This window comes from Sphingobacterium sp. (assembly GCF_032065005.1).
In the GTDB taxonomy this organism is placed as follows: Bacteria; Bacteroidota; Bacteroidia; order Sphingobacteriales; family Sphingobacteriaceae; genus Sphingobacterium.
Window position 1 is genome coordinate 1 of record NZ_DAMBMM010000004.1, and the last position, 57,671, is coordinate 57,671.

The window sequence follows — 57,671 nt, forward strand, 5'->3', positions numbered from 1 at the left end:
AAAGTATTTTTACCGCGCACACCTAACTCGCTGTAGCATTGCCAGATAATTTTTCCAAGGGACGGGAAAATACCGCCAAAAGTGGGCAACAGGGAGGGTTCCCGGACCGGAAGGGCGGCATGTCGGCGGATGGCGACATGGTCTGAACCAGGATGGAGGGGATGGGAGGATGGACCAAGATCATGAAATGAACCAGGATGGTGAAGATGGGAGGATAGACCAAGAACATGGAAAGAACCAGGATGGAAAGGATGAGAGGATGGACCAAGATCATGAAAAGGAACCAGGATGGTGAGGATGAGAGGATGGGCCAGGACCGGAAGGGACGGACCTGATGCGCCGTGATCCTGAAATATCCTCCAATCCGTTCCATCCTGGTTCAAAACCCAGATCTTGGCCCATCCTCCAATCCCTTTAATCCTGGTTCAAAAATCCTCCCTTTCCGCTTAACCTCATTCGACCCACATTCCGAAAATTCGCAACGCAAGCGACCAAACCCCCTATGCGTCCTCGGGTACGCTCCGGCCCGTTTCCCTCCTTTTTCCGGACCATTCCCGAACATGCCCCGAACGAGTCCCGAAGGAGAGCCACAAAAAAACACCTCAAAATCAATCCAAAAAAAAATGGGTGGACCGAAGTCCACCCACACCATCTATTTTACTTTACCCATTTATTGCCATCCACCACCTAAGGCTTTATAGAGAACGACCTGATTCAGCATCTTCTCTTTGTTGATTTCCACATCGGCAACTTGTGCTTCGATCAAGCCTTTTTGTGCAGTGATGATATCCAGGTAGGTAACCCGGCCTGCTATAAACAGTTCTTCCGCAGCTCCGATGGACGATTCCAACGCAGCTACCTGGTCCTTCACATGCGTCGCACGAGTAACAATGGCATCTTGAGTATTCAAGGCCAGGGATACTTCATTGACTGCATTCAGGACGGTTTTTTCATATTCCAAAAAGCTGATCCCATAGGAAGCCTTCATTTTTTCATATTCTGACCTCAATTCGCGCTGTCTGAAGATCGGCATGGTAATTCCACCAAAAAGACCGTAGGTTACAGATTTGTCCAAACTGAAAAGCTTGTCAAAGCTGAAAGACTGCAATCCCAAATACGGAGAGATCGCCACGGTGGGCAAGAATGCCAAACGGGTAGATTCCATTTCATGGAATCCTGCCTGAAGATCCATGCCCGCTTTGCGGATATCGAGACGATTGTTCAATAGCTCGTCCAGATTACCCACGGTCAGGTCTTGGAACAGGAGATTGCTGCCAATTCCATTGCTATTCCTAGCGATAGGCTGGTAGACCCTTCCCAAAAGGGAATTGATCTGATGTTCATAGGCAAGGATTTCCTGGGCTGCATGCGCACGATTAGCTTTAGATTGAGATAAGAGTGATTTGAACTGCTGCACGGCCAACTCATCGGCACGGCCTGCCTCCTTCTGTGCCTCGATAATCTCCAGCGCACGTTCATGGAGCTTAATGTTCTCTTCATAGACCTGAATCTTTTCGTCCAAGCTCATCAATTCATAATATGCAGAGGCGATGGACGAAATCAATTCCGTTTCGATCAGGCGTTTCAATTCACTTTCGGACATGAGGTTCAAGAAAGCGGCCTCTCTCCTATTTCTCAGTTTCCCCCATAGATCCAATTCCCAAGAAGAACGGACACCCACAAAATAATCAGGGATGAAAGGTTCCGGGATTTTCTCATCATCGTTGAGGTTATCCGAAAAATTGGAATCATAGTTTCCGATTCCCGATTCCGTATAATGGCCATACTTTCTCAAGCCCCCCTCCACCGCAGCATCCAAACTAGGATACAGCGCAGATTTGCGGAACTTGAAATTAGCTTGTGCCATTTCGATCCTGTGGATAGCCTGACGGACATCCAGGTTATTTATCAATGCCGAATCAATCAAGGAGATCAATTGGGCATCGGTAAATACATCGCGCCAAGCTAAGCTCCCTACAGAACTGGAATCTTTCATGACCTGATCGGCCTGTCCGGTCAAGGTCGGAGAAATATCTTTCTGTACAGTTGCTTTGGGTACCGAACAAGAGGTAATGAACAACAGTACCGCTACAGTAACCGCAGCTTGCTTGAGTTTCTTTTTCTTTTCACGTTTTGAGAAAAGAACGACCAAACCAGGAATAACGATTACCCCGATAATGGTACCGATAACCATACCTCCTACTGCAGCAGAACCAATGGTTCTGTTACCGATTGCACCGGCCCCATTGGCCAGCATCAACGGGATCAAACCTGCAGCAAATGCAAAGGATGTCATTAAGATTGGGCGTAAACGCGCAACCGCACCTTCAATGGAAGCCGTCAGTACATCCATACCTTGCTTCCGTTTCAGGTTGGCATATTCCACGATCAGGATCGCATTCTTACCCAATAGACCGATCAACATGACCAGTGACACCTGTGCATAGATATTGTTTTCCAGACCAAAAACCTTAAGGAACAGGAAGGCTCCGAACAATCCGGCAGGAAGACATAACAATACAGGCATAGGCAACAAGAAGCTTTCATATTGAGCCGCCAACAATAGGTACACAAACACCAAACATAATAAGAAGATGTAAGCCGCTTGGTTACCTGAAATTTTCTGCTCACGCGTCATCCCTGACCATTCGATGGCATAACCCTGCGGAAGTTCTGCAGAAATGCGTTCTACGGCTTCGATAGCTTGACCGGAACTGAAGCCCGGTGCTGCCTGACCGGTGATCATGGCTGAGGTAAACATATTATAACGTGTAATCTGCTCCGGACCATAAACCCTTTCCATTGTCATAAAGGATGAGTAAGGAACCATTTCACCTTCTTCGGTCTTTACATATAGGTTCAATACATCCTCTGGACGTTGTCTAGCAAAGGCATCGGATTGTACCATTACCTTATACATCTGTCCATAGCGGATAAAGTTGGTCGCATATAAACTACCTAACAATGTTTGCAAGGTGTTCATTGAATTTTCTACCGATATTCCCTTTTTGGCAGCCTGATCATAATCAATCTTCAGCATATATTGTGGGAAGTTCACATCAAAGGTCGTTGAAGCACTTTCGATCACCTCATCTTGCTCCAATTTACTGATGAACTCATTTACGACTTCGTTGGTCTGATTCAGGTCTTCATTACCGGACCTATCCAATAACCTCAGTTCGAAACCCGAGGAGTTACCGAAACCTGGAACGGTTGGTGGCGGGAAGAATTCGATTTCTGCATCGGCGATATGGGCAGTTTTCTCACGAAGGATCTTCATTACATCATCTACCGATTCATTTCTTTCATCCCAGGCCTTCAGGTTGATCATACCCATACCATAGGAAGCACCGGAAACTTCAGTAACGATACTATATCCAGCGAGGATGGAAACCGTTTCCACCATTTCCAATTCTCTAGAGATCTTATCGACTTCATTGAGTACCGCTTCGGTACGGTCAACCGTTGCTCCTGGTGGCGTAGTTACTGCCACATAGATCATACCTTGATCTTCGGTAGGAATAAATCCGGAAGGGAGGATTGCTGCGGAACCCCAAGTTGCGATGAACATAATAACTAACCCTAATAAAGTGATTATGCGACGACCTGCAATCTTGGAAAGCAACCCTTTGTACCCTCCGGAAATTCTGTTATATACATTATTGAATCCTTTAAAGAAACGATCCAACCAGTTATTGCTTGGTTTTTTATCATGCGGGGAACGCAGGATAATGGCACAGAGTGCCGGAGTAAGTGTCAAAGCATTGATACCTGAGATGACAATCGCTGCTGCCAAGGTCAGGGAGAACTGCCTATAGAAGATCCCGACAGGACCGGACAGGAAGGCGACGGGAACGAATACCGCTGACATTACCAAAGTAATAGCGATAACCGCTGAACCCACTTCGTCCATTGCCGCCAATGTTGCTTCCATTGGAGAAAGGTGTTCCTCCTCCATCTTGGCATAGACGGCCTCGACGACGACAATACCGTTGTCGACGACAATACCAATGGCGAGCACGAGTGCGAACAAGGTCAATAGGTTGATGGAGAATCCCATCATCTGCATAAAGAACAAGGACCCGATCAAACATACAGGAACGGCCAAGATTGGGATAATGGTAGCCCGGAAATCTTGAAGGAAAATAAACACCACCAAGAAAACGAGTATAAAGGCCTCCACTAAGGTGATCAATACACTGGAAATCGAGGCATTCAAGAAACGAGATACATCATAGCCCATGGTATAGGTCATTCCCGGCGGGAAAGTGGCATCTTTTAATTCCGCCATACGATCCTTTACCCGTTGGATAACCTCTTGAGCATTCGAACCTGGCAACTGCTTGATCATAATGGATGCAGAAGGCCTACCATCTGTTTTGGATACCATTTCATAATCCAGGGAACCAAATTCCACATCGGCGATATCCTTGATACGGATAATCGAACCATCTACGTTGGCACGGATCGGGATATTTTCATATTCGCTGATTTCGGTGAACTTACCGGGATAGCGCAATACGTATTGCTGCATATTGACGGTTTTATCCGAACTGATACCGGTCTGACCCGGAGCAGCTTCAATATTCTGCCTGCGTAATGCCGCAACTAATTCTTCTGTTGAAATGGAATATGCGGAAAGACGATCGGGTTTTACCCAAATACGCATGGCGTAATCCTTCATACCCATGATCTGGGCGAAGCCCACACCTTCGATACGTTTCAATTCCTTCAGGATATTGATATCCGTAAAGTTATAGATAAAACGTTCGTCAGCAGTCTCATCATCAGTATACAGGTTCAGGTACATCAGCATACTGTTCACTTCCTTTTCGGTGGTCACCCCGGCCTTGATTACCTCCTCAGGTAATTCATCGAGCACGGTGGTCACCCTGTTCTGGACGTTTACGGCAGCGATATCTGGGTCAGTACCTACTTCAAAGAAGACTTGGATCAAGGTATTACCATTGTTTGTGGATACCGAAGACATATAGGTCATCCCTGCCACCCCATTGATTGCCTTTTCCAGCGGAATGGCTACCGCATTGGTACTTACTTCGGCATTTGCACCGGTATAGTTAGCCGTTACAACTACTGATGGCGGAACGATATCAGGGAATTGGGTAATGGGCAAGGTAAACAATGCCAATAGACCCAAAAGGGTAATAAAGATCGAGATGACCAGCGATAGCACTGGCCTCTTAATAAATTTTTCAAACATTAAATCTCGCTCCCTTCTTAGTTTTTAACCATTTTTGGTTGAATTACCATTCCATCACGTAGCGATTGTACGCCTTCATACACTACTTTAGCATCAGCTGGCAAACCATTTTCTACGACATAGTAATGTCCAACACGACGTCCGTTTTGGAAAGGGGTCATCTTAACGGTATCCCCTTTTAGGGTATATACATATGCTTTGTCCTGGATTTCGAAAACAGATTTCTGATGCACCAAAAGTAGGTCACCAGTCTGTACGGGTACACCTATCCTACCGGTAGCACCATGTTTCAATAGTCCATCTGGATTTTTGAATTTCGCACGCAGGGAAATAGATCCAGTACTGGCCTCGAATTCACTTTCTACGATTTCAGCAGTTCCTGTATTCGGATAGGTAGCACCATTGGCCAAGATCAACTGAACTTCTTTCTTGAAATTATTTCTATTAAAGGTAGAGTCAGATGCGATCCCTAGGTATTCCTGTTCAGAGATATCAAAGTACACGTTCATATTAGCCATATCAGAGATAGTGGTCAATAGTGATCCTTCTTCCAACAAAGAACCCTCTTTCAATTGGATCCTATCGATACGGCCATCAAAAGGTGCACGGATCTGCGTATTGGACAATTTCGTCCTTGCTTGGTTCAAAACGGCTTCTGCTTCCCCAACTTTAGCATTGGCAGCACGTAATTGAACTTTCAATAGATCATATTCGGTTGAGCTGACGATGTTTTTCTGAACCAGTTTCTGGGTCCTTTCCATTTCCAGCTCTACTTTTTTCACTTCAGCTTCCGCACTGCTGACTGCTGCCTGAGCTTGTGCCAAGTCAGCTTTGTATTCATCCGCTACCAAAGAGAACAGGACCTGTCCTTTTTTCACGAATGCTCCCTCATCAACAAAGATCCTATCAAGGAATCCTACCAAACGGGAGCGTAATTCCACATTACGTTGGGATTGGATGTCTGCGATGTACTCTTTGTACACAACAGTATCCAGTTGAACTAAATTAGATACGGGAACGACTTTAGGTGCATTAGCAGTTGTCTTTTCGTTACTGTTAGCAGTACAAGATGCAACTAATAATGCGCAACCTACTACGGATAGTAGCATGCGTTGTTTTTTCATAGCAATAATAAAATATGGGTATTAAAATAAAATAGAATACAATAGATGTTGGTTGCTATGCAGATGGCATAACAATCCCTATACTTTCAAAATGGAAAGCATATAAAAAATGGAAATTAGAAAGGACGGTATCTATACAAGAACTGGTAATAGCCAGGGAGGCATAGTGTCTTGGACAGATAGAACGGATGTTTTAAGGTTGATTTGACCCTGTAAAGTCTGGAAATTAACCAGTTAAAGATGAATACGAGAGGAATTAATCCTAGGAACAGGGAAAGAATACGGTAATCATCGAAGATGATTTCAGGAAGGGCCTCGGAATTCACAGGATGTGTCAGGTTGAGCACCTCTTCCAATACGACTTCAACTAAGGTTTCGTTGGCTACCACATTGGTGGAACCAAAAAGGTCGATAGACTTTACCTCCAAGCATAGAACATTGAGGTAACCGAATAGCGCCAAGAAATGCAATAGTCGAAACATACGCCACAAAGATAAGCAAGGCGTTAAGCAAAAAGGTATTAGTAATGTAAAAAAACTGTGATTTTATTTTTTTGGAGCAGCTTTTTCCGGTTCTGTTTCCGGGTTGTTGGGTTCATCGTCAAACAAGATTCTTACGGATGGAGTATAAGTATCCTCATGCTGTCCGTTTTTGCTGGCCCAAAAGAAAGCTCCCAAAAAGAACAGTGCAATCAATACACTACAACCGATTAAGAAAAATATGATGTTCATAGTACAAAGTTAAATTAATTTTCTGCGTTTTGCATATCCCCTAGTCATCAAACTGGTGAATGAAATAATAGTAACGGTACTGATAGGCATTAAGATCGCAGCGAATAAGGGCGACATGGTTCCCTGAACGGCAAAACTAATACCGATTACATTATATAATAAGGAAATGATAAATGACATCTTGATGACCTTGACGGCGTCTTTACTGAAATCAAAGAATTTCGGCAGTTTATGGAATGCCTCACCATCCAAGATGGCATCGCAGCCTGGCGAGAAATTATTGATATCGTCCGAAACGGCAATACCCAGGTCCGCTTTCCTCAATGCTCCGGCATCATTCAATCCATCGCCCAACATGCAGACTTTTTTCCCTTGCTGTTGCCATTCGGAAATTTTTTCCAATTTGGCGGCCGGAGTTTGGTTGAAGAGAAGTTTAGCATTGGAAGGAAATATCATGCGCAATGCGTCAGCCCTACGTTCGTTGTCACCAGAAATTAAATGCAGGTCATAATGCTCCGCCTTTAATTCATTGATGACTTCGGACAGTCCATTACGCCAAGATTGCTCTAGGGTGAAATACCCTTTCAGGGTATCATTGATCTTGACATAGACAACCGACCCTTCTAAATCGACTTTGGCGGTATTCACATAACTGGCACTACCGATCTGTATACTGTAATCTTGATATTTTCCTGATTGCCCTCTTCCGACTACCTCTTCGTACTCTTCTATATTCAACATCTGAACATCGCCCAACCATTTGATAATCTCTCTACTTAATGGATGGTTAGAATTACGACATAGGGAAGCCAAGAGATTGCGTTCCATTGGATTCAGGGTTCCTTCGAAATACATGCTGGATGCAGTAGGCGAAGAAATGGTTCCAGTTTTATCAAACACGACGGTCTCAATTGCTGCCATCTGTTCAATGGCGGCCGTATTCTTGATGTACAATTTGTTTTTATCAAAGATGCTCAATGCAGCTGAAAGCGTAAATGGCGAGCTTAAGGCCAATGCACAAGGACAGGCGATGATCAGAACGGCCGTAAAAGCACCCCAAGCTTTATCTGCATTTCCACCAACAATCCAAAACACACAGGCTGCAATGGCAATCGTGAGAAGTCCAATGGTGAAATATTTACTGATAAAACCTACAAAGGTTTCAAATTTCTTCTCATACTGTTTTAAGCTATCATTGTTCCAAAGTTTGGTCAAATAACTTTGGGACACCGCTTTGACCACTTCCAATTCGATAGCCTCTCCCATTTGTCTACCTCCAGCATAAACCACTTCTCCCAATACCTTTTCAACAGGTTTACTCTCCCCTGTCACGAAGCTGAAGTCCACGGATGCATTGCCGTTCAGCAAAATGGCATCAGCAGGAATGATTTCATTATTGCGGACCAAGATCCTGTCGCCAACTTGCAGGTCAGCGATCTGCGTAGGTTTTGCGGTTTCTTCATCCAATACGGTTACCGCAACAGGAAAGTATGAACGGTAATCGCGTTCAAAGGAAATATGGTAATAGGTTCTCTGTTGTACATATTTTCCGATCAGGATAAAGAATACCAAACTGCACAAGGTATCCATAAATCCAGGACCTGTCTGGGAAATGATCTCAAAAGCCGAACGGAAGAAGAGCACAAAGATCCCGAGCGCCAGTGGCACATCAAGGTTCAGGCGTTTTTGCTTGAGGCTCAACCAAGCTGATTTGAAATAATCGGAGGCACTATATAATAGGACTGGAAGACCGAATGCCAAGTTCATGTAGTTGAAGAAATTGGAATACTGTCTTTCAAACTCGCCCATACCGAAGTATTCCGGAAAGGAGATCATCATGGAGTTACCGAAACAGAAACCTGCCACGGTAATCTTCGCAATAAGTCCACTTTGGTTTATTTTCTTTCCTTCTTTCACGACATCCTGCAGGGTGATCTTTGGGTCGTATCCGATCTTGTGCAATAGATCGACCAGTTCACGCAAGGAAATCTCGTCCTTTTTGAAGGTGATGCTAGCTTGTTTTTTCATGAAGTCCACCTGAGAGGTCTTCACGCCTGGATTCAATTTATATAGATGTTCAAGCAGCCAGATACAGGAGCTACAATGGATAGCAGGCACATAAAACGTAATGATGGCCTGTTCATTATCCTGATAGTCTACCAGTTTGGCAATGATATTGGGTTCATCCAGATAGGAAAGGTCCTCCTTCTGTGCTTTTTGGGATTTCCCTGGATGGGTATTGTACTTATAATAGGAAGCCATGTTGTTATCATTCAAGATCTGATAAACAGTTTGGCAGCCTAGGCAACAAAAGCGATGGTCTTCTAGTATATAGGCAGAATCCTCCACCGGATCACCACAGTGATAGCAAATTGTATTTAATTGCAGTTCCCCTTTTGTTGACATAATATAAATATAAGGTTAAATAGCTTGACTGAATAAATTGTCTCTTTCTTTTGTCTTTTGCAGGCGTTCATCAAATGCCATGCAGACATTGCGGAGGAATGATTTCCCTAGTTCACTGATCTGAACGGTATCCTGATCCACACTCACCAATTCATCAGCGATCAAAGGTTGCAGGCGTTCGATGATTTTTTCATTTAGGGCAAAACCTTCTTTAAGATGAACTTTCCCACGGCACATCATATCCAGGATATATTCTCTGATGATCAGATCTTCATCATTTAGGATATGTCCTTTCACGACCGGCAAAGTGCCTTCGCCTATGAGTTTATGGTATTCCTCAACGGTTTTGACATTTTGGGCGAATGCTGTCCAGGCATCACTGATGGAGGAAACACCTAAACCGATCAACAATGGCGTATAGCGATCTGCATATCCCATGAAGTTACGGTGCAGGGTTCCATCTAGGGAAGCGATATAAAGGGCGTCATCCGTTTTGGCGAAGTGGTCCATACCAACATCTTTATAACCACTTTCCTGGATCATCTGTTTTCCCAGTTTATATAGATTCAATTTTTCTTCTCCCACGGGAAGGTCATGCTCAGTAAATCGGCGTTGGCCAGGTTTGATCCAAGGCACATGGGCATAGCTATAGAAGGAAATCCGGTCAGGATTTAGTTTCATGGAATGTTCGATGGTCATGCGCACGGATTCTGCAGTCTGTAAAGGCAAGCCATAAATCAAATCAAAGTTGATGGATTCGTAACCAAGACCTCTAGCATCTTTCATGACACGGTCTACATCTTCAACCGTTTGATGTCTATTGATAATAAATTGGACTTTTTCATCGAAATCTTGGATTCCCAAGCTCAATCTCTTAAATCCCAAATCGAAAAGGGTCTTTAAGTGATCGTATGTAGTATTTGCAGGATGTGCCTCGAATGAGAAAGAGGCATCTTGCGTTTTTTCGTTCCCTTCCAAGAGACCTGCGATCAAGCGGTGCAGGTTTTCAGCTGTAAAGAAGGTCGGAGTTCCTCCACCTAGGTGAATTTCTGCGATCTTAAGGCTATCTTCCTTCAAGATATCTTTGTACATCTGCCATTCTTTGAGAAGGGAGGTAATATAAGGATCTTCGACTTGGTGGTTTTTGGTAATACGGGTATTACAACCACAGTAGGTACAAAGGCTTTCGCAGAATGGCAGGTGCACATAAATGCTGATTCCCTGATCTTTGGACTTGTTAAAGTTCAAAGCCACTCTTTGGCGCCAATCGGCTTCATTAAAACGTTCGTTTTCCCAGAAAGGTACTGTTGGATAACTGGTATAGCGAGGTGCCGCTACGTTATATTTGTTGATCAGTTTGTTTAGAATCTCCGTTTCCATATCGTCTATATTTAACCTTTTTATTGCATTCCATTCTACATTGACAAGCCTCTCCCGTACAACCTCCTACCATCCATTGGGTAAGGTTCATGATGGTCTGCTTGGCAATTCCTTCAAGGGAGTTATCGAATGGAACGTTTGCAACGTGTATTTTCAATTCTCCGGCATAATCTAGGTCAATATGGTCAGTGGATCTTGAACGGGTGATAATATTTCTAATACCAATTTTATAGAGTTCAAATAACATTACTCTATCCAACACATCACGATCGGAGATGATGACAGCCTCTTTGCCTATGGCATAGTGCATGGTACTAAAATTCAACTCGTTTGATATCAAAGTCAAATCATGTACCTTACCATTTGCCTTGGCGAGGTGCTCCTTCTCAGGTCCCAAAATGTTATATGCAATCACTCTCATCCCTTAAGTAAAGTAGTTATTGTTCCAAAATTAGCGTTTAGGCCCGCAGAAACGAATGCACTGCATCATGACAGAAAGTGATATAAATCATGTTTGCACAGGAATTCACCAGAAGGATTTCGGCATAACGAAGGGATATGAACTGGGAATTTTGACTTCTAATTTCAAAATATGGATGTAAAACGGAGTCAAATCAAGGAATATTTACATAAAAAAAGCGGCCTGAAAGTAATTTCAGGCCGCTATATTAGATATATTTTCTATTAATCTTTTTTCTTGTTGTTTTTGACATCAGAAGCAAGAGAAGAGTCATCGTCCTTTTCATTCTTTGCAGAAGAAACTACGATATCTTTCTTTTCATCATCATAATCTACCAAGATAGTCTCACCGGTTTTAAGTTCACCTTTCAGGATCTCTTCGGCGATTGGATCTTCCAGATACTTTTGGATTGCGCGCTTCAATGGTCTAGCGCCAAAGTTGCTGTCATATCCTTTTTCAGCAATGTAGTTTTTGGCAGCTTCAGTCAAGTTAATTTTATGACCTAAACCTTCGATACGAGCAAATAGAGATCTCAGTTCAATATCAATGATTTTGAAGATATGGTCTTTTGTCAATGAATTAAACACGATCACATCATCGATACGGTTCAAGAACTCAGGTGCGAATGCACGTTTTAATGCAGTTTCGATTACCCCTCTTGAATGCGAGTCCGCTTGATTTTCTTTGGCAGCTGTAGTAAATCCTACCCCTTGACCAAACTCTTTCAATTGACGTGCACCGATGTTTGAAGTCATAATGATGATGGTATTTCTAAAGTCTACCTTACGACCAAGGCTATCTGTCAACTGACCCTCATCCAATACCTGTAACAACAAGTTGAATACATCAGGGTGAGCTTTTTCAATCTCATCCAATAACACAACAGCATATGGCTTACGGCGAACCTTCTCTGTCAACTGACCACCTTCTTCATAACCTACGTATCCCGGAGGCGCTCCGACTAAGCGAGACACGGCGAATTTCTCCATGTACTCACTCATATCGATCTGGATCAAAGCATCTTCAGAATCAAACATGAATCGAGCTAACTCTTTTGCCAATTCAGTTTTACCAACACCTGTAGGACCTAAGAAGATAAAGGAACCGATAGGTTTCTTAGGATCTTTCAATCCTGCACGAGTACGTTGGATGGCTTTCACCAATTTCTGTACGGCATCGTCTTGACCAATGATCCTACCTTTCATGGATTCACCCATGTTCAATAGTTTTTGGCTATCCGATTGGCTAACACGTTGCACTGGGATACCAGTCATCATCGACACCACTTCAGCTACATTATCTTCCGTAACTGTATAGCGTTTTGTTTTGGTTTCTGCTTCCCAAGCTGCTTTTTCTTTCTCTAATTCTTCGATCAATTTCTTTTCAGTATCACGAAGTTTGGCTGCTTCTTCATATTTCTGACTGCGGACAACCTTGTTTTTCTCCACTTTAACTTCCTCGATTTTCTCTTCGATATCGATGATGGATTGAGGAACATGGATATTGTTCAAGTGAACGCGTGATCCCGACTCGTCTAAAGCATCAATAGCTTTATCTGGCAAGAATCTATCCGTGATATATCTTGTGGTCAAGGACACACAGGCGTCAATAGCTTCAGGAGTATAAGTAACATTGTGGTGTTCCTCATATTTATCTTTGATACGGTTCAAGATTTCGATCGTATCGTCGATAGAAGTAGGTTCAACGGTCACTTTTTGGAAACGACGGTCCAAAGCTCCATCTTTCTCAATATACTGGCGGTATTCATCCAGTGTAGTAGCACCGATACATTGGATCTCTCCACGTGCCAAGGCAGGTTTGAACATATTTGAGGCGTCCAAAGAACCAGAAGCACCACCTGCACCAACAATGGTATGGATCTCGTCGATAAACAAGATTACATCAGGCGATTTTTCCAACTCATTCATGACCGCTTTCATACGTTCTTCAAACTGACCTCTGTATTTGGTACCTGCTACTAGCGATGCTAAGTCTAAGGTCACTACACGTTTGTTGAAGAGTACTCTAGATACTTTCCTTTGGATGATACGCAGTGCTAGGCCTTCAGCGATAGCTGATTTACCGACACCAGGTTCACCGATCAGGATAGGGTTGTTTTTCTTTCTACGGGAAAGAATCTGCGAAACCCTTTCAATTTCTTTCTCACGGCCTACGATAGGATCCAATTTACCTTCTTCTGCGGCTTTCGTCAGGTCGCGTCCGAAGTTGTCTAGAACAGGGGTTTTAGACTTGATATCAGATACTTTTTTAGGTGAAGAGAACTGTGAATCTTCATCAGCGTATTCTTCGTCGCCTCCAGGAGGCGTACTGGAAGCTTCATCAGTGATGCCGGTGGCATTCTGTTCGACTTCGGTTTTGAATACGTTATATGAAACATTGAATTGCTGTAAGATCTGTGATGCGATGTTTTCTTCATCACGTAATATAGCTAACAGGAGATGTTCAGTCCCGATGATATCACTCTTAAAAATTTTAGCTTCCAAATAAGTAATCTTCAAGACCTTTTCGGCTTGTTTAGTTAGCGGCATATTACTAATTGGAGAGCGTGAAACGGAAGAACCTTTCACAGCATCCTCCACTGATTGGCGGACTGCGCCCATGTCAACTCCGATATTCTTCAATATCTTAATTGCCACTCCATCGCCCTCACGTATTAATCCTAGCAATAGATGTTCGGTACCGATATAATCGTGACGTAAGCGAAGAGCCTCCTCACGACTATATGATATAACATCTTTAACTCGGGGTGAAAATTTTGCTTCCATTAAATTCCTTTCTCAATTAAATTCGGGTGATCAACAGTATAAATGTACTAAAAATACAAATCACACCCATTTGTTATAAATATTTTTTATCAACAATTGCGCCACCAAGCGAAAACTATCAATTTGTCAGTAATTACATTATCTTTGTGTAAAAACATAAAAGAAAATTTCAAAGCACCTATGTCTGACGAAAAAATTATCTTCTCAATGGCTGGGGTAAACAAAATTTATCCCCCATCCAAACAAGTACTTAAGAACATTTACCTTTCTTTCTTCTATGGAGCGAAAATCGGTGTAATTGGTTTAAATGGTTCCGGTAAATCTTCCTTATTGAAGATCATTGCGGGACTGGACAAATCCTACCAAGGTGAGGTGGTATTCTCACCAGGTTATTCTGTGGGTTATTTGGCTCAGGAGCCTGAATTGGACCCTACAAAGACCGTTAAAGAGATTGTAGAAGAAGGAGTTGCCGAGACTGCTTCGATCTTAAAAGAATACGAGGAAATCAATGAGAAATTCGGTCTTCCGGAAGTTTATGAGAATCCTGATGAGATGGATAAACTTTTGGCTAGACAAGGTGAGTTACAAGATATTATAGACGCCACAAATGCATGGGAATTGGACAGCAAATTGGAGCGCGCCATGGATGCCTTGCGTTGTCCAGAGCCTGACGCTTTAATTGCCAATTTGTCAGGAGGAGAGCGAAGAAGGGTGGCCATGTGCAGACTATTATTACAAGAACCTGACGTTTTATTATTAGATGAGCCAACCAACCACTTGGATGCTGAGTCCATCGATTGGTTGGAGCAACACTTGCAACAATATAAAGGCACGGTTATCGCCGTAACGCACGACCGTTATTTCTTGGATAACGTAGCGGGTTGGATCTTGGAACTTGACCGCGGGGAAGGTATTCCATGGAAAGGAAACTATTCTTCTTGGTTGGATCAAAAGGCTAAACGTTTAGCCCAAGAGGAGAAAACCGAAAGCAAGCGTCAGAAAACATTAGAGCGTGAGTTGGAATGGGTAAGAATGGCTCCGAAAGCGAGACATGCGAAATCAAAGGCCCGTTTGCATAATTATGAGAAATTAGCGTCTGAGGAAACGAAAGAACGAGAAGAAAAACTAGAGCTATTCATTCCACCAGGACCTCGTTTGGGTAATGTGGTCATTGAAGCCGACAAGATTAGCAAGTCTTACGGGGATAGGATTTTATTCGAAGACTTAAGCTTTTCATTACCTCCGGCAGGGATCGTGGGTATCATTGGCCCAAACGGTGCGGGTAAGACTACTTTATTCCGTTTGATCACTGGTCAAGAACAACCTGATACCGGTACATTTAAGGTCGGTGAAACCGTTTCGTTGGGATATGTTGACCAGATGCACGATGACCTAGACCCTAATAAAACCGTGTGGGAAAATATCACCGGTGGAAATGAAAACATTATGTTGGGTAACAAGTCGATGAACTCTAGGGCTTATGTATCCAAATTCAATTTCAACGGTGCTGACCAGCAGAAGAAAGTTGGTGTTTTATCAGGTGGGGAGCGAAATCGAGTACATTTAGCCATTACCTTGAAAAAAGGTTCTAACGTATTGTTACTGGATGAGCCTACTAACGATATCGACGTAAATACCTTACGTGCATTGGAAGAAGGTCTTGAGAACTTTGGAGGATGTGCCGTAATTATCTCGCACGACCGTTGGTTCCTGAACAGGATCTGTACCCATATCTTAGCATTTGAAGGAGATTCGCAGGTTTATTTCTTTGAAGGTAACTATACAGAATACGAGGAGAACCGTAAGAAACGTTTAGGCGATATTGGTCCGAAACGAATCAAATACAAAAAATTAGTAAAATAAAAACGTGTTGGAATCAGCTAGGCTATTAGAGGCGATCATCGAAAATGCCATTGATGGCATCATTACGATCGATAATCACGGAATTGTAGAGAGCATCAACCCTGCGGCCCTGGAGCTGTTTGGGTATAGAGCTGAGGAGGTCGTGGGCAGAAATATTTCGGTATTGATGCCTGAACCTGACCGTTCTAACCATGACCGTTACATTGCCAATTATGAAGAAACTGGCAAAAAACGAATTATCGGAATTGGGCGCGAAGTAAGAGGTCTGAAAAAAGATGGTTCCACCTTCCCTTTTCGCCTAGCTGTCAGCGAAGTGTTCTATAAAGACCGTAAAATTTTTACGGGCTTTATCCACGATCTGACCAAGGAGAAACAGGCTCAAAATGAGTTGAAGAAACATACCCAAGAGCTGGAGCTAAAAGTGAGGGAAAGGACAAAGGACCTGATCAAACTGGTTTCAGAGCTTGAAAGAGCAAAAGCTGATGTCAGTGTCTCTTTGGAAAAGGAAAAGGAATTGAGTCAGTTGAAATCCAGGTTTGTCTCCATGGCTTCGCATGAATTCAGGACTCCCCTGAGTTCTGTCCAACTTTCAGCATCGCTGATCGATCGCTATGTAGAGAAGCAGGAATATGGCCCAATTGAGAAGCATACAAACCGAATCAAAGGTTCTGTTCAGCTATTGAACACGATATTAAATGACTTCCTGAACCTTGAAAAACTAGAGGCAGGAGTTGTCATCGTAAATAAATCGCATACCAACATTGTACACCTCGGTGAGGAGATTGCCGAGGAGATGCAGTTGATCTGTAAGAAAAACCAACATATTTTATATCAGCATACCGGTGAGGAATCTGACTTTGTCATTGACCCCAATCTTTTGAAGAACAGTATCATCAACTTGGTTTCAAATGCCATTAAATATTCAGGTGAAGACACTTTTATTGAGTTCAACACCCAGATTGGCAGAAACCAGCTTTTGGTCACGGTGAAAGATAATGGGATCGGTATTCCGCTGGAAGAACAAAAGAGTCTATTTGAACCTTTCTTCCGTGCCAATAACACGGGCAGCATTCCAGGAACTGGATTGGGTTTGAATATTGTGAAACGATATGTTGAATTGATGGGAGGACGTTTGGAATATTGGTCGGAAGTAAATCAAGGAGCAATTTTTAAGATGTTTTTTATCCAAGAATAATGGAAAAGAGGAAAATATTAATAATAGAAGACAATAGTGACATTCGCGAAAGCACAGCGGAAATATTGGAATTAACCGGAGAGTATTCCGTATTGGTAGCTGAAGAAGGTAAAACTGGAGTAGATATGGCCATTAAACATAAGCCAGATCTCATTCTTTGTGATATCATGATGCCTGAACTGGATGGATATGGGGTTTTGTATATGTTGAGCAAACATGAAAACACACAACAGATCCCATTTATTTTCCTTACTGCCAAAACTGAAAAAGCAGACTTGCGCAAAGCCATGGAAATGGGGGCAGATGATTATCTGACCAAGCCTTTTGATGATATGGAATTGCTCAATGCTATTGAAAGTCGTTTCAAAAAAAGGGCACAATTGCAATCTAAGGCTGCTCCAAATATGGATAGCTTGAGGCTTGACGAACAGGAACAGGCTTATCTATTGCAAGATCTTGCTGACCATGGAAGGATCAAGAATATCAAAAAGAAACAAACCATTTACGAAGCTGGTGATACACCAGTTTATGTATATTATATTAAAAAGGGGAAAGTCCGCAGCTTCTTAAACTATAAGGACGGCAGGGAACTCTCCACCAACATCTACGTAGAAAATCAATTCTTCGGCTTAGAATCTGTACTATTGAACGATAAGTATGGTGATAATTCAGCGACGTTGGAAGACGCGGAAATTGCCTTGATCCATAAGGATAATTTCTTTGAGCTCTTGTACAAAAAGCCAGGAATTGCCTCCAAGCTGATCAAGGTCCTATCGCAGAACATTCGTGAAAAAGAAGAACAGATGTTGGGTTTTGCCTACGATTCTGTTCGAAAGCGCGTGGCCAATGCTTTGGTGAATGTTGCAGAGAAATCAGACAATGAATCGGATGAAGTCACCATCAAGATTTCCAGGGATGATCTTGCTGCTTTAGCTGGTACAGCAAATGAGACCATCAGTAGGATGCTGGCTGATTTTAAGGACGAAAAGTTATTGACTAAGGAAGGGAATGCCATCAAAATATTTTCGGTTAACCGACTGAAAAACATCAAACAATAAGGGTTTTCATTTTTCTTAATTGAAAAAATTCAAAAAGTGGTCATGTTTTTGCTTCATTCTTTAAACTTTCTTACGATTTATCTGTCTGAATAAGAAAGAAGAATGAAATTATTTACAAAATAACTTTTACCACTCATGAAAAAACTTTTATTAGCATTAGCAATTGGTACAGCTTCTTTAGTAAGCTTTAGCTCTTGTACAAAGGAATATGTGACAAATTATTTACCAGGAGTAAGTTATTATCACCCATTGGCACCAGGAGACTGGAATAGGGTTTCAACTGGTGTTTTTGAAGCTGTTATTTCAGTACCAGATCTTGATGATGTTTATTATGAAGATGGACACGTTAGTGTAGCCATTCAGTTTGAAGACCAAACTGGAACATTCCACAACATCCCTTCAGAAAAATTATTTGGCTTTGGTTATAATGCCTCTTATTCTGTAGGAAAGGTTTATATAACCGCAGAAAATTTGTCAGGTAATACTCCTCCAAAGGCGATGCGCGTTAAGATTGTATTGACTGATGCAGACGTTGGTAACTAAGATATAGAAAAGGGGCATGATAAATCATGCCCCTTTTTCCTTATTTCAACATTTCTTTGGCATGTTGTATTGCCGTATCTTCCGGATTGGCACCGCTCAACATTTGTGCAATCTCCAAGACCCTCTCCTCCTCATTCATCAACACAATATTTGATTTCGTTTTATTGCCTTTATCCTCTTTATATACTTTAAAGTGGCTATTCCCTTGTGAAGCTATTTGCGGTAAGTGAGTAATACTGATGACCTGCATGTTCTCGGCTAGCTCTTCCATCAATTCCCCTACCCTGAGTGCTACTTCTCCAGATATACCTGTATCGATTTCATCAAAGATGATGGTTGGCAGAGCTGAAGTCTTTGCTACCAAGGATTTAATGGCCAGCATCACTCTAGAAAGTTCACCGCCTGAGGCTACCTTGTGTATAGGTTGCAATGCTTGCCCTTTGTTGGCCGAGAAAAGAAAGGATACTTCATCTTGACCAGTTGATTTAAAATCCGATAATTTATTGAGTTCAACATTCAATTGGGCATGTGGCATCCCAATTCTAGATAACACCTCTTGAACTTCCTTCTCAACAATTTTAGTTGCCTTATTCCTGTTATTTGTCAACTGATCGGCTAACTTGGAGATTTCCTGATGCAACTTTTCAATTTTTAGCTTTAGGACCTCAATTTGCTCACCCTGTGAATCAGTTGCCTGAAGTTTGTTTTCGAGGTCCTGCTTTAGCTCCAGAAGCTCCTTTACAGTAGCAACGCGATGTTTCTTCTGCAGGTCATACAAAACAGACAGTCTTTCATTCACGATGCTCAAGCGTTCCTCGTCCATACTGATGCCCTCTGCAACCTGCTCCACTTCAGCACTCAAATCTTTTAGTTCGATCAAACTGCTTTGCAGGCGATCAACAAGTGATTCTGAGGAAGGTAGATAGCGAGCTCCATTCTGTAAAGAGCTCAAAGCTTGCTTAAGGCTGTCCAAAACATTGATTTCACCATCTTGGAGTTCTGAACTTGCCGCATGGAAATGACGTTTTATTTCTTCGGCGTTTTCCAATTGGGACTGTTCGGCTTCCAACCCTTCCTGTTCTTGGTCTTGAAGATTGGCTTGCTCCAATTCGTTGAAAACAAATTGCTGGTAATCCGATTCCGACTGGGCCTTTGCCAAATCTTCTTCTAATTGCTTGAGTTCAGCGACGGTACGTTTATATTCTTGGTATCTCTTTTTATAGTCAGCGAGAACAGATTGGTTTTGTGCTACGGTATCCAAGACCAGTAACTGGAAGGATTCCGTATTAATCTGCAACGTAGCATGTTGGGAATGGATATCGATCAACTTTTCCCCTAATACCTTAAGTGTTTGCAAGGTTACTGGCGTATCATTGACAAATGCCCTTGATTTGCCGTCGGCATGAAGCTCCCTACGGATCAGACTGGTATCTTCATAATCCAGGTCTAAAGAATTGAAAAGATCTTGAAGATTGTAGTCTTTGATATAGAAGTGACCTTCGATGATACATTTTCTTGATTCATCAAAGAAATGTTTACTCTCAGCCCTATTGCCCAAGATTAAACCTAGAGCTCCCATAATAATGGACTTACCAGCTCCGGTTTCCCCTGTTATGATATTGAGTTTGTCGTCGAAATTAATGTCCAATGCATCTATCAATGCATAGTTTTTTATCTGTAGTTTGCTTAACATTCGCTCCTTTGTGCTTTAGCAACATGTTGAGATTGTCAATTTGATCCCTAACATGCTGTTCCTCATCAAATATAAATAATTCTCATCCCAAGCTAAAATTAAGGCTTTAATATTCTGAAATCTCTAAAAAACTGATATGTTTGTATTTCATGCCTGATTTTAGCAAACAGTTAAGTAAGTACATCCCATCTACCGCAGCTCCTATCATCTCTGAATGGATCAATGATACTGCCTGTAGGTTTAAGGTGACTCGTTCCAGAGCATCCAAACTGGGAGACTACCGCTCGCCTTTCAAAAACGAACCGCATCAGATCACCATCAATCACGATCTGAATCCCTATTCTTTTTTGATTACGACTGTCCATGAGTTTGCTCACCTCAAAACTTGGCAACAGCATAAGAACAAGGTAAAGCCGCACGGCGCTGAATGGAAAAACAACTTCAAGAGTTTAATGGATGCATTCATTAAGCTGAACCTATTTCCAGAAGACATACATTTGGCTTTGATCAAATACATGAACAATCCTGCAGCTTCCAGTTGTACGGACCTAACCCTATATAAGGTCTTGAAATCCTACGATAAATCAGAAATGGAGACCGTCACGATAGATACCATTGAATTCAACAGTTATTTCAGCATCAAAAACGGTAGGGTTTTCCAGAAACTGGAGAGATTGCGGAAAAGATATAAGTGTTTGGAAGTAAAAACACAACGGATTTATCTATTTCACCCAATTGCTGAGGTAAAACCGGTGGAAATGGAATCAAATCCTTAAATTGCGATAACCAAATAATCTAAAATTGATAATCAACAATCATGATGAACAACAAACTATTTATTAGTGCAGCCTTATTACTCGGACTTGCATCTTGTAAATCGGGGAGCGACAGTTCTTCCTATGACAAAAACAGTTTAGACTCGACAGCTATTGCAGCTATCACCGAAGACAGCTACAAAGCTTATGTTGCTAAACTATCTTCGGATGAATTCATGGGTCGTCTGCCTTTTAGCAAGGGCGATACCATCACTGTAAATTACATTCAAGAACAATATAAAGCCCTTGGCCTAGAACCTGGAAACGGCGACTCTTTTTTCCAAGAGGTGCCGATGGTGGAAATCAGTTCTAAACCTGTTAATCCAACCCTTACCTTTAAAGGTAAAAACGGCGATCTTAAAGCTCAGTACCTAGATGACTATGTAATCGGTACTCCCCAAATGGCTGAAACAATCGATGTAGAAAACACCGAGCTGGTATTTGCTGGATTTGGGATCGTGGCTCCAGAATATAAATGGAATGACTATGAAGGTCTTGACGTAAAAGGCAAAACAGTTGTGGTGATGGTCTCTGACCCAGGTCGCTATGACAAAACATTATTCAAAGCTGATACCATGACCTATTACGGTCGTTGGATCTACAAATTCGAGGAAGCATCTCGTCAAGGTGCGGCTGGTATCTTGTTAGTTCATGAAACTGAAGCTGCGAGTTATGGCTGGAATGTGGTAAGAAGTGGTTGGACAGGACCTAGATTATCATTGGTTCCTGAAAACAAAGGTGCCAACTTAAGCAAATTCCAAGGTTGGGTAAGCAATGAAACTGCAAAGAAACTATTCCAATTAGGTGGATTGAGTCCAGACCTGATGGAGCAAGCTAAAAAACCAGGATTTAAGGCCGTTCCATTGAATGTGACGACCAATGTTAAATTGGCAAATAGCTTCAGGGAGTCTAAATCAAACAATGTTTTAGGTATGATCAAAGGTTCTAAAAGGCCTGATGAAACCATTATCTATACTGCTCACTGGGATCACCTAGGAATTGGTGAAGCTAGCAATGGCGACTCTATTTTCAACGGAGCAATGGACAATGCAACAGGTGTTGCTGCCTTATTTGAATTGGCAAAAGCTTTTAAAGCGGCAAAAGTTCAACCTGAGCGTTCAGTGGTGTTCTTAGCGGTTACTGCAGAGGAACAAGGTTTATTAGGTTCTCAATATTATGCTGAAAACCCTGTATTCCCATTGAACAAAACGGTTGCCAATATAAATATGGACTCCTTCAATCCTGTAGGTGCCATGAACGGTTTCCGTGTAACTGGAACAGGACAGACGGAATTGGAAGACTATGCCATTCTACCGGCAGCTAAATTTAACCGTAAGATGGTACCAGAAGGAAGTGCTACAGGTGGTGGATTCTACCGTTCTGACCATTTCAACTTTGTAAAAGTAGGTGTACCAGGTCTATATATGGGCAGTGGTGGAGATTACTTAGAATCCGACACAACCGTTATCAAGAATCGTCAGAAGGCATTAGCAGGACGTTATCATGCCGTAACGGATGAATTAGATGACAACTGGAACTTCGATGGAATCATCGCCGACATCCAGTTATTCTTTGATATTGGCTACACTTTAAGTATGGATACAATTTTCCCTAACTTTAAAGCAAAATCAGAGTTTAAAGAAATAGGCGACAAACGCCTTTCAAAATAGTATATTTGTGAATATTATATAATTGAAACTATGCTTACAGGAATGAAACATCTACACTCAACCCTAGCTATTGTATTGTTAATAGCGTTGGTCATTGCAATCATCATTACATTGGTAAACTACTCTGGAAACAAGCCTTACAACCGTAAGATCGCTTTAATCGGATTAATCAGTGGACACCTTCAATTGGTAATCGGATTGGTATTATACTTTACATCCCCACTGGGATTAAGCAGCTTTTCAGGAGAAAACATGAAAAATAGCGGAGCTAGATTGTACTTCTTGGAACATCCAATTATGATGATCTTAGGCCTTGTATTGATTACAATGGGGTACTCAAAAGCTAAGAAATTAGCAGATCAAAAAGCCGCTAACAAAACAGTGCTTATTTACTATATCTTAGGATTGGTATTGATCCTTTCAAGAATCCCTTGGTCTACTTGGTCGATTTTTAACTAGAATTTTTTAAGTATTAAGTATTTAGTATTTAGTATTTAGTATTTAGTATTTAGACACTAAAAGAATTTATAAAGGGGCAATGAAAATTGCCCCTTTAACTTTTCCTACTGATACCCATAGGTCTAAATACTAAATACTTACTACTAAATACTACAAAAAGAGAGGGCTAAACATCTGTTTAGCCCTCTCTTTTTGTATTGTATATCTTGCAATTACTTTTTGCTGAATCCTAAGATTGCAAAAACAACTTTGAATGCTAAGAAAGAAGCAACGAGAAGTGCAATGTTAGCAATCCAAGAGAATACAGATCCTAATTGATCTAATGCAGGGATTACATCCGGTACAAAACGAATAAACACGCCTACTAAGCCGATAACGATGGCAATAGTTAATGATACATAATATTCGGTACGGTTTGCATTATTGTCCGTATGTTTTGCTGGTCTTTCTACAGTTGTATTTTCCATAATTGATAATCTCCTATTAAAGCTGCACAAATGTACAAAAGTCTGTGTGCAAATAAAATAATAATTACAATAAATTAACGCGATAAGGCTTGTTCCAGATCAGCGATCAGGTCTTCAGCATCTTCCACCCCTACCGAAAGGCGCAAAAGATTATCGACTACACCTACTTTTTCTCTAGTTTCTTTAGGGATCGAGCCATGGGTCATGGTTGCAGGATGGTTGATCAATGATTCCACACCACCTAATGATTCAGCTAAAGTGAATACCTTGAATCCAGAAGCTACGCGGAATGTTTCCGCCAAATCAGCTCCTTTGATTACGATAGATACCATTCCACCGAAATCCTTCATTTGTTTCTTGGCAACATCATGTCCAGGATGATCTTCAAATCCTGGCCAATAGATTTTTTCTACCTTAGGATGGTTCTTTAGATATTCAGCTACCTTTCTTCCATTCTCACAATGAGCCTTCATACGAAGGTGCAAAGTTTTGATACCACGAAGCACTAAGAATGCATCCTGTGGTCCTGGAGTACTTCCGCAAGCATTATAGAAAAACCATAATTTCTTGTACAACTCTTCATCATTCATCACTAAAGCTCCCATGACCACATCAGAGTGACCACCTAGATATTTAGTTACTGAGTGCATCACGATGTCAGCACCAAGGTCCAATGGGTTTTGAAGATAAGGAGAGGCAAATGTATTGTCGACCGCGTAAAGGACTTTCTTTGCTTTTGCGATCTTTCCTATAGCTTCGATGTCTGCTAATTTCAAGGTTGGGTTGGTTGGAGTTTCTACCCAGATCAATTTTGTCTTGTCTGAAATAGCATCTTCCACCGCTTTTACATCCGAAGTATTGACAAACTTAAATGTGATTCCAAGGGGCTCATAGACCTTTGTGAAAATACGGTAAGATCCACCATATAGGTCATCACCAGTTACCACCTCATCTCCAGGTTGCAATAAGCGCAATACACAATCTGTTGCGGCCATTCCTGAAGAGAATGCTAAACCAAACTTCCCATTTTCCAACGCTGCAATACAATCTTCGAGTGCCTTACGGGTAGGATTGGTCCCACGTGAGTATTCATAACCTTTATGATCACCCGGTGCTTTCTGTTGGTAAGTTGAGGTTTGGTATATCGGCGTCATCACAGCGCCAGTTGTAGGATCTGCCTCCTGTCCGGCATGAATAGCCTTGGTTGCAAATTTGTAATTCATATTATTTTGTATTAGTCGGTCTAAGTTATTAAAAATCTAATGGAGAAGGGTATTTAAACTCGTAATTCAACAAATTGATGATCTTATCTGAATTCACCAGTTTCTGATAACTATTTATGGGTTCAAAAGATCTAGGATAACTGAACATATATTTCTGGGCGCTCTTCAGGATCACCTCCTTTTTCGAGGGATGCTCCGGAGCCACCAGATTATAATAACCGGTTGGCAGATTGATATCGAGACTCTGCTCGATGATCCCAACAACATCATCCAAATGGATAAAATTTGAAGGTTGATCCCCAATATGCACCACCTTATCCTGAAAGTATTTAGCGAGTATTCTTTCTTTCCCAAATAGGCCTCCTAGCCTAAAAGTAGATGAATAAGGGAGGCTCATCATTTTCTTTTCGGCCATGCGAAGCTTTGGGGACATCAATTCTTCTTCCACAAAACTTTCATCAAAGTTGCCATCCTGATCAGGATAAACACCAACTGAACTCAAAAAGATATGCTTTTTGTAATTTAAGGAGCATAGCACATTGAAAACATGCGAAAAGCGATGTTCTATTTCTGCTTCCGTACTTTTCTGTGTGGCTGGAATCGAATTGACAATCGCATCAAAACTGACATCAACTGGAAGATCCAGGTTGAGATCCCTGTTAAAGTCATGGATAAACGCAAAAATACCATCGCCTTGCAAGCGATGGTATTTTTCCTCTGTACGGGTCGTTACCCACAGATTCCAACCTTTCTTTTTGAGCTGACGAGCAAGTTCTTCACCTACCCATCCACAACCCAATATCAAAAGGTTCTTCATTTCATTATATTAATATGCTTTCGCAAATAAAACTCGTTGTTTAGAAGGTTTTCCTGTAAAGATACAAACGCCTTCCTCTTCTTTAGAATCCAAAGGAATACAACGGATAGTTGCTTTGGTCTCTTCCTTCACACGTTTTTCGGTCTCTACCGTTCCATCCCAGTGCGCAGAAATAAATCCACCTTTTTCTTCCAATACTTGTTTGAATTCCTCATAAGAATTTACCTCGGTGATATGTTCATCACGGAAGGTCAATGCCTTATTATAGATATTATCCTGGATTTCTCCCAACAAGGCAGCTATGCGGTCCGGCAAACCAGCTTGCTGAACAGTTTCTTTCGTTTGAGTATCACGGCGAGCAAGCTCCACAGTACCATTCTGCATATCACGAGAACCTAGAGCTACGCGCAAAGGCACGCCTTTCAATTCCCATTCAGCAAATTTGAATCCTGGTCTTTGTGTATCGCGATCATCATATTTCACACGGATATCCAATTGCTTCAAAGCGGCACTCAATTGATCCACATAGGCATCAAGGTTTGCTTTTTCTTCATCTGTCTTATAGATAGGAACGATGACCACCTGAGTAGGCGCCAATTTCGGAGGCAATACCAACCCTTGATCATCAGAATGCGCCATAATCAAAGCACCCATCAAACGAGTGGAAACTCCCCAGGATGTAGCCCAAACATAATCCAATTTACCTTCTTTAGAAGTAAACTTCACATCAAAAGCTTTTGCAAAGTTTTGACCCAAGAAGTGCGATGTCCCTGCTTGCAAAGCTTTACCATCCTGCATCAAGGCTTCGATACATAACGTATCGATCGCTCCTGCAAAACGCTCGTTTTCAGTTTTTCTTCCACGAACCACGGGAACTGCTAAAGTTCCTTCTGCAAATTCAGCATAAACTTCCAACATTTGCTCTGCCTCAGCAATGGCTTCTTCACTGGTCGCATGTGCAGTATGGCCTTCTTGCCATAGGAATTCTGCTGTACGAAGGAATAAACGCGTACGCATTTCCCAACGAACAACGTTTGCCCACTGATTTACCAAGATTGGAAGGTCACGATATGACTCAATCCATCCGCGGTAAGTATTCCAGATAATGGTTTCTGATGTTGGACGAACGATCAATTCCTCTTCCAGTTTAGCATCTTCATCTACGATAATGTTGCCATTACCATCATTCTTCAACCTATAGTGAGTAACAACTGCACATTCAGTGGCAAAGCCTTCAACATGGGATGCTTCCTTAGAAAAGAAAGATTTGGGGATAAATAAGGGGAAATAGGCATTGGAGTGGCCTGTTTCTTTAAATCTTTTGTCAAGAACGGCTTGCATTCTCTCCCAGATTGCATACCCGTATGGTTTGATCACCATACAACCTCTTACTGCAGAGTATTCTGCTAGATCGGCTTTTATTACCAGATCGTTGTACCATTGCGAATAATCTTCGCTACGGCTTGTTATCCCTTTACTCATTCGAAAATTTAAATAGTATTTTAACCTAAAAACATGGGTTTGCGTGTACTTTAACACATAAATAACCAAAGCAAAAAAATAATTTGTAATTTTGATTGGTAGATTAAACCCTGACGATAAAATCGGGTCTAAGATAATAATTAATGACTGTAATATCGAATTTTAACTGTTTTAGAATCATGAAAAACAACAAGATATTTTTGGGAGGGTTAGCCTTAGCTTTCGCAGCTCTGATTAGCTCCTGTTCGACAACAAGCCGGACAGTATACCGTGACGATGTCTATAATAACAGGGACAATGGTACGGTTTATCAAAGCCCAGATTACTACTATACTGATGGCACGGACGAAGAATCCATTGCTCAATCAGACTATTATGCAGATGAATATTCCGATGAGGATTACGTAGAAGGCGGTGTTGAGGATTTAGAATATGCAAACCGCATCAACCGATTCTATTACAATTCTCCAGGAATGATGTATTACGACCCTTGGTTTGATCCATGGTATGGCTATTCTGGTTTCGGCCTTGGCTGGAACTCTGGATTCGGCTGGTCCTTAGGCTTTGGCTGGGGATCTCCATATCTTGGCATGGGCTGGGGCTGGGGAAGTCCTTACTACGGCTACGGATGGGGAAGACCTTATTATGGCTACGGATGGGGTAACTATTGGGGCCCTAACTCCTACTATAATTACTGGGGACACCCTTACTACGGTGGTGGTTACTACGGAAATGCATACTATGGTGGTAACTACTACGGAAACAGACGTGTAGCATCTGGTAGAAGTTATTCAAATGGTTATGCCCCTCGATCAAACAGTGGCCGCGTAACTAGAGATGCAAGCGGAAGATTTGTGAATAGCAGATCAGGTGTATCTTCAGGACGCAGTGGCACAAGATCAAGCGGTACTGTAGGTAGAACTCCTTCTTCTAGATCAGGGTCTAGCAGATCAGAAGGTACAATCAATAGAACTCCTTCTTCTAGGTCAGGTTCTAGCAGATCCCAAGGTACGATCAATAGAACTCCATCTTCAAGATCAGGTTCTAGCAGATCACAAGGTACGATCAATAGAACTCCATCTTCAAGATCAGGTTCTAGTAGATCTCAAGGTACTATCAACAGAACACCTTCTAGATCATCAGCTCCAAGCACCAGATCATCAACTCCTCGTTCAAGCGGAAGCTTTGACCGTGGTAGCTCAGGTAGCTCTGGCGGATTCAGCAGAGGAAGCTCTGGTGGTAGCAGCAGAAGCTCTGGTGGCGGCGGTGGCTCTTCTTCTTCAGGAAGAAGCGGAAGCAGACGCTAATTACTACAGATATATGGTATAGCCAATATAAATTTATATTGGCTATACTTTTTTTCGGATACATGTTTTTAAAATAACCTCTATCATTTCTAAGGCCGCCGTTCCTGAGTGACCTAAGAAAAAACAAAAGATCAAAATTAAACAATGAAAAAAATCTTACTCTCCCTTACCTGTCTTGCCCTCGCATACAATTATTCAAACTTACAAGCCCAATCATTAGTAGACAATTCCTTGTTGATCTCTAGAGATATGACAAATGGAACTGCTCGTTTTAAGGCTATGGGAGGGGTTAATACGGCCTTAGGTGGCGATATCAGTTCTATATCTGGAAACCCTGCCGGTCTTGGTTTCTTTGGACAGTCCGATGTCTCCCTTTCTGTAAACTATTTGAACAACAACAATAAATCAAATTTTTTCGGCCAATCTACAACTCAAGGTCAAGGTAAGTTCGGATTGGAAAACTTAGGAATTGTCATCCACTACCCTACACATAATGATCCTGATTATGGCTGGCAAAATTTTAATGTCGGTCTAAGCATAGACAAACAGAATAATTTCACCGATCACCTGAAGTATGCAGGGACTAACAACCAAAACTCTTTGGTTCATTCCTATACGGATATTATGGAGGAGGATGATGTATTCGCAAAGGATTTCTGGAATTCATACCTGGTGGAACAAGGCCCTGGAGCTAATGGCAGATACTTCCCTACCGTTTTGGAAGCTGACCCTAAAAACCAACAGATGGATTTAGTGACAACAGGATATAAATATAATACCAATGTTTCCTTCGGTGCCAACTATGGCAATAAATTATATATCGGCGCAAGGTTCGGATTCATATCCTATAAATATGATTCTAAAGCTACTTTGTTAGAAAAAGGATGGACCAAGACTGCTGCAGAGATCAAGGCTGATAATCCGGATACAGATTTTGCGAACCCGAATGATCCTGCCAACAAATATACCGACATCAGCTATGACCTAACGGACTTCAATGACCTAACCTTAAAAGGTTCGGGCGTTAATTTCGGATTAGGGGCCATTTTCAAACCTACTTGGGATTGGAATATCGGTATCAACATTTCCACTCCTACCTGGACGGAAATCCAAGAAGATAGCAATATTGAAACTATAGTGGATTATTATAAGGACGAAAACACAACTACTTCCTTGCACCCTGGCTACGGATCCAAGAACTATGGTCAATCCTATGATTATGCCGTCGTTTCTCCTTGGAAGACTGCAGTTGGTCTTACCAAGTTCTTTGGAAGGGGTTTGCTTTCGGCCGAAGTCGAATACCTAAACTATTCCTCCATTAAATACCGCGAAATTGTAACCGACCCTGACTACACATTTGAAAGTGAAGTAAACAACAATATCAATGACACCTTCAAAGGGACCTTCAATTTCAAGGTAGGTGGTGAAATCTTGATCACAGATCAATTTGCTGCGCGTGCTGGATTCAACCTGATTGGTTCCCCTTACAAAGGTGACACCCAAAGCGACTACATTGCAAGCTTAGGTTTAGGTTATGTCCTTACCAAATCCTTATATGTGGATTTAGCAGCAATGCAATACAAGCAATTCAACTACAACCACAGCCCTTATACATTCTCCTCTTGGAACAGTCCAATTCCAACAGCAGAAGTGAAAAATACACGAACAAACGTAGTCCTGACTTTAGGCGCTAAGTTTTAAAAAATCAAAGCCCGGAATTAAATTCCGGGCTTTGATTTTTTAAAGTATTTAGTAGAAAGTATTTAGTAGTTAGATCAAGTCCGACAGCTCAACTGAATCCCTCAATGAACCTAATATCTCATATCTCACTTCTCAAATCTCACTTCTCCTTTACGCTTTACGCTCTGACAACTTCCTTACAAAGAGGTTATAGTTCTCATGTTTTTCAACATAGATCTCTTCTCCAACATCGATAAAGCTATCTAAGGAAACCGCATCGTACCATACATTGTCAATTTCAATTTTGCCGCTAGGGCGAAGGACCGTTTTGGTCACACCTACCTTATTGATGAGGTTAGGCTTAGCAACCGAAGAGGTATACCCTTCTTCTGCTTTTTGCTCATCCTGCAAAACCAGACGTTTGAAGGTTGGAGACTGCAATACATTCTTGCCAAAAAGAACCATCAAAACAATGGTCAAAATCATGGCTCCTATTACTATTATAAAGGAATTCATCAATAATCCAGGTTGGGTAAGTTTAAAATCAAAATAATCATTAGCTACCATTGAGAAAGCCAATCCACATAAAACTAATATAATTCCCGCAATACCAGCGACCCCAAAGCCTGGAATTACAAATATTTCAAGCACGAGGAGTATGACACCTAGGACAAAGATGGCTATCTCCCAGTTATCTGCCAAGCCCTGAAGGTACAACGGAGCAAAGAACAAAGCACCGCAGATCAAGGCTACCACTAAGGCAAATCCAATTCCTGGAGCCTGTAGCTCGAAATAGATCCCTCCAATAATTCCCATGATCAGCAAACCACTAACTAAAGGATTGATCAATAGGGCGATCAAAGAGTCGACCCAAGTAAGCTTATGTTCAGTGACCTCTGGCTTCTCAATATTGAGATCCGAAAAGATATCCACCTGACTTTTCACTTCTTTCTTGGCCAGCCCAATCTTGACAGCTTCAGAGGCTGTCAGGGTCAATAATGTACCATCTTCTTTAAGTTCAGGGACCGAAATAGCCGGATCCACAAAAGCCTCGGCGACTTTCGGATCCCTTCCTTTGGCTTCAGCAGTTGCCCGCATCAAACCACGCATATAGGATTGGTATTTTTCAGGAAGGACTTCGCCCTGTTGATTCACCACCGATGCCGCGCCCAGGCTTGCACCCGAGTGCATATAAATATAATCCGCTGCTAATGAGATCAATGCTCCAGCAGAAGCAGCATTATTATTAACATATACAATAGTTTTGAACTGATTTTCGTTTAATAGGCTAGAACGAATAGAATCGGCAAAATTTAAAGCACCACCAAACGTATTAAGATCGATCAATAAATACGCTGATTTGTTCAATTTGGCTTGCTTTATCGCATTTTTCATGGTACGCCATGCATTGGGTCCAATATCTTCCTTGATTGGCACAGAATAAACCGTCTGTGCATTAGATTGAAAGAAACTCACAAAGCAAATGACGAGAATACCTAAAATGTATTTTGTAAATTTGTTCATAATAGTGTTTTTTACCGAATTTGCTTGTCATCGGATGACTAAATATACGATAAATAAAATTTTCGAGAAAGCATTCCCTACGAATATCTGGAAAATAGAGATTGACTCCGTTAAGCCCTATGTAGCTATAGAAACCAGGGACGTGGAGACTACTCTGGCTTCTTTCTTTGTGTTCGATTTCGAAGGAAATTGCCTCATGTCACCCTGCCAAGCAGATGGAAAGGAATGGACACTGGATTCCATCCAAAATGGCTATTTGATCCTCAAGCGAATCGGTGAACAGACACCGGTGCAAGAAGGCATACAGATCATTCAGATCCACAACAATGAAATTATCTTCAGCAGCTATGAATTTGTCTTACTCGATGTTTTCAAAGATTACATCCATGCCCGACACCGTAGCATCTCCTCTGGAGAAAGCATTGCCATCAATATCAAAAATGGAGAATACAGCTCCGCAAACGACATTCAGTTTGATATGGCATGCAACAAAGTACAGTACCCAGTCACCTATCAACAGACCCCACGATTTCTAAAAAATGAGCATAACATCGGTCCCCTTTGGTTGAGCAAGTGTGGACACCATTTCCTTTGGTGTTACCATAAGCAGAAAAACGACCATTTCGACCTTTGTTTGGCGACAAGTAATTTAAACCAGATACTAGATCAACAAGTCATACTTCATGACATGGAGAAAATGATTCCCCAACCCTATTTCCAATTAGGAAGTCAAGTCTTCTTTATGTCCTTTAACAAGAGAGAAATTGTTTCATATTTAGTATAATTGCATTCAATGATGAAAGAACGATTATTCAAAAAGTCTTACAAAAAGACTATTATTATATTTTCTGCTGCTTTTTTATTCGCTGGAATCTCTCTGGCACAGGCCCAATCCAGCAGTCCAAGTCAAAAGAAAACAGTAGTAAACGGAAAAACTTTTATAGAACATAGTGTCACTGCAAAGGATACCTATTATCAACTGAGCAGGATTTACGGCATTCCCGTGAAGGATATCATGAATGCCAACAATAAAAAGAATTTACGCGTGGGTGATGCCGTTTACATTCCTTTTAAGGAGGAAGAAAAAAAACAGGACAATAAACCGGCGATTGTTCAGAACGAACCTATCAATAGGGATTCAAAACCTTTGGGAGATCCCAATGGAGAAACCATTCAAGCTAAGATCTTAACCGAATACAAGGTTGGCTCCAATGAAACCCTATATTCAATCGCCAAGCGTTTTTCAACCACAGTAGATAATATTAAAAAGCTGAATAGCCTAGATTCGGACACCGTCCGCGAAGGTCAAACCTTAAAGATTCCAGATGGCAATGTGGTCGTAATCCAGAAAGAAACCGCACCTGCAGCCATCAACCTCCCTATCCCTGAAAACATTTCCAAGGAAGAGATCGAATTCGAAACCAATCGCTACGGAATCCGCGAGAAAAAAGAAAAAGGTATAGGCATCTGGATGGAAAACCTGGAGTCCGGTGGCCGCAGTAACCTGGCTTTGCACCGTACAGCTCCAGTAGGTACAATTCTAAAAATTACAAACCCATTGACAAAAAGTGTTACCTTTGCGAAAGTTGTAGGAAAATTCTCCGATACTGCAGAAAGCAGAGATGCTATTGTTATTCTTTCCAAATCCGCAGCATCTTATATTGGAGCACTTGATAAACGATTCCTTATTGAAATTGCCTACGGCGCACCAGTAAATTAGTGCAAGTTAAAAAATGGACAAACCCTATGTAATTGGAATCGCTGGAAGCAGCGGTTCAGGAAAAACTTTCTTTTTAAAAAGCTTTTTAAATCATTTTTCTCAAGAAGAAGTCACCTTGATCTCTCAAGATGATTACTATATCCCTGCCAATACCAAAACAAAAGAAGAAAATAGGCTCTATAATTTTGACTTGCCGACTTCTATCAACCGCGAGTCTTTCTACCAGCACATCAAGGAACTCTTTGAAGGAAATACGGTATTCCAAAAAGAATACACCTTCAACAATCCTGATCTAGAACCCAAAATGTTGGAAATCAAACCTGCCCCTATCCTGGTTGTTGAAGGCCTATTTATTTTCCATTATGAGGAAATTAATGAACTTCTGGACTATAGGATTTTTTTGGATGCCGATGAACCTATTGCATTAGAAAGACGATTGAGACGTGACCTTGTAGAACGTGGCTACGACCATGACGATGTTATGTATAAATGGATCAACCATGTGGTCCCTTCATACAACCAATATCTTCTCCCTCACCGTGAAGAATGTGACCTCATTATCCATAACAATGTGGATGACCCACTTGTCATTCAAACCTTCACCAACGATATTGCAATCGAACTCAGAAAAAGAATAGGATAATTATTTTTAATTAATCTAAATTAGCTATCTTTGCATCATGTACGAGACCATGATCAAGTTGCATATTTTAGAAAACAACCCTTTTGAAGACCAGAAGGGTCATTCTCCTTTTAACTCCAATGGAGAACAGGTTTTTAAAAAATGTTGTAAGAAATATAAAAAGGGCAAAAGATGCAAAAAATGCCCAGGTAGATCTGAATAAAAAAAAGCTATTCTTCCTCCCTATTCTTCCACATAGTCAAGATCTTTATCAAAGCTCTCCTTTAAGCGCGTAAGGGCAAAAATAGCGATCAATGACAGCAAGACGATCATGATCATGGCCGCAGCGATAATACCCACCCAATTTACCAATACCCCATACATTAATGTCGAAGGAATCAATGCTCCTCGCACAAAGTTAGGCGCTGTAGTGGTAACCGTCGAACGTATATTGGTTCCAAATTGCTCGGCAGCAATAGTGATAAAGGTTGCCCAATAGCCCACACCCAGCCCCATCAAGAATGCCAACCACATAAACTCCTGTTCTGAAATCCCTTGCCGGGTCAAGTAGATACAAGAAAATAAGAGGATCAAGATTTGATAGATAAAAACCACCTTACGCCTTGATTTAAAGATCTGGGCTAACCAGCCTGCAAGAAAATCACCTAAAGAAATCCCCAGATAAGTAAACATGACTCCTTTGCCCGCACTCAAAGTCGTCTGCGCATTCAAGGCCTGCCCAATTTCAGGTGCCTGTGTGACCAAGACTCCTACGACAAACCAAATCGGCAATCCGATGCACAAACAGTACAGGTACCTTCTAAATCGATCTCCATTGTTAAACAGCATCGATATCTTGCCCTTCTGTACCGACTTATTCTCCAAGGAGGAAAACATGCCCGATTCCAACACCCCGACGCGCATAAATAACAAGAGGATCCCCATGCCGCCACCAACAAAATATGCTGTCCTCCAACTGAACCATTCGGATATAAAGTAGGCTAAAATTGCCCCTAAAACCCCTACTCCAGCCACGATCATGGTACCATAGCCGCGTTTCTTTCGGTGCATGCTTTCAGAAACCAAGGTGATTCCGGCTCCTAATTCACCCGCTAATCCGATACCCGCAACAAACCTGATAATCCCATAGGTCGTGACATCATGGACAAAACCGTTGGCAATATTGGCAATCGAATATAACAGGATGGAACCGAACAAGACTTTCAGCCTTCCATATTTATCACCCAAAACGCCCCATATCACACCGCCGATCAGTAAACCTCCCATCTGCATATTGAGAACAAATTCACCCTTGCTGCGCATCTGCTCTGCTGGCACCCCTATATCACTGAAAGACTGTATACGCACGATAGAGAAAATGATGAGGTCGTAGATATCAACAAAGTAGCCCAATGCGGCCACAAAAATCAATATCCATACGTTCTTGTTAGGTTTTTGAGGGTCCATAATCCAGGAATATTTATTGAATATAAGGCAGACTTTCTTTTATTACAATAGAACGATGTTTTTTGTTAGAAATTAACTGTATTTTTATCGCCATGAAAGTATCTCCAAATACTTTAAAGTGGGGACTTAGATTGTACCCACCTTTCTTTTTCCAACGCATCTGGGTGCGCAGGATACTGGACAATTTCTTAGGGGCAGATGTCAAGATCAACAGAAGCATTCTCAACATCAATTCCAATAGAACCATATTTGGAGGGACTATCTTTTCCGCTATCGATCCTTTCTACCCGATCCTTTTGGACCAATACTTCAAACATCAGGGAATAATGCGTACCGTGGCTTGGTTAAAAACAGCCCATATCGACTATATCAAGCCCGGAAGGTTTGACTTGGAGGTAAGCATCCGCCTCAATCAGCAAATCTTGGATGAAACCCTGCAAACCATAAAAAAGGAAGGAAAGGTGGTCAGAACCTTTCAGACCCAAGTCTTTGACAAACACGGAACCTTATGTGCTGTCGCCCATAATGAAATCTATATCCGTGATCTGGACTTTAATTTCGAATCTTTAAATCCTGCTCCTACTCAAATTGAGAAATCGAGTATCGAACTATAATTTAATTAATCATGAAAAAATTAATCTTATTAAGTGCAGCATTTTCCATTGCTTTTGCCTCTTGTCAAAACAAACAGGTTGAAAACAAAGACCAAAAACTTTCTGAACAGGCAATTGCTATCCATGATGAAATCATGCCTCAAATATCACAGTTTGATAAAACGACGATTAAGATCGACTCTATCATCAGCAACCTGGAAACGATCAAGGCAACCAAGGCCGACTTGGATACCGCAAAAACTCGTGTTGACCTGACAAACCTGAAAGATAGCATCGAGGATGCTACAGACCATATGATGACCTGGATGAAGGACTATGATGCAACGAACGAAGATGAAGCCTATCAACAAAAAGAGGTTGACAAAATCAGCGCAATGAAAAATCAATTCGATCGCGTTTCAGAACAAATCAAAACTTCATTAGCAGCATTCAATTAATAAAAACAAAATGAAAAAGTACTTAGGCGGAGCGTTTGCCGCATGTATGGCCAGTATTGTATTATTCTCCTGTGGACCCACGGAAAGAAAACTGCCTATCTATGGTGAACGTAGTCCAGTTGAAAAAGAAGTCGATGGCAAAAAGGTCGTTGACACCATTTATCATACCATCCCTAATTTCTCTTTCCTAAACCAGGATAGCACAAACTTGACCCAAGATTTTTTCAAGGACAAGATCTATGTGGCCAATTTCTTCTTTACCCACTGTCCAAGTATTTGCCCTACCATGCAGCGAAATTTGCTGAAGGCATACGAAAAATACAAAGGCAATGACAAGATCGCTTTCCTTTCCCACAGCATCGACTTCAAATATGACCAACCATCTGTTCTGAAGGATTATGCTACCAAATTGGGAGTCGATAATGATCAATGGCAATTTGTGACCGGAAGCAAAGCCGATATTTACGGCATATCCGAAAAATACATGGTCTTCACCAAAGAAGACCCTAATGCTCCAGGAGGCTATGACCATCAAGGTTACCTCGTGATCATTGATCCTGAGAAAAGAATCCGTGGCGCTTATGATGGCACCAACGATGAGCAAGTAAAACAACTTTTGGAAGATCTTGATGTCATATTAGCAGAATACAAATAATGATAACTCGATACTTCATAGGTTCTATTGCACTCGTTTCCATGCTTTATTTTCTGTTTTCCTGCAATACAGATCTAAGTGTGGAAACGATGCAATATGCTACCAACGGACAGAAAATTTATGTCAAGCATTGCCAAAATTGCCATGGCGCCAATGGAGAAGGACTGGGCAAACTATACCCTCCCCTTACCGACGCCCAATTCCTGAACGAGAACAGAAGCAAATTGGCCTGCATCGTCAAAAACGGGATGTCCGGCGAAATAAAAGTCAACAATACCCTATACAATCAACAGATGCCAGGAGTACCCGAACTCTCCGCAGTTGATATCGCCTATGTCCTTACCTATGTCACCACCTATTTCGGTGATAGCAAAACACATTTCAAAAAAGAAGAAATCGAAGAGTTTTTGCGTAATTGTAAATAGGAGAAATAAGACAATAGACATAAGACACTAGACCTTTCTGAAGGAAAAGCATATACGTCATTAAATTATAAAAACAAGCTAGTTGTTAGAATTCGCCATTACTGTTGGGGGGACATTGCAGCGCCATATTGTAAAGATGATCTTGGTCTATCCTCTCATCCTCGTTGGGTGAGCGGCATCTCGACTTCGCTCGATAACCGGCGAACCCCATCCTGGTTCAAAACCAACCCTACTTCCTCATCCTCACCACTTTACACAAATCCTTATAAAAAGAAAAAGGTTTTCAAACGGGGAGAATGAAAACCTTTAATAACCAATTATAAACCTAAATTATGATACTACAAAGGTAAGTGTAAAAAATACACACGTCAAGAGGAAATTGAATATTTAACAATTTCTTAACATTGCCCCCAATTTAATCTTATTTATAACGAATACGTGACACAATTGCCTCGAAAAAAAGCCTACATTTGCAACCGAATGAACATTCAATTGACAGAAAAGAAAGAGCAGATCTTCTTTAGCACACTAAAACTAATTAATACTCATGGGTTTCACGGATCTCCAATGAGCAAGATTGCTAAAGATGCTGACGTAGCAGTAGGCTCGATCTATCATTATTTCCCTTCCAAAGAGGATTTAATCTTAGAATTATACTGGTATTGTAAAGAAAAATTGAACAATCAGGTTTTTTCAGTGGTAGACCCTACCTTGGCGTACGAAAAAAAATTCAAGCAAATCTGGAGAAACCTCGTGTTGTACTATCTGGACAACCTAGACCATTTCGGGTTTTTGGAACAATTCTATGGATCCCCTTTCTATGAAGGTATCCGTAAAAACATCTTCCAACAAAAGTCCGAAAGAAACGTTTTGCTTCATTTTTTAGATGAAGGGGTACGCTTAAAACATTTGAAAGATTTAAATGTTCGACTATTAATATCTGCCTACTTAGGCGTAGCTATCTCCCTGGTTAGGGGCAGCTTATACGAAAAAACAAAACCTACTGATCAAGAAATTGAAACCATGGTAGACATCATTTGGAACGGGGTTAAAAAATAATATATATGAATTTTAGAATTAAGGACTTATTAGTTTATCTTTCCTTCACTGCGATCTCTGTAGGATCAGTATTTGCCCAAACGACAAATAACCTGAACAGTAATGCCACCTTGGACGAATTGATCCAATATGCATTGGAAAACAAAATCGAAATCAGACAAGCACAGATCGACCAGGAAATCGGCGAACGCGAAATCGCTTCAGCCCTTTCGGGTTGGTTCCCGCAAATCAATGCCAACGGTAGCCTGACCCACTTTACCCAATTGCCAACCGCCAATATCAACGGCCAGAACATTGCAATGGGACAGAGCAATACCTCCGCATTAACCTTTCAAGCTGATCAAGCAATCATTAACCCAGGCTTGTTCCAAGCTTCAAAGGCTGCTAAATTCATCAGACAACAAAACGACCTTAGCGTTGAAGACACTAAAATCAATACCGTTGTCGATGTCAGCAAAGCCTATTACGATATCTTAACAAGCGAAGAACAGATCAACATCATCCAGGAAAACATCGCTCGCCTGAACCGCCAATACACGGAGGCCAATGCACGTTATGAAACTGGATTGGTAGATAAAACAGACTATAAAAGAGCACAGATTTCTTTGAACAACGCTAAAGCTGAATTAAAATCTGCATTGGAGTTTAGAAAATATAAATATGATTATCTAAAGACCTTGTTGGGCATGAACCCTACAAACGGTTTGACGCTCTCTTTCGAGAACCAAAACATGGAATCCAATGTTCTAATGGATACCACAGATGTCCTGAACTATAACAACCGCGTTGAATTGAGACAATTGCAGACCATGAAGGATATCCAAAAACTGAACACACAGTATCAAAAATGGCAATTCCTTCCTAAGTTAGGAGCTTTTGCAAACTATGGCCTTAACTATAGGAACAATTCATTCGCAGACCTGTATGGCGACAACTTTCCACAGTCCAGCTTTGGCCTGAGCCTATCCTTCCCTATTTTCCAGGGAGGAAAACGCGTCCAAGAAATCCGAAAATCAGAGTTGTTGGAATCAAGAATTGATATGGACATTGAAAACCTGGAAAACCAGATCGGTGCTCAATATTCCGCTGCCATGGCTAACTACCGTGCCAATATCAATGAATGGAGAAATGCAAAAGAAAACGTAGAGCTTTCAGAAGAAGTATACGCTACGATCAAATTACAATATGATGCAGGAGTAAAGACCTATCTAGAGCTAATGACTGCGGAAACAGACTTGAAAACAAGCCAATTGAACTACTTGAACTCACTGTATGCCGTACTGTCAAGCAAGCTAGATATTCAAAAAGCATTGGGAACAATCAATTTTGCTAATTAATACAACAACATCCACAATACAATTCACATAAGAAACTACGAAAACATGAATACAACTCGTTTATTTTCAACAATACTTTTAGGCTCTGGACTGTTCTTTACAGCTTGTGGCAACAAAGAGGGATCAAAACAACAAGGTCCTGGACAGATGCAAGCGCAGGCCATGCCTGTTACCATGGCTGTTGTACAACATGAAATCGTTTCAGGACAGCATAGCTATCCAGCGAACGTTGTTCCATTACAAGAAACTGAAATTAGAGCAGAAGTCTCTGGCTATATCACCAATATCAGCGTTGCTGATGGTGCCCATGTCAGCAAAGGACAGAAACTATATGATATCGACCGCGTTCGTTATGCAGCGGCAGTCGACCAAGCTAAAGCAAATCTGGAAATCGCTAGAGCCAACCTTGCTCGCGTGGAAAAAGACTTGCAACGCTATCAGACCCTAGCAGATAAAGATGCGATCGCTAAACAAACATTGGACTATGCTTTCACTGATGTCAATAATCAAAAAGCACAGGTTCAAGCTGCCGAAGCTGCTTTAACTACTGCAAGAGTTAACTTACAACGTTCTAGCATCGTCGCACCTTTCTCGGGAACCATTGGTATCTCTCAAGTGCGTAATGGTGCTTTAGTATCAGCCGGAACAACCTTATTGAACACCATCAGTTCCACAAACCCAATTGCTGTAGAATTCCAGATCAATGAAAAAGAAATCATGGAATTCAGCAACCTTCAATCAGGAAAATCAAGTACTCAGATCAACTTGACATTGCCAGATGCAAGTACTTATGGTTCTCATGGTAGAATCTCAACAATCGACCGTGCAGTGGATCCTCAAACAGGTACATTAAAGGTTAGAGCAACATTCGACAATCCCAACAATACCTTACGTGCAGGTATGAACTTGAACTTGAATGTGGTAAGTACTTCAAAAGAAGAAGCTGTGGTAATTCCTTACCGTGCCATCTTTGAGCAATTAGGTTCATTCTCTGTTTATACGGTAACCGACAGTAGTACTGTGGACTTGAAACAAGTAACCTTAGGACAAAAATTAGGCGACCGCGTAGTGATTACAAAAGGTATCAACCCTGGAGAGAAAATCGTCGTTGATGGGGTAACCTCATTGAAACCAGGTGCAAAGGTTGTGGACAAAGCCACCATGGCTCCGCAACAACCTCAAGCTCAACCGAAAAAATAAGTGCTGTTCCACAAAATATAATTAACGAATGATCTCAGAAGTATTTATAAAAAGGCCGGTAACGGCGATGGTGGTATCCATTTTGATTTCGATCATTGGGGTTATCGCGATCACAACCTTACCTATCAGTCAATATCCCAATATTGCTCCCCCTACTGTATCGGTTTCAGCAACCTATACAGGTGCGGATGCGCAAACAGTAGAAAAAACAGTAACAACTCCTATCGAGAGTCAGATCAACGGTACGCCCGGAATGATCTATATGAGTTCCAACTCAACCTCCGATGGTGGTTCACGTATCACGGTAACCTTTGAAGTAGGTACCGATATCGATATCGCAACCCTGGACGTACAGAACCGTGTGAGTATCGCAGAACCCGTATTGCCAGAGGCTGTACGCCGTTTAGGGGTGACCACGCGTAAGGTTAATACCGATATCTTGATGATGGTTTCCTTGGTATCCCCAGATGGTAGCCGCGATATCAACTTCCTATCCAACTACATCAACCTGTACCTGAAAGACGCCTTATTGCGTGTCCCTGGTGTGGGTGATGTGCAAGCATTCGGTCAACCGTTCGCCATGCGTGTATGGTTAGATGCCAATAAACTTGCCAACATCGGGATGTCTCCAGCAGATGTCAATACAGCTATCCAAGAACAGAACTCCCGTATGCCGGGTGGTTCGGTAGGTGCCCGTCCTCAGGAAAACATGCAGGTATTTGAATACCCAATCGTAATGGACTCCGATTTGGAGGAAGTGGACCAATTTGAAAACATCGTAGTAAAAACAAATGCCGATGGTTCCATCGTGCTTTTGAAAGATATAGCCAGAGTAGAACTTGGACAATTTAACTACGGTATTACCAACAAGGTAAATGGAAATACAGCATCGGGTATGATGATTTCCCAAACTCCAGGTGGTAATGCGGTGGAAACTGCCGATGGTATCTATAAAACCCTGGAGGAATTGAAGAAATCATTCCCTGCAGGTGTAGATTATGTTGTAGGTTATGAAACTGTATCGGTGGTAAACGCTTCCATCAGTTCCGTAATCCATACCCTAATCGAAGCCATGATCTTGGTAACCTTAGTGGTTTTCTTCTTCCTACAAAGTTGGAGAGCAACCTTGATCCCTTTATTGGCGATTCCAGTATCCATTGTGGGTACATTTATCTTCTTTACCTTATTTGGCTTCTCGATCAACAACTTAACGATGTTGGCATTCGTACTCGCCATCGGTATCGTAGTGGATGATGCCATCGTTGTGGTGGAAGCCGTCCAACATTATATCGACCATTATAAGATGGATGCGAAAGAAGCGACCATGCGTGCCATGAAGGATATTACAGCGCCGGTTATTGCCATTGCCCTGATCTTGGCAGCGGTGTTCGTTCCGGTAGGGTTTATCCCAGGGATGGTCGGTAAACTGTACCAACAGTTTGCGATTACCATTGCTGTATCCGTAATGCTTTCGGCATTTATCGCACTTTCCCTGACGCCTGCCTTATGTTCGATCATGTTGAAACCTTCGGCAACAACAAAGGACTCCAAGGGTCTGAACAAATTCTTCTATAAATTCAACGTTTGGTTCGACAAGGTAACCTACCGTTATTCCAAAGGAGTGAAAAAAGCGATTAAATCGGCTCCACTGGTATTGATTATCCTGGTCTGTATCTTCGTTGGAACTGGATGGATGTTTACCGCTAAGAAAGCCGGATTTATCCCTAATGAGGATGGTGGTATCTTCTTTATGGGGGTCAGCTTACCAGAAGGTGCATCCAGTGCACGTACCGAAGAAGTCTTGACGGAATTGACGAACGATCTTCGCAAGGAATTCCCGGAAATCAATTATGTGACTTCCATCAACGGTATGAACTTATTGAACCGTTCTGCAAAGCCAAACGGTGCATCCCTTTTCGTATCATTAAAACCATGGGATGAAAGACAGAAAACCGTATCTGATATCACTGGTGCCATCATGGGTAAATACCGTGGCTATTCGAAGGCTACTGTAATTGCTGCGACTCCGCCGCCAATCCCAGGTTTGGGTACTGCGGGTGGTTTCACCATGGAGATCCAGGATAGACAGACCGTTGATATCAAAGATTTCGAAGCAATGGTAGGCCGATTCTTGGCCGCTGCAAACCAACGCCCTGAAATTGGAATGGCCTATACCCTTTTCAACAGTAATTCACCGAACTACAAATTACAGGTAGACCGTGAAATGGCTAAACGTATGGGTGTACCCGTTTCTAATATCTACAGCACCATATCCTCTTACCTAGGTAGTAGCTATGTGAATGACTTCACCAAATACGGCCGTAACTTCCGTGTAGTAACACAGGCAGATACCAGCTACCGTATGCATATCGAAGACATCAATAAATTATATGTGAAAAACGTTCAGGGTCAACCAGTGCCTATCTCAAACTTAGTGCGATATGAACTGACAACAAACCCTTCGATCGTCAACCACTTTAACATTTTCCGTTCGATCCAGATTTCTGGAGAGGCCGGTCCAGGTTACTCATCCGGTGATGCCATCCGCGCATTGGAGGAAGTAGCTGCTCAGACCCTTTCCGATGGATATTCGTATGAATTCTCGGGACTATCCCTGCAAGAGAAACAGTCGGGTAGCAAAACCATTCAGATCTTTGCGCTCTGTATCTTGTTCGTGTTCTTGTTATTGGCTTCATTATACGAGAGTTGGTCCGTACCATTCTCCATCCTGTTATCTGTACCATTAGGTATTTTCGGAGCAATCTTGGCATTGACCCTATTACCTAACTTGGACAATAACATCTATGCACAGATTGGTTTGGTTACCATTATCGGTTTGGCGGCCAAGAACGCGATCTTGATCGTGGAATTTGCCAAAGAACGTGTGGATATCGGAATGAACCTGGTTGAAGCAACGTTAGACGCTGTCAAACTTCGTCTCCGTCCGATCATCATGACCTCATTGGCATTTATCTTAGGTATTATCCCATTGATGTTGTCCACAGGTGCAGGTGCTGTATCAAGACAAACTATCGGTTGGACCGTATTCGGAGGTATGACCGCAGCGACTTTTCTTGCCATCTTTATCGTACCGGTGCTTTTCGTAGTGATTACACGAATGGCCTATGGTAAAAAGAAATTAGCAGAATTGGAAGCTAGTTTCGATGAGGAGAAAAAGAAAAGCTTAAGTGCGCACTAATTTAGTTTAACTCCATATTTTTAAAAGGCTCGTTCAGCAATGAACGAGCCTTTTTTGTTTGATATCTTCCCGAAACTTTAAATCAGAAGGCATCCGTCAAATAGGGCAACCAAACATGGATGACGGAAAGAAAATTGAAAAAATTAAGGAAGTTTTTGGCAAGAAGCTTCGGGATTTGTTTTGCTCTCATTCGAGGCATATTCGGAATTTTCAATATATGTCTCGAATAAGGTCCGGTTGAAGTCCAAAAGATCTTGAAAATTTTTAATTTTTGATTTCAACAAAAATGGAATCGGAAAATTCATTGTGAAGTGCGATGCATTAAATCTATACAATTTTCAAGGAAGAAGCGAGTTTTCCATGTTAAGGAATTTTGAATAGGTAGAAGGGGTTGGTTGTATGGTTGTTGGTTTTGAACCAGGATGGAAGGGATAAGAGGATAGACCAAGATCATGGCATGAACCAGGATGGAAGGGATAAGAGGATAGACCAAGATTATTTTGCTTACTTCCAATTCTGAACGATCAGTGAAGAATCTGTACGATTCACCTCCCTAGGATCTTGTCATCCTGTACTGAAGGTACAGGAACTGTACGCTAATACAAACTATCGAAGAAAACAATCTATCTAAAATAGAAGAACTGTACGTCAATACTATTTATTTTGTATTTGATTTTAAAGGTTTGCATTGCTCCGAGATACTTCGGATGAACCAAGATCGGGGATTGAACCAGGATTCAAAGGATAAGAGGGTGGCCCAAGATCTATTCCGAAGGTCAATCGGCATCTCGGCGTCGCTAACCGTCAATACTCAGCACAGGATAAATAAACCAAGATTATTTTGCTATTTTTTGCTGAATGGTATACCGCAAATGATCTTGGCCCATCCTCCCATCCCTTCCATCCTGATTCAAATATCCCATTAACCGATAGGTCCCGAATTACTTCAGCATAATCCCCACAGAAAGGTTCAGATGTTGGTGATCGAAATTGCTGGTATAAAAACTACCATGCAGTTGTTGGTAGGCATAGGTTGCTGAAACCGTGAATTTGGTTTTGCTTAGGGAGTCAAAAAGGTAAAAGACTCCTGCTTTGCCCATAAAGCCTTTATCATAGACCGGACCGATACTCGCAGAATAACCAGCATTTGCCAAGAAACCGATTCTGGATGCTTGTCCAAAATCCTTCACTGGCAATCTTGCATCTATGAATATTGGAAAAAGGTTACGGTCATATTTGGATTTTCTTCCTTCGGCATTTGCTACTTCCCCAGATTTGCTGTAATCTCCTTTCAAGGTTTCATTTCCAATCCCTAGCCCTAAATAGGCTTTATCATCAAAGTTCTTTCCGAAAATAAAATGTAGGGAATATCCATTGAAGGTGCCTTCATAACCGGGGTTACGGAGGCCCAGATTTCCACCACCTTGGATTAGGGTATAATAGGAGCTTTGGGAAAAACCCACGCTACTGATCAGCATCAGGATAAGAAGAGAAAATAGCTTTTGCATGTTTTTAGTTTAATATTTTATAGATCAGTTCGGTCAACAGATCACCGGATTCAGTCAGGTGTCCCACATTCATTCCTTTTGATTTCAGGTCGAATTCCTTGATAAGATGGATGATTTCAAAGGTTTTCCTTCTATTGAAGTTCCTAGCGGCATATTCGTATTCCTTGACAAAAAACGGATGTACCCCAAGCTGCTTGGCAGCCACGGCGGACGATTTATCGGGTAGGTAATGGTATTTCAGGATCTTGGTGAAATAGGTACCCAGCGAACCGATCACCACCGGCATCGGGTTACTCTTTGGATTGGCAGCAAAATAATCCACGATCTGGAAAGCTTTCAGCGCATTCCGCTTAGAAAGTGCAGTATTCAATTCAAAAACATTGAAGTCCTTGCTGATACCTATGTTCTGCTCCACATCCACAGTACTTATTTCTTTGTCTGCAGGAATATTCAGTTGCAGTTTTTCGATTTCATTGGCAATCTTAGATAGGTCGGTGCCCAAGTACTCCGCCATCAGCGCAGCTGCTTGCGGATGCACCTTTCTCCCTGTAGCATTCAGCTGTTCATTGATCCAAGCGGCCACCTTATCTTCATAGAGCTTATTGGACTCCAGCACCACTCCTGCCTTCTCCAATAATTTAAAGGATTTTTTCCGCTTATCAAACTTGCTGTATTTATGGGCAAAAACCAATACGGTTGAAGGAGTTGGCTGTTCCAGGTATTTTTGCAGGAATTCATCATCCTTCCATTTCAGGTTCTGCGCTTCCTTGACCACAATGACCTGATGGTCACTCATCATGGGATAGCGTTTGGCCATGCTGATAATGCTGGAGAAGTCCGCATCCTTACCGTACACGACGGACTGGTCAAAACCCTTTTGGGCATCGTCGAGGACGGTATGTTCTATGGCGTCAGAAATCAGGTCGATAAAGTAAGGTTCTTCACCATGCAGTAGGTAAACTGGGGCGAGTTTTTTTTTCTTTATATCGGATAAAATGGATTGGACATTCATGCTGTACGAAAGTACGAAAATACATAGACTTTTGCTTGTTGGAAAAGGTTGGAAAATTTCGTAATTTTGTAAATGTTTAGACCGGTTCCTTTGAACTTACCGCCCTTTCCGGCAAAAATCAGCAAAAAACAGGATCAGTATTATATTTTCGACGAGCTGCGGAAAAAGCATCTTTTGTTGACACCGGAGGAGTGGGTACGACAACATTGGGTCAGTCATCTGAACCTGCATTACCAGTACCCGATGTCCTTGATGAAGATCGAGGGCGGCCTATCGCTGAACAGCCTGCAGAAAAGGAGTGATCTGGTGATCTATGACCGAGAAGGATCGCGCGTACTTTTGGCAGAATTCAAGGCTCCGTCTGTCAAAATTACCGAAAAAACATTCGAACAGATCGCAAATTACAACAGTATTTATAAAATCCCCCTTCTTTTGGTCAGTAATGGAATTGAGCATTATTATTGCAGGATAGATTTCGAGGAGGAGAAATTTACATTTATAACGGAACTGCCATCTTTTGGCCATGAAAATTTCGGATATTAAAATAAATATTATATTAGTAGCATAAAGACAGAAAGAATCACATGAATATAGATAAAAACGAATTTAGAAAGTATGCTATCAAGCATCATAGAATTGGAAGCCAACATGTAGATGGTTACATTTCTAGACTACAACAACAAATTCCGAGCAACCTAACGCCATACATCATCGAAGAGAGACAACTGAATGTTGCTCAGATGGACGTATTTTCACGTTTGATGATGGACCGTATCATCTTTTTAGGCGATGGCATCAATGATCAGGTTGCAAATATCGTTCAAGCACAGTTATTGTTCTTGCAATCGACCGATGCGCAACGTGACATACAGATCTATATCAACTCACCAGGTGGCAGTGTATATGCAGGTCTAGGTATCTATGATACCATGCAGTATATCTCTCCCGATGTAGCAACGATCTGTACAGGAATGGCAGCCTCTATGGGTGCGGTATTATTAGTGGCAGGTGCTAAAGGTAAACGTGCAGCATTGCGTCACTCCCGTGTGATGATCCACCAACCATCAGGAGGTGCACAGGGTGTAGCTGCGGATATGGAGATCAACCTGCGTGAAATGTTGAAATTAAAAGAAGAATTATACACGATCATCGCTGATCACTCTGGCCAGACTTACGACTGGGTTGAGAAGTCATCAGACCGTGATTATTGGATGCGTGCCGCTGAAGCCAAAGAATTTGGTATGATAGATGAGGTATTGCTACCGAAGAAGAAAGAAACAAAATAATAACAATGAGTAAATCGAACAATAGAGATATCCATTGCTCATTTTGCGGAATCAGTAAAAATGAAGCGCAAATGCTTATTGCGGGTGATGGTGCGCATATCTGCGACAGATGTGTGCAACAAGCTGGGGAGATTTTGGCGGAAGAGCTTAAGCAACGCAAGAATAAATCTATTCAAACTGCTCTTAAATTAATCCGTCCAAAAGAAATCAAGGAACATTTGGATCAATACGTGATTGGACAAGATGATGCGAAGAAAGTCATCTCTGTAGCGGTTTACAACCATTACAAACGTTTGAACCAACGTGTTGAGTCGGATGAAACCGAGATTGAAAAATCCAACTTGATTATCGTCGGAGAGACCGGAACAGGTAAAACCTTATTGGCAAAGACCGTTGCCAAGATCTTGAACGTGCCATTCTGTATCGTGGATGCTACAGTTTTGACAGAAGCAGGATATGTGGGTGAAGATGTGGAAAGCATCTTGACCAGATTACTGCAAGCTGCAGACTATGACGTTGCTGCCGCAGAACGTGGAATCATCTATATCGATGAGATTGACAAGATCGCTAGAAAAAGCGATAACCCATCGATCACCCGTGATGTATCGGGAGAAGGCGTTCAACAAGCTTTATTGAAGATCTTGGAAGGAACCAATGTCAATGTTCCGCCTCAAGGTGGCCGTAAGCACCCTGATCAGAAAATGATCTCGGTAAATACCAGCAACATCCTATTTATCTGTGGTGGTGCATTTGACGGTATCCAAAAGAAAATCGCAAACAGATTGAGAACTCAAACTGTTGGATATAAAATGAAAGATGAGGATCAGGAAATTGACCTGAACAACTTATACAAATACATCACTCCGCAAGATCTTAAGAACTTCGGATTGATCCCTGAGTTGATCGGTCGTTTGCCAGTTCTTACGCATCTGAACCCATTGGATAAGGAAACCTTGTTGAATATCCTTACCCAACCTAAGAATGCCTTGGTAAAACAGTACATTAAGTTGTTTGAGTACGAAGGGATCAAGCTGTCATTCGAGCCGGAGGTTTATGACTTCATCGTTGACAAAGCTTGGGAATTCAAATTAGGGGCCCGTGGGTTACGGAGCATTTGTGAGGCTATCATGCTGGATGCCATGTTCGAAACACCGAGCAATAAGGAAAATTCAGAAGACAAGACCTTGCAGATCAGTCTGGATTATGCAAAGAACAAGTTTGCTAAGACGGACTTTAAGAAACTGCAAGTCGCATAAAAATCTAAACCCTCGCCAATCACGCGAGGGTTTTTTGTATTAGGAAATTATTAAGAAAGGATGAAATTATGACAAAGAAGAAAGACGAAAAACAAGAAAATATTGAAGAGGTAAACTCCCCTATTAAAGCAGGATTAAAGACAAAAGAAGATATTGTAAACAACTGGTTGCCTCGTTATACAGGTAGACCCTTGGAAGAGTTTGGGGAATATATATTATTGACCAATTTCAGCAATTATGTGAAGTTGTTTTCGCAGATGCATGGCGACGCGCCGATCATGGGCGAGGACAAACCGATGCAGACCTGTACCGCAGACGGCATTACCATCATCAATTTTGGTATGGGTTCTCCCGTTGCTGCAACCGTGATGGACCTATTGACTGCCATCCATCCGAAAGCAGTGCTATTCCTAGGTAAAACAGGGGTCCTAAAGAAGAAAATAGATGTAGGTGAACTGATCCTTCCGATCGCTGCGATCCGTGGAGAAGGGACTTCCAATGATTATTTGCCACCTGAAGTACCTTCACTACCGGCCTTTGCTCTGCAGAAAGCCATCTCAACTACCATCAGGGACCACTCCCGTGATTACTGGACCGGTACTGTCTATACCACCAACCGTCGCGTTTGGGAGCATGACAAGCAGTTTAAGAAGTACCTAAAGAGCATCCGTGCCATGGCCGTAGATATGGAGACTGCCACTATCTTTTCGGTAGGCTTTGCCAACAAGATCCCTACTGGTGCCCTATTATTGGTTTCAGACCAACCGATGGTACCGGAAGGCGTAAAAACGGATAAATCTGATGTGACGGTTACCAAATCTTATGTGGAAACCCATGTAAAAATTGGAATTGATGCCTTAAAGCAATTAATCAACAATGGCTTAACGGTAAAACACCTGAAGTTCTAAAAAATATCTACTTTTGTGGTAGACAACAAACAGACACAAAACTTCACCTATGTGGTATAATAACATTTTAGAAACCATTGGAAATACACCATTGGTCAAACTAAATAAGATAACTGAGAATTTAAAGGGAACTATTTTAGCCAAGATCGAAACCAGTAATCCTGGAAACTCCATCAAGGACCGTATGGCCTTGAAGATGATTGAGGATGCTGAAGAAGCCGGTTTACTGAAACCTGGAGGCACCATTATCGAAGGGACTTCTGGAAATACTGGAATGGGCCTGGCCATGGCGGCAGTAGTAAAAGGTTATCGCTGTATTTTTACCACCACGGATAAGCAGTCGAAAGAGAAGATCGATGCCCTTCGTGCCTTTGGTGCTGAAGTGATCGTCTGTCCTACCAACGTAGATCCAGAGGACCCTCGCTCCTATTATTCGGTTTCCAGCCGATTGGAGAAAGAGGTTCCCAATGCCTGGAAGGCCAATCAATATGACAACCTTTCCAACTCAAAAGCCCATTATGAGCAGACCGGTCCGGAAATCTGGGAACAGACCGAAGGAAAGGTTACGCATTTGGTCGTAGGGGTCGGAACCGGTGGTACCATCTCGGGAACCGCAAAATACTTGAGGGAGAAGAACCCGAACATCAAGGTTTGGGGGATTGATACCTATGGTTCCGTATTCAAGAAATATAAGGAAACCGGCATATTTGACAAGAATGAAATCTACCCCTATATCACCGAAGGTATAGGTGAGGATTTCTTGCCAAAGAATGTTGATTTTTCACTGATAGACCTGTTTGAAAAAGTCACTGATAAAGATGCAGCCTTGATGACCAGGGACCTGGCACGCAAGGAAGGTATCTTTGCCGGAAATTCTGCAGGCGCTGCATTGGCAGGTTTGTTACAATTAGGAAAAGACCTGAAAGAAGATGATGTAGTCGTCGTGATTTTCCATGACCATGGTTCTCGTTACATGGGAAAAATGTACAATGAGGATTGGTTGCGCGAAAGAGGATTCCTAAAAGATGAGAAGCTGACGGCAAAATCAATTCTCAAAAAACGTGGCGAACAGGCCATCATCACCGCAGATGCAAACCAAACTGTTGTGGAAACCTTCAATATCATGAAGTCGCTGAACATTTCCCAAATACCTGTCACCCAACAGGGTATGGTAATCGGAAAGGTTACGGAATCGGATATCCTTTCGGCATTGCTCGAAAATCCATCGTTAAAATCATCTGCAGTGGAGGAGATTACATCCAAACCTTTTCCATTTGTTGATCTGAACACCTCCATTGATAAGATCTCTGGATTGATCAATAAAGATACCCAAGCGGTATTGGTCGAAGACGATTTTGGAAGGATCAATATCATCACCCAATACGATATCATCAACGCAATTTCAGAAGTTTAGGATTTTTCCATTTTTTGGGTATATTTAAATTAATCTACCACAAAGAATGGAAAGAAACGACAAACTTAAAAGATTAGAATATTGGGTTAAAGCGCGCATTGGAAAGATTGCTTTTATTGACGTAGAAGAAAAACGTGCAAAGGAATGGTATGGCAATGGATATGGCGGTTTTTATGTCGATCCAAGCCTGGTTCCCGATAATGCGATCGTATATTCATTTGGCATTGGTGAGGATATTTCTTTTGATAAAGCCATCATTGCCAAACATGGAGCCAAGGTTTTTGGCTTCGACCCTACCCCAAAGTCTATCAATTACGTGCGTAATAATGAAACTCCAGAACAGTTTTATTTCCATCCTTTTGGATTGGGCGAAAAGACGGAGATGGTTACCTTCCATCTTCCCAAAAACAAGGAGCATGTTTCCGGAAGTGTTTACGACCATAGCCTTGTCGATGAACACGACTCTGTAGACGTGCTTTTAAAGGAGTTTAAAGAGATTGCCAACGATTTGGGGCACCAATCCATCGATGTGTTAAAGATGGACATAGAGGGCTCTGAATACGCTGTCATGGAAGGGATACTAAACTCCGGCATCCCCATCAAACAAATCCTCGTTGAAACCCACGAAAGGTTCTTTCCCAATGGTAAGGAAAAAGGACAGAAATTCTTTAAGCTCCTGCATGACCATGGCTATAGGATTTTTGCCATTTCTGATACCTACCAGGAAATTTCCTTGGTGAAAGGGTAAAAGGATTGTTTTTATTAAAGGACCATCTATAAGCATTTCTAAATAGTATCAGCCAAAACTTTACTGAAGCAGACAAAGGTAGCAGCAGGCTGGCAATGAAAAGCGTTGGTTTTGAAATTTTAGAAATGGAATCCTAGCGGGGTTCCATTATTTTAGCCGACGTGGCATGATAGCCTGGAATTAGCGAAAAAGCGATGTTCGATTAATCGAACATCGCTTTTTCGTTACCACCTGTTTTGTTCAATACCCTTTCTAAAATAATTCTGCCCTGCTAGGGCAGTATGCCGCAAAAAGACAATCTTGTGTACGCAGGAAGGATCTCAGAACAACATCAAAAATCAAATAGATTAATAAAAAATAGCATTGACGTAATTTCCTTGACCTTCGGTTTCCCTTTTTTTGTCATGTTGAGGAACGAAACATCTCGGAACAGCACCTACTTAAATCCTAAACAACAAAAAACAAGGTATTGTCGTACTTTCCTGTACCTTCGGCACAGGATGCCAGGATTTTTAAGAGGTAAACCGTACAGATTCTTCACTGATCGTTCAGAATCAAAATGCGATAAAGAGAGATTCAGAGTGAAACGAAGAATCTATTTTTGATTTTTTGTGGGTAGTGGTCATCTTGAGCACAGCGAAAGAACTGTTTGTTTTAGAAGATTTATTAAAAAACATTTCACCCCCGCTGGGCGTTGGCCGTAAAACGGTTCACATTCCTACAAAGATTTCACCCACGCTGCGGGTTGTAGAAACAAACATTTCACCTTCCAAAGGAAGCCCTTTAGCCCCCGGCTCATTTCCAATGGCGGAAAAATGGAAAGAATGCCGTTGCCCTGTGCGATGGGATTGGCCTTGGAATGCTTATTCAAGATCATCCATTTAGATGGGATGATCTTGAAGAAGATATTCCCGACAACAAGGCATTCTTTTCATGTGCGGATGACCGTGCGAAAAGCCATCTTAAATGAGCCGAAGGTTTTACGGATTCGAGTTGTTTTTGGTATCCGTGAGCTCCTTCGTCGGTTTGGTACTTTTGGGCTCCAAAAGTAACGAAGAAGATTCCTCCTTCCACAAAAAAAAGAAGAGGTTGTCTCCTCAGACAACCTCTTCCAGATTATTATTTACAAACCGAATTAATCGTTTTGTTTGATTTCTGCGTTAGCATTCAATTCCGCCAATGGGAACAAGAATTGCCAATCTTTAGCACCGGCAGCAACCTTTACGATTCCATTTACACTTCCAGGAGCATAGTTAGGAACGACGGTTCTGTCTAATGGTTGGTTCAAACGTTTCAAATCGTAGAATCTGAAACCTTCACCCCAAAGCTCTGTTCTTCTGTTGGTCCAGATCTCTTCCAATAAAGCGGCACCCGTGTTGGTTGATTTTTTCGCTTCAAGGTCACGAACTTTTACAAAGTTGAACAATGCTTCTTGTGCATTAGCTGTTTGGTTTGAGCTTGCATAAGCTTCTGCCAAGATCAAGTGCATTTCTGCCGATCTCATCAAAGGAACATCTCCCAAAGCACCACCTGGTGATTTGATAGAGAATTTCCTAGTCATATACTCTTGACGAGCGAAAGATGCCAATGGCAATGGGAAGTTAGCCGCAGTTGGTTTTGGTTCCCATAGTTTCTTTCTGATATCTGTTTCAGAGATTTTGTCATACAATGCAGAGTTGATTCTCTTAGGGTTCGCACGCATAAAAGAGGTATTTGCATTGTAAGCGATCTGTGCAAAGTAAGATCCGAATGCATCCATCTGATCCTGTGTTGGCATAGAAGCCCACATAAATTCAGACATAGAAGGAGCATCATTGAATCCTTTCATGTACGTATCTTGGTTCATCAATGGGAAACTTCCTGATTCGATGACCAATTGAGCATATTTTATTGCATTAGGATAGTCCTGCATGGTCAAAGCAACCCTTGCGCGCATACCGTAAGTCACATATAGGTTGATATGAGACTTGTTTACCCTACTTTCAACATTCAAACTGATCGCTTCTTCCAAATCCTTGATGATTGAAGCATACACTTCTTTCACTGTAGATCTTGGCAATGCACCATCTGAAGATTTCAATACCAAAGGAACACCTAGCTGATCGTTTGCTGTGCTAGCATCGTATCTTTTAGCGTAAAGCTGAACCAGATTGGAGTAAGCATAAGCTCTAAGCGTCAAAGCTTGAGATTTCAGGTTGTTTTTCTCTTCATCAGTTCCTGGAAGGCCATCTACATTATCCAAGATAAAGTTTGAGTCACCAATGATTTTGTAGAAAGTTCTGTAATAGTATTCAGTCAATTTATGGTTGTCATTACGACCACCTTGCCAGTTTCCTTCACCGGTAGAACCGAACCAGTTTGCATCACTGATCCCTAAGTCTTCACCCATAAAGTCAAGGCCTAGCATGATACCACCAACACCTGGTTTGTTTTGAACATTCCAATCCACTACGGTTGTACGCTCAAACATAAATCTATAGATACCGTTCAATGCTGTGTTAGCATTGGCTATCGAACTGAAGATTTCATCTTGAGAAACTTTGTCAGTTGGAGCGGTTTCCAAATAGTCCTTTTTACATCCGCTAAGAGCTAGAAGTAAAACGGAAGCATATATCGTTAAATTTCTTTTTTTCATAATAATTCAGCTGCTAATTAAAATCCAACATTTACACCGATGCTGAAAATACGAGTCGGCAAATAAGTAGATGATACAGATCCATCAAAGCTTTCTGTAGGATTCATACCTTTACGTTTTGAGATTAAGGCTAAGTTCTCACCAGTTAAGAATACACGTGCAGTAGACAGGTCGATTTTGTTCAACAAGCTGCTTGGTAATCTATATTGGAAGTTTACGTTTTGAATGCTAAAGTAAGACGCGCTAGTCAACCATCTAGTAGAAGCAGCATTGATGTTGTTGCTGTTCGCTTGGTCTAATCTAGGGATATCACTTGTAGTATTTGACGTAGTCCATGCTTTCATCGCATCAACATGGTATGATTTACCATATGAGTTTGTGCTCATCAAACCAGCGTAGTTACTATCATAGATTTTTCCACCGATCTGGTAGTTCAACAAGAAAGACAATGTGAATGCTTTATAGTTGAAGGTATTGATGATGGATCCCATTACATCAGGAATTGAAGTACCTGAATAATCGAATTTCGCATAGTTTTGGTTGGTTACATATTCTTTTCCATCCACTACGCGGATGTTCTCTTGTGCAGTACCTTCTGCAGGGATGTAAAGAGCAGCACCATCAGTTTGGTCAACACCAGCGTATTGTCTCAACCAGAAAGAGTAGTAATCTCTACCAACTTCTCTTCTTTTGTTTCCAGCAGTAATAACTGGAGATTCAACCGGCATCTTCGTGATTTCGTTTTTGAAGGTGGTGAAGTTTTTGGTCATTGTCCAAGTGAAATTATCGTTTCTTACGATATCACCTGATAATGACAATTCAAAACCTGTATTGTACATCGAACCAACGTTTCTGAATTCTGTACTAACTGCAGAAGAAAGAGGACGTGGAACGGATAGTAATAACTGGTCTGAACCTCTCTTGTAGTATTCAGCCTCACCTCTTAATCTGTTGTTGAATAAAGCGAAGTTCACACCTAGGTTGAATGTATTTGAAGACTCCCAAGTCAGGTTAGGGTTAGGTAATGAACTAAGAACAGTTCCTGGCAATCCACCATTAGACCATCCAAGGTTGTAAAGCGCTTGATATCCGTAATAGATTGTATTTCCGTTTACATCCAATAGGTGGTTGACACCAACTTGACCGTATGAAGCTTTTAATCTCAAGTCGTTGATCCAAGTAGCGCTTGACATAAAGTCCTCTTTGTTGATAGCCCATGCAGCACCTACTGAGAAGAAATTACCCCATCTTTTGCTATCATCGAAGATCGATGAACCATCCGTTCTGAATGATGCATCTGCATAATACTTCTCATCGTAGTTATATGATGCTTTAGCGAAGTAAGATTCAAGACGGTTCACGTTTTTGTATCCTCCTGAAGAAAGTGGAGTTACGTAGTTATCTAATTCAGTGATTCCAGAAATAATCTGTCCTGTTTTGGTCGCATTTCTGCTGCTGAATTGATAGTCATAGTTTTCGTGAGCCGCTATTGCAGATACGTTATGTAAATCAAATGATTTTCTATATTGCAATACTTGGTTGAAAGTATATGATTTCGTGATGTAGTTTTCAGCTGAACCTAATCCATTGTAAGAAACACCATCACCTACTTGATTGTTCCAAGAGTAATCGAAGTTTCTGTTTGAAAGGTCAATGCTAACCGAAGGTGTGAATGTGAAATCTTTCAAGAATTTAATATCCAAGAAAGCTCTACCACCTAACATCGTACGTTTGTTCAGACGAGTATTCAAGATAGTTTCGTAAATAACGTGTCTACCTGGACTTGCTCCTGAAGGTCTGTTTACAGCGCCTGGGTGCATTCCGTAGTCATAGTATTGTTCTCCAGTAACTGGATCAACAACTGGAGCTCCTGTAGTTGCATCAAATGCATGAACTGGGTAGATCGAACCTAAACCTCTGATAAACGAGAATGGGTTGATGTAGGAGTTACCATTACCTGTTGAAGCATCAGAAGCTAATGAACCTTCAGACATAGCACCAGAAATGTTAACACCTGCTTTTAACCAATCTTTTATCTGAGAGTTTACATTGATCCTTCCGTTGAAACGTTGGAAATCTGAGTTTAGGATATAGCCTTCATCATTCAAATATCCCAATGAAACGTAGTAGTCAGTTTTTTCGTTGCTACCGCCGATGTTCATATTGGCATCAGTTCTTTTACCAACACGTTGAATAGCATCAAACCAGTTGAAATCATCGTATTTCAAACCTGCATTTGGATTCATGGTACCGTCCATTGAAACG

The 57,671-nt window shown here is 41.6% G+C and carries 47 protein-coding genes (1 of these 47 running past the window's edge); 28 read left to right on the forward strand and 19 right to left on the reverse strand.

Annotated features, from left to right (window positions below; genetic code table 11):
• The first annotated feature begins 169 nt into the window (after window positions 1-169).
• On the forward strand, window positions 170-295 hold the full coding sequence (locus RT138_RS07480) for a hypothetical protein (RefSeq protein ID WP_313190171.1): 126 nt from the start codon (window positions 170-172) through the stop codon (window positions 293-295).
• Between the two features lie 375 nt (window positions 296-670).
• Here the strand turns inward: RT138_RS07480 and RT138_RS07485 are convergent, their stop codons facing one another.
• From RT138_RS07485 to RT138_RS07520, 8 genes are all read right to left on the reverse strand, one after another.
• Window positions 671-5,221 (reverse strand): efflux RND transporter permease subunit, encoded by a 4,551-nt coding sequence (locus RT138_RS07485; RefSeq protein WP_313190172.1) that lies wholly within the window; start codon window positions 5,219-5,221, stop codon window positions 671-673.
• 17 nt (window positions 5,222-5,238) lie between these two features.
• A complete protein-coding gene (locus RT138_RS07490; RefSeq protein ID WP_313190173.1) occupies window positions 5,239-6,345 on the reverse strand; it encodes an efflux RND transporter periplasmic adaptor subunit in 1,107 nt (368 codons plus the stop codon).
• 116 nt (window positions 6,346-6,461) lie between these two features.
• Window positions 6,462-6,827, reverse strand: a complete 366-nt coding sequence (locus tag RT138_RS07495) for a hypothetical protein (RefSeq protein WP_313190174.1) — start codon at window positions 6,825-6,827, stop codon at window positions 6,462-6,464.
• 63 nt (window positions 6,828-6,890) lie between these two features.
• A complete protein-coding gene (gene ccoS, locus RT138_RS07500) occupies window positions 6,891-7,076 on the reverse strand; it encodes a cbb3-type cytochrome oxidase assembly protein CcoS (RefSeq protein WP_313190175.1) in 186 nt (61 codons plus the stop codon).
• A 9-nt stretch (window positions 7,077-7,085) separates the two neighbouring features.
• Window positions 7,086-9,482: a heavy metal translocating P-type ATPase gene (locus RT138_RS07505; RefSeq protein WP_313190176.1), complete on the reverse strand. Its 2,397-nt coding sequence runs from the start codon at window positions 9,480-9,482 to the stop codon at window positions 7,086-7,088.
• Window positions 9,483-9,497: 15 nt separating this feature from the next.
• Complete coding sequence (hemN, locus tag RT138_RS07510) at window positions 9,498-10,862, reverse strand: oxygen-independent coproporphyrinogen III oxidase (RefSeq protein ID WP_313190177.1); 1,365 nt, start codon at window positions 10,860-10,862, stop codon at window positions 9,498-9,500.
• Window positions 10,822-11,283: a lactate dehydrogenase gene (locus RT138_RS07515; protein WP_185210395.1), complete on the reverse strand. Its 462-nt coding sequence runs from the start codon at window positions 11,281-11,283 to the stop codon at window positions 10,822-10,824. Before RT138_RS07515 ends, hemN begins: the two co-directional genes overlap by 41 nt.
• 263 nt (window positions 11,284-11,546) lie before the next feature.
• The gene (locus RT138_RS07520; RefSeq protein ID WP_185210396.1) at window positions 11,547-14,108 is read right to left on the reverse strand and encodes an ATP-dependent Clp protease ATP-binding subunit; all 2,562 of its coding nucleotides are present in this window, start codon (window positions 14,106-14,108) and stop codon (window positions 11,547-11,549) included.
• A gap of 180 nt (window positions 14,109-14,288) precedes the next feature.
• Here RT138_RS07520 and ettA point away from each other — a divergent pair, with 180 nt between their 5' ends.
• The 4 genes from ettA (at window position 14,289) to RT138_RS07540 (ending at window position 18,767) form a co-directional block, all read left to right on the forward strand.
• Window positions 14,289-15,971 carry an energy-dependent translational throttle protein EttA gene (ettA, locus tag RT138_RS07525; RefSeq protein WP_313190178.1) on the forward strand — a complete coding sequence of 561 codons (1,683 nt, stop codon included), beginning with the start codon at window positions 14,289-14,291 and terminating at the stop codon, window positions 15,969-15,971.
• 7 nt (window positions 15,972-15,978) lie between these two features.
• Complete coding sequence (locus RT138_RS07530) at window positions 15,979-17,166, forward strand: PAS domain-containing sensor histidine kinase (protein ID WP_313190479.1); 1,188 nt, start codon at window positions 15,979-15,981, stop codon at window positions 17,164-17,166.
• On the forward strand, window positions 17,166-18,224 hold the full coding sequence (locus RT138_RS07535; RefSeq protein ID WP_313190179.1) for a response regulator: 1,059 nt from the start codon (window positions 17,166-17,168) through the stop codon (window positions 18,222-18,224). The genes RT138_RS07530 and RT138_RS07535 overlap by 1 nt, the downstream gene beginning before the upstream one ends.
• Before the next feature lie 135 nt (window positions 18,225-18,359).
• The gene (locus tag RT138_RS07540; protein ID WP_313190180.1) at window positions 18,360-18,767 is read left to right on the forward strand and encodes a hypothetical protein; all 408 of its coding nucleotides are present in this window, start codon (window positions 18,360-18,362) and stop codon (window positions 18,765-18,767) included.
• A gap of 40 nt (window positions 18,768-18,807) precedes the next feature.
• Here the strand turns inward: RT138_RS07540 and recN are convergent, their stop codons facing one another.
• Window positions 18,808-20,460: a DNA repair protein RecN gene (gene recN, locus RT138_RS07545; RefSeq protein WP_313190181.1), complete on the reverse strand. Its 1,653-nt coding sequence runs from the start codon at window positions 20,458-20,460 to the stop codon at window positions 18,808-18,810.
• A gap of 149 nt (window positions 20,461-20,609) precedes the next feature.
• Between recN and RT138_RS07550 the strand changes: the two genes are divergently transcribed.
• Genes RT138_RS07550 through RT138_RS07560 form a run of 3 tightly spaced genes read left to right on the forward strand, consistent with a single transcriptional unit; the run spans window position 20,610 to window position 23,404 of the window.
• The gene (locus tag RT138_RS07550; protein ID WP_313190182.1) at window positions 20,610-21,236 is read left to right on the forward strand and encodes a SprT-like domain-containing protein; all 627 of its coding nucleotides are present in this window, start codon (window positions 20,610-20,612) and stop codon (window positions 21,234-21,236) included.
• Between the two features lie 41 nt (window positions 21,237-21,277).
• Window positions 21,278-22,945, forward strand: coding sequence for a M28 family metallopeptidase (locus RT138_RS07555; RefSeq protein WP_313190183.1), 1,668 nt, complete (start codon window positions 21,278-21,280; stop codon window positions 22,943-22,945).
• A 42-nt stretch (window positions 22,946-22,987) separates the two neighbouring features.
• The gene (locus tag RT138_RS07560; protein WP_214648495.1) at window positions 22,988-23,404 is read left to right on the forward strand and encodes a hypothetical protein; all 417 of its coding nucleotides are present in this window, start codon (window positions 22,988-22,990) and stop codon (window positions 23,402-23,404) included.
• A 212-nt stretch (window positions 23,405-23,616) separates the two neighbouring features.
• Here the strand turns inward: RT138_RS07560 and RT138_RS07565 are convergent, their stop codons facing one another.
• The 4 genes from RT138_RS07565 to proS form a co-directional block, all read right to left on the reverse strand.
• Window positions 23,617-23,871 (reverse strand): hypothetical protein, encoded by a 255-nt coding sequence (locus tag RT138_RS07565; RefSeq protein ID WP_313190184.1) that lies wholly within the window; start codon window positions 23,869-23,871, stop codon window positions 23,617-23,619.
• A gap of 74 nt (window positions 23,872-23,945) precedes the next feature.
• Window positions 23,946-25,094, reverse strand: coding sequence for a cystathionine gamma-synthase (locus tag RT138_RS07570; RefSeq protein ID WP_313190185.1), 1,149 nt, complete (start codon window positions 25,092-25,094; stop codon window positions 23,946-23,948).
• A gap of 28 nt (window positions 25,095-25,122) precedes the next feature.
• A complete protein-coding gene (locus tag RT138_RS07575) occupies window positions 25,123-25,911 on the reverse strand; it encodes an NAD-dependent epimerase/dehydratase family protein (protein WP_313190186.1) in 789 nt (262 codons plus the stop codon).
• Between the two features lie 9 nt (window positions 25,912-25,920).
• Window positions 25,921-27,393, reverse strand: a complete 1,473-nt coding sequence (gene proS, locus RT138_RS07580; RefSeq protein ID WP_313190187.1) for a proline--tRNA ligase — start codon at window positions 27,391-27,393, stop codon at window positions 25,921-25,923.
• A gap of 179 nt (window positions 27,394-27,572) precedes the next feature.
• On the opposite strand from proS, the gene RT138_RS07585 reads away from it, so the two are divergent.
• Complete coding sequence (locus tag RT138_RS07585) at window positions 27,573-28,700, forward strand: hypothetical protein (protein ID WP_313190188.1); 1,128 nt, start codon at window positions 27,573-27,575, stop codon at window positions 28,698-28,700.
• Between the two features lie 144 nt (window positions 28,701-28,844).
• Window positions 28,845-30,401, forward strand: a complete 1,557-nt coding sequence (locus RT138_RS07590; protein WP_313190189.1) for a hypothetical protein — start codon at window positions 28,845-28,847, stop codon at window positions 30,399-30,401.
• 150 nt (window positions 30,402-30,551) lie between these two features.
• Here RT138_RS07590 and RT138_RS07595 read toward each other — a convergent pair whose 3' ends face one another.
• Entirely contained in the window at window positions 30,552-31,904 is a 1,353-nt protein-coding gene (locus tag RT138_RS07595) for an NfeD family protein (RefSeq protein WP_313190190.1), read from the reverse strand.
• Between the two features lie 34 nt (window positions 31,905-31,938).
• Between RT138_RS07595 and RT138_RS07600 the strand changes: the two genes are divergently transcribed.
• Genes RT138_RS07600 through RT138_RS07610 form a run of 3 tightly spaced genes read left to right on the forward strand, consistent with a single transcriptional unit; the run spans window position 31,939 to window position 34,267 of the window.
• Window positions 31,939-32,688, forward strand: a complete 750-nt coding sequence (locus RT138_RS07600) for a hypothetical protein (RefSeq protein WP_185210409.1) — start codon at window positions 31,939-31,941, stop codon at window positions 32,686-32,688.
• 9 nt (window positions 32,689-32,697) lie between these two features.
• Window positions 32,698-33,624, forward strand: a complete 927-nt coding sequence (locus RT138_RS07605; RefSeq protein WP_313190191.1) for a LysM peptidoglycan-binding domain-containing protein — start codon at window positions 32,698-32,700, stop codon at window positions 33,622-33,624.
• Between the two features lie 13 nt (window positions 33,625-33,637).
• Complete coding sequence (locus RT138_RS07610; RefSeq protein ID WP_185210410.1) at window positions 33,638-34,267, forward strand: uridine kinase; 630 nt, start codon at window positions 33,638-33,640, stop codon at window positions 34,265-34,267.
• A gap of 222 nt (window positions 34,268-34,489) precedes the next feature.
• Here the strand turns inward: RT138_RS07610 and RT138_RS07615 are convergent, their stop codons facing one another.
• Window positions 34,490-35,713, reverse strand: coding sequence for an MFS transporter (locus RT138_RS07615; protein ID WP_313190192.1), 1,224 nt, complete (start codon window positions 35,711-35,713; stop codon window positions 34,490-34,492).
• 92 nt (window positions 35,714-35,805) lie between these two features.
• On the opposite strand from RT138_RS07615, the gene RT138_RS07620 reads away from it, so the two are divergent.
• The 8 genes from RT138_RS07620 (at window position 35,806) to RT138_RS07655 (ending at window position 44,639) form a co-directional block, all read left to right on the forward strand.
• Complete coding sequence (locus RT138_RS07620) at window positions 35,806-36,327, forward strand: hotdog fold domain-containing protein (RefSeq protein WP_185211427.1); 522 nt, start codon at window positions 35,806-35,808, stop codon at window positions 36,325-36,327.
• Window positions 36,328-36,338: 11 nt separating this feature from the next.
• Window positions 36,339-36,764: a transposase gene (locus RT138_RS07625; protein ID WP_313190193.1), complete on the forward strand. Its 426-nt coding sequence runs from the start codon at window positions 36,339-36,341 to the stop codon at window positions 36,762-36,764.
• Between the two features lie 10 nt (window positions 36,765-36,774).
• Window positions 36,775-37,419, forward strand: a complete 645-nt coding sequence (locus RT138_RS07630) for an SCO family protein (RefSeq protein ID WP_185210413.1) — start codon at window positions 36,775-36,777, stop codon at window positions 37,417-37,419.
• Window positions 37,419-37,844: a cytochrome c gene (locus RT138_RS07635; protein ID WP_313190194.1), complete on the forward strand. Its 426-nt coding sequence runs from the start codon at window positions 37,419-37,421 to the stop codon at window positions 37,842-37,844. The genes RT138_RS07630 and RT138_RS07635 overlap by 1 nt, the downstream gene beginning before the upstream one ends.
• Window positions 37,845-38,324: 480 nt before the next feature.
• Complete coding sequence (locus RT138_RS07640; protein WP_313190195.1) at window positions 38,325-38,903, forward strand: TetR/AcrR family transcriptional regulator; 579 nt, start codon at window positions 38,325-38,327, stop codon at window positions 38,901-38,903.
• Window positions 38,904-38,908: 5 nt separating this feature from the next.
• Window positions 38,909-40,240 (forward strand): TolC family protein, encoded by a 1,332-nt coding sequence (locus RT138_RS07645; protein WP_185218179.1) that lies wholly within the window; start codon window positions 38,909-38,911, stop codon window positions 40,238-40,240.
• Between the two features lie 45 nt (window positions 40,241-40,285).
• Window positions 40,286-41,440, forward strand: a complete 1,155-nt coding sequence (locus tag RT138_RS07650; RefSeq protein WP_185210418.1) for an efflux RND transporter periplasmic adaptor subunit — start codon at window positions 40,286-40,288, stop codon at window positions 41,438-41,440.
• A 28-nt stretch (window positions 41,441-41,468) separates the two neighbouring features.
• A complete protein-coding gene (locus RT138_RS07655; protein WP_313190196.1) occupies window positions 41,469-44,639 on the forward strand; it encodes a multidrug efflux RND transporter permease subunit in 3,171 nt (1,056 codons plus the stop codon).
• 941 nt (window positions 44,640-45,580) lie between these two features.
• Here the strand turns inward: RT138_RS07655 and RT138_RS07660 are convergent.
• Both RT138_RS07660 and holA read right to left on the reverse strand, forming a co-directional pair.
• Window positions 45,581-46,147 carry a hypothetical protein gene (locus RT138_RS07660; RefSeq protein ID WP_313190197.1) on the reverse strand — a complete coding sequence of 189 codons (567 nt, stop codon included), beginning with the start codon at window positions 46,145-46,147 and terminating at the stop codon, window positions 45,581-45,583.
• A gap of 4 nt (window positions 46,148-46,151) precedes the next feature.
• Window positions 46,152-47,159: a DNA polymerase III subunit delta gene (gene holA / locus RT138_RS07665; RefSeq protein ID WP_313190198.1), complete on the reverse strand. Its 1,008-nt coding sequence runs from the start codon at window positions 47,157-47,159 to the stop codon at window positions 46,152-46,154.
• 72 nt (window positions 47,160-47,231) lie between these two features.
• Here holA and RT138_RS07670 point away from each other — a divergent pair, with 72 nt between their 5' ends.
• The 7 genes from RT138_RS07670 (at window position 47,232) to RT138_RS07700 (ending at window position 53,823) form a co-directional block, all read left to right on the forward strand.
• The gene (locus RT138_RS07670) at window positions 47,232-47,702 is read left to right on the forward strand and encodes a type I restriction enzyme HsdR N-terminal domain-containing protein (protein ID WP_313190199.1); all 471 of its coding nucleotides are present in this window, start codon (window positions 47,232-47,234) and stop codon (window positions 47,700-47,702) included.
• 41 nt (window positions 47,703-47,743) lie between these two features.
• A complete protein-coding gene (gene clpP / locus RT138_RS07675; protein ID WP_093098991.1) occupies window positions 47,744-48,445 on the forward strand; it encodes an ATP-dependent Clp endopeptidase proteolytic subunit ClpP in 702 nt (233 codons plus the stop codon).
• 5 nt (window positions 48,446-48,450) lie between these two features.
• Complete coding sequence (clpX, locus tag RT138_RS07680; RefSeq protein ID WP_313190200.1) at window positions 48,451-49,701, forward strand: ATP-dependent Clp protease ATP-binding subunit ClpX; 1,251 nt, start codon at window positions 48,451-48,453, stop codon at window positions 49,699-49,701.
• A 68-nt stretch (window positions 49,702-49,769) separates the two neighbouring features.
• The gene (locus RT138_RS07685; protein WP_185210424.1) at window positions 49,770-50,609 is read left to right on the forward strand and encodes an AMP nucleosidase; all 840 of its coding nucleotides are present in this window, start codon (window positions 49,770-49,772) and stop codon (window positions 50,607-50,609) included.
• Window positions 50,610-50,658: 49 nt separating this feature from the next.
• A complete protein-coding gene (locus tag RT138_RS07690) occupies window positions 50,659-52,023 on the forward strand; it encodes a pyridoxal-phosphate dependent enzyme (RefSeq protein WP_313190201.1) in 1,365 nt (454 codons plus the stop codon).
• Between the two features lie 46 nt (window positions 52,024-52,069).
• Entirely contained in the window at window positions 52,070-52,771 is a 702-nt protein-coding gene (locus RT138_RS07695; RefSeq protein WP_313190202.1) for an FkbM family methyltransferase, read from the forward strand.
• Window positions 52,772-53,586: 815 nt separating this feature from the next.
• Window positions 53,587-53,823: a hypothetical protein gene (locus RT138_RS07700; protein ID WP_313190203.1), complete on the forward strand. Its 237-nt coding sequence runs from the start codon at window positions 53,587-53,589 to the stop codon at window positions 53,821-53,823.
• Window positions 53,824-53,906: 83 nt separating this feature from the next.
• Here the strand turns inward: RT138_RS07700 and RT138_RS07705 are convergent, their stop codons facing one another.
• A complete protein-coding gene (locus tag RT138_RS07705) occupies window positions 53,907-55,406 on the reverse strand; it encodes a RagB/SusD family nutrient uptake outer membrane protein (RefSeq protein ID WP_313190204.1) in 1,500 nt (499 codons plus the stop codon).
• A gap of 17 nt (window positions 55,407-55,423) precedes the next feature.
• On the reverse strand, window positions 55,424-57,671 hold the 3' portion of the coding sequence (locus RT138_RS07710) for a SusC/RagA family TonB-linked outer membrane protein (RefSeq protein ID WP_313190205.1). Its footprint extends 935 nt past the window's final position; only the last 2,248 of its 3,183 coding nucleotides appear in the window; its start codon lies beyond the right edge, outside the window — the gene reads right to left on this strand; the stop codon is at window positions 55,424-55,426.

What these genes read in the sequence shown, in the direction of transcription:
- clpX (WP_313190200.1), top strand. Translation starts at nt 48,451, where the DNA reads ATGAGTAAATCGAACAATAGAGATATCCATTGCTCATTTTGCGGAATC.
- ccoS (WP_313190175.1), bottom strand. Translation starts at nt 7,076, where the DNA reads ATGAACATCATATTTTTCTTAATCGGTTGTAGTGTATTGATTGCACTG.
- proS (WP_313190187.1), bottom strand. Translation starts at nt 27,393, where the DNA reads ATGAGTAAAGGGATAACAAGCCGTAGCGAAGATTATTCGCAATGGTAC.
- RT138_RS07690 (WP_313190201.1), top strand. Translation starts at nt 50,659, where the DNA reads ATGTGGTATAATAACATTTTAGAAACCATTGGAAATACACCATTGGTC.
- RT138_RS07700 (WP_313190203.1), top strand. Translation starts at nt 53,587, where the DNA reads ATGGAAAGAATGCCGTTGCCCTGTGCGATGGGATTGGCCTTGGAATGC.
- RT138_RS07695 (WP_313190202.1), top strand. Translation starts at nt 52,070, where the DNA reads ATGGAAAGAAACGACAAACTTAAAAGATTAGAATATTGGGTTAAAGCG.
- RT138_RS07560 (WP_214648495.1), top strand. Translation starts at nt 22,988, where the DNA reads ATGAAACATCTACACTCAACCCTAGCTATTGTATTGTTAATAGCGTTG.
- RT138_RS07605 (WP_313190191.1), top strand. Translation starts at nt 32,698, where the DNA reads ATGATGAAAGAACGATTATTCAAAAAGTCTTACAAAAAGACTATTATT.
- RT138_RS07575 (WP_313190186.1), bottom strand. Translation starts at nt 25,911, where the DNA reads ATGAAGAACCTTTTGATATTGGGTTGTGGATGGGTAGGTGAAGAACTT.
- RT138_RS07485 (WP_313190172.1), bottom strand. Translation starts at nt 5,221, where the DNA reads ATGTTTGAAAAATTTATTAAGAGGCCAGTGCTATCGCTGGTCATCTCG.
- RT138_RS07535 (WP_313190179.1), top strand. Translation starts at nt 17,166, where the DNA reads ATGGAAAAGAGGAAAATATTAATAATAGAAGACAATAGTGACATTCGC.
- RT138_RS07540 (WP_313190180.1), top strand. Translation starts at nt 18,360, where the DNA reads ATGAAAAAACTTTTATTAGCATTAGCAATTGGTACAGCTTCTTTAGTA.
- RT138_RS07615 (WP_313190192.1), bottom strand. Translation starts at nt 35,713, where the DNA reads ATGGACCCTCAAAAACCTAACAAGAACGTATGGATATTGATTTTTGTG.
- RT138_RS07490 (WP_313190173.1), bottom strand. Translation starts at nt 6,345, where the DNA reads ATGAAAAAACAACGCATGCTACTATCCGTAGTAGGTTGCGCATTATTA.
- RT138_RS07620 (WP_185211427.1), top strand. Translation starts at nt 35,806, where the DNA reads ATGAAAGTATCTCCAAATACTTTAAAGTGGGGACTTAGATTGTACCCA.
- RT138_RS07635 (WP_313190194.1), top strand. Translation starts at nt 37,419, where the DNA reads ATGATAACTCGATACTTCATAGGTTCTATTGCACTCGTTTCCATGCTT.
- RT138_RS07655 (WP_313190196.1), top strand. Translation starts at nt 41,469, where the DNA reads ATGATCTCAGAAGTATTTATAAAAAGGCCGGTAACGGCGATGGTGGTA.
- RT138_RS07630 (WP_185210413.1), top strand. Translation starts at nt 36,775, where the DNA reads ATGAAAAAGTACTTAGGCGGAGCGTTTGCCGCATGTATGGCCAGTATT.
- RT138_RS07645 (WP_185218179.1), top strand. Translation starts at nt 38,909, where the DNA reads ATGAATTTTAGAATTAAGGACTTATTAGTTTATCTTTCCTTCACTGCG.
- RT138_RS07585 (WP_313190188.1), top strand. Translation starts at nt 27,573, where the DNA reads ATGAAAAACAACAAGATATTTTTGGGAGGGTTAGCCTTAGCTTTCGCA.
- hemN (WP_313190177.1), bottom strand. Translation starts at nt 10,862, where the DNA reads ATGGAAACGGAGATTCTAAACAAACTGATCAACAAATATAACGTAGCG.
- RT138_RS07550 (WP_313190182.1), top strand. Translation starts at nt 20,610, where the DNA reads ATGCCTGATTTTAGCAAACAGTTAAGTAAGTACATCCCATCTACCGCA.
- RT138_RS07705 (WP_313190204.1), bottom strand. Translation starts at nt 55,406, where the DNA reads ATGAAAAAAAGAAATTTAACGATATATGCTTCCGTTTTACTTCTAGCT.
- RT138_RS07600 (WP_185210409.1), top strand. Translation starts at nt 31,939, where the DNA reads ATGACTAAATATACGATAAATAAAATTTTCGAGAAAGCATTCCCTACG.
- RT138_RS07565 (WP_313190184.1), bottom strand. Translation starts at nt 23,871, where the DNA reads ATGGAAAATACAACTGTAGAAAGACCAGCAAAACATACGGACAATAAT.
- RT138_RS07480 (WP_313190171.1), top strand. Translation starts at nt 170, where the DNA reads ATGGACCAAGATCATGAAATGAACCAGGATGGTGAAGATGGGAGGATA.
- RT138_RS07495 (WP_313190174.1), bottom strand. Translation starts at nt 6,827, where the DNA reads ATGTTTCGACTATTGCATTTCTTGGCGCTATTCGGTTACCTCAATGTT.
- recN (WP_313190181.1), bottom strand. Translation starts at nt 20,460, where the DNA reads ATGTTAAGCAAACTACAGATAAAAAACTATGCATTGATAGATGCATTG.
- RT138_RS07520 (WP_185210396.1), bottom strand. Translation starts at nt 14,108, where the DNA reads ATGGAAGCAAAATTTTCACCCCGAGTTAAAGATGTTATATCATATAGT.
- RT138_RS07555 (WP_313190183.1), top strand. Translation starts at nt 21,278, where the DNA reads ATGATGAACAACAAACTATTTATTAGTGCAGCCTTATTACTCGGACTT.
- RT138_RS07650 (WP_185210418.1), top strand. Translation starts at nt 40,286, where the DNA reads ATGAATACAACTCGTTTATTTTCAACAATACTTTTAGGCTCTGGACTG.
- RT138_RS07640 (WP_313190195.1), top strand. Translation starts at nt 38,325, where the DNA reads ATGAACATTCAATTGACAGAAAAGAAAGAGCAGATCTTCTTTAGCACA.
- ettA (WP_313190178.1), top strand. Translation starts at nt 14,289, where the DNA reads ATGTCTGACGAAAAAATTATCTTCTCAATGGCTGGGGTAAACAAAATT.
- clpP (WP_093098991.1), top strand. Translation starts at nt 47,744, where the DNA reads ATGAATATAGATAAAAACGAATTTAGAAAGTATGCTATCAAGCATCAT.
- RT138_RS07515 (WP_185210395.1), bottom strand. Translation starts at nt 11,283, where the DNA reads ATGAGAGTGATTGCATATAACATTTTGGGACCTGAGAAGGAGCACCTC.
- RT138_RS07660 (WP_313190197.1), bottom strand. Translation starts at nt 46,147, where the DNA reads ATGCAAAAGCTATTTTCTCTTCTTATCCTGATGCTGATCAGTAGCGTG.
- RT138_RS07685 (WP_185210424.1), top strand. Translation starts at nt 49,770, where the DNA reads ATGACAAAGAAGAAAGACGAAAAACAAGAAAATATTGAAGAGGTAAAC.
- RT138_RS07505 (WP_313190176.1), bottom strand. Translation starts at nt 9,482, where the DNA reads ATGTCAACAAAAGGGGAACTGCAATTAAATACAATTTGCTATCACTGT.
- RT138_RS07625 (WP_313190193.1), top strand. Translation starts at nt 36,339, where the DNA reads ATGAAAAAATTAATCTTATTAAGTGCAGCATTTTCCATTGCTTTTGCC.
- RT138_RS07590 (WP_313190189.1), top strand. Translation starts at nt 28,845, where the DNA reads ATGAAAAAAATCTTACTCTCCCTTACCTGTCTTGCCCTCGCATACAAT.
- holA (WP_313190198.1), bottom strand. Translation starts at nt 47,159, where the DNA reads ATGAATGTCCAATCCATTTTATCCGATATAAAGAAAAAAAAACTCGCC.
- RT138_RS07610 (WP_185210410.1), top strand. Translation starts at nt 33,638, where the DNA reads ATGGACAAACCCTATGTAATTGGAATCGCTGGAAGCAGCGGTTCAGGA.
- RT138_RS07570 (WP_313190185.1), bottom strand. Translation starts at nt 25,094, where the DNA reads ATGAATTACAAATTTGCAACCAAGGCTATTCATGCCGGACAGGAGGCA.
- RT138_RS07670 (WP_313190199.1), top strand. Translation starts at nt 47,232, where the DNA reads ATGTTTAGACCGGTTCCTTTGAACTTACCGCCCTTTCCGGCAAAAATC.
- RT138_RS07595 (WP_313190190.1), bottom strand. Translation starts at nt 31,904, where the DNA reads ATGAACAAATTTACAAAATACATTTTAGGTATTCTCGTCATTTGCTTT.